Origin of the sequence: Paenibacillus macerans, from assembly GCF_900454495.1 — a bacterium.
Classification (GTDB): domain Bacteria; phylum Bacillota; class Bacilli; order Paenibacillales; family Paenibacillaceae; genus Fontibacillus; species Fontibacillus macerans.
In genome coordinates this window covers 965001-1022182 of the sequence record NZ_UGSI01000002.1, presented here as the reverse complement: position 1 = coordinate 1022182, position 57182 = coordinate 965001, and the positions used below count along the sequence as shown (strand labels likewise).

62 protein-coding genes, 2 rRNA genes and 1 other annotated feature (2 of these 65 cut by a window edge) are annotated in these 57182 nt (G+C 53.5%); of the genes, 1 reads left to right on the top strand and 63 read right to left on the bottom strand.

Annotated elements, in window-relative coordinates; translation table 11 throughout:
- From secY to DYE26_RS27330, 54 genes are all read right to left on the bottom strand, one after another.
- A protein-coding gene (gene secY, locus DYE26_RS27595; RefSeq protein WP_036619539.1) for a preprotein translocase subunit SecY crosses the window boundary here: on the bottom strand, nt 1-330 show its 5' end (the start). Its footprint begins 969 nt before the window's first position; 330 of the gene's 1299 nt are visible here — the first part of the coding sequence; its start codon is at nt 328-330; its stop codon lies off the left edge, out of view.
- Nucleotides 330-770 (bottom strand): 50S ribosomal protein L15, encoded by a 441-nt coding sequence (rplO, locus tag DYE26_RS27590; protein WP_036619537.1) that lies wholly within the window; start codon nt 768-770, stop codon nt 330-332. Before rplO ends, secY begins: the two co-directional genes overlap by 1 nt.
- A gap of 54 nt (nt 771-824) precedes the next feature.
- Nucleotides 825-1010, bottom strand: a complete 186-nt coding sequence (gene rpmD, locus DYE26_RS27585) for a 50S ribosomal protein L30 (protein ID WP_036619536.1) — start codon at nt 1008-1010, stop codon at nt 825-827.
- 12 nt (nt 1011-1022) lie between these two features.
- The gene (gene rpsE, locus DYE26_RS27580; RefSeq protein WP_036619535.1) at nt 1023-1520 is read right to left on the bottom strand and encodes a 30S ribosomal protein S5; all 498 of its coding nucleotides are present in this window, start codon (nt 1518-1520) and stop codon (nt 1023-1025) included.
- Nucleotides 1521-1547: 27 nt separating this feature from the next.
- On the bottom strand, nt 1548-1916 hold the full coding sequence (gene rplR / locus DYE26_RS27575; protein ID WP_036619534.1) for a 50S ribosomal protein L18: 369 nt from the start codon (nt 1914-1916) through the stop codon (nt 1548-1550).
- A 67-nt stretch (nt 1917-1983) separates the two neighbouring features.
- A complete protein-coding gene (gene rplF / locus DYE26_RS27570; protein WP_036619533.1) occupies nt 1984-2526 on the bottom strand; it encodes a 50S ribosomal protein L6 in 543 nt (180 codons plus the stop codon).
- A 31-nt stretch (nt 2527-2557) separates the two neighbouring features.
- The gene (gene rpsH, locus DYE26_RS27565; RefSeq protein WP_036619532.1) at nt 2558-2956 is read right to left on the bottom strand and encodes a 30S ribosomal protein S8; all 399 of its coding nucleotides are present in this window, start codon (nt 2954-2956) and stop codon (nt 2558-2560) included.
- A gap of 31 nt (nt 2957-2987) precedes the next feature.
- Nucleotides 2988-3173 (bottom strand): type Z 30S ribosomal protein S14, encoded by a 186-nt coding sequence (locus tag DYE26_RS27560; protein WP_010348808.1) that lies wholly within the window; start codon nt 3171-3173, stop codon nt 2988-2990.
- 45 nt (nt 3174-3218) lie between these two features.
- Nucleotides 3219-3761, bottom strand: coding sequence for a 50S ribosomal protein L5 (gene rplE, locus DYE26_RS27555; RefSeq protein ID WP_036619531.1), 543 nt, complete (start codon nt 3759-3761; stop codon nt 3219-3221).
- A gap of 32 nt (nt 3762-3793) precedes the next feature.
- Complete coding sequence (rplX, locus tag DYE26_RS27550) at nt 3794-4147, bottom strand: 50S ribosomal protein L24 (protein WP_082207655.1); 354 nt, start codon at nt 4145-4147, stop codon at nt 3794-3796.
- Nucleotides 4148-4185: 38 nt separating this feature from the next.
- Nucleotides 4186-4554, bottom strand: a complete 369-nt coding sequence (rplN, locus tag DYE26_RS27545; RefSeq protein ID WP_036619525.1) for a 50S ribosomal protein L14 — start codon at nt 4552-4554, stop codon at nt 4186-4188.
- 35 nt (nt 4555-4589) lie between these two features.
- The gene (rpsQ, locus tag DYE26_RS27540) at nt 4590-4853 is read right to left on the bottom strand and encodes a 30S ribosomal protein S17 (protein ID WP_036619522.1); all 264 of its coding nucleotides are present in this window, start codon (nt 4851-4853) and stop codon (nt 4590-4592) included.
- Nucleotides 4854-4903: 50 nt separating this feature from the next.
- On the bottom strand, nt 4904-5104 hold the full coding sequence (gene rpmC / locus DYE26_RS27535; RefSeq protein WP_018759704.1) for a 50S ribosomal protein L29: 201 nt from the start codon (nt 5102-5104) through the stop codon (nt 4904-4906).
- Entirely contained in the window at nt 5094-5528 is a 435-nt protein-coding gene (gene rplP / locus DYE26_RS27530; protein WP_036619518.1) for a 50S ribosomal protein L16, read from the bottom strand. The genes rpmC and rplP overlap by 11 nt, the downstream gene beginning before the upstream one ends.
- Before the next feature lie 2 nt (nt 5529-5530).
- Nucleotides 5531-6199, bottom strand: coding sequence for a 30S ribosomal protein S3 (gene rpsC, locus DYE26_RS27525; protein ID WP_036619517.1), 669 nt, complete (start codon nt 6197-6199; stop codon nt 5531-5533).
- 13 nt (nt 6200-6212) lie between these two features.
- On the bottom strand, nt 6213-6545 hold the full coding sequence (gene rplV / locus DYE26_RS27520) for a 50S ribosomal protein L22 (protein WP_009226643.1): 333 nt from the start codon (nt 6543-6545) through the stop codon (nt 6213-6215).
- A gap of 38 nt (nt 6546-6583) precedes the next feature.
- On the bottom strand, nt 6584-6862 hold the full coding sequence (gene rpsS / locus DYE26_RS27515) for a 30S ribosomal protein S19 (RefSeq protein ID WP_036619516.1): 279 nt from the start codon (nt 6860-6862) through the stop codon (nt 6584-6586).
- A gap of 77 nt (nt 6863-6939) precedes the next feature.
- Nucleotides 6940-7770 carry a 50S ribosomal protein L2 gene (rplB, locus tag DYE26_RS27510; protein WP_036619514.1) on the bottom strand — a complete coding sequence of 277 codons (831 nt, stop codon included), beginning with the start codon at nt 7768-7770 and terminating at the stop codon, nt 6940-6942.
- Between the two features lie 28 nt (nt 7771-7798).
- On the bottom strand, nt 7799-8089 hold the full coding sequence (gene rplW / locus DYE26_RS27505) for a 50S ribosomal protein L23 (protein ID WP_036619513.1): 291 nt from the start codon (nt 8087-8089) through the stop codon (nt 7799-7801).
- Complete coding sequence (rplD, locus tag DYE26_RS27500; protein ID WP_036619512.1) at nt 8089-8712, bottom strand: 50S ribosomal protein L4; 624 nt, start codon at nt 8710-8712, stop codon at nt 8089-8091. Before rplD ends, rplW begins: the two co-directional genes overlap by 1 nt.
- Nucleotides 8713-8739: 27 nt before the next feature.
- On the bottom strand, nt 8740-9363 hold the full coding sequence (gene rplC, locus DYE26_RS27495; protein WP_036619511.1) for a 50S ribosomal protein L3: 624 nt from the start codon (nt 9361-9363) through the stop codon (nt 8740-8742).
- 47 nt (nt 9364-9410) lie between these two features.
- A complete protein-coding gene (gene rpsJ / locus DYE26_RS27490; RefSeq protein WP_006676490.1) occupies nt 9411-9719 on the bottom strand; it encodes a 30S ribosomal protein S10 in 309 nt (102 codons plus the stop codon).
- 424 nt (nt 9720-10143) lie between these two features.
- Nucleotides 10144-11727 (bottom strand): FAD-dependent oxidoreductase, encoded by a 1584-nt coding sequence (locus DYE26_RS27485; protein WP_036619510.1) that lies wholly within the window; start codon nt 11725-11727, stop codon nt 10144-10146.
- Between the two features lie 20 nt (nt 11728-11747).
- Nucleotides 11748-12578 carry a MurR/RpiR family transcriptional regulator gene (locus DYE26_RS27480; RefSeq protein WP_036627487.1) on the bottom strand — a complete coding sequence of 277 codons (831 nt, stop codon included), beginning with the start codon at nt 12576-12578 and terminating at the stop codon, nt 11748-11750.
- A gap of 85 nt (nt 12579-12663) precedes the next feature.
- On the bottom strand, nt 12664-14184 hold the full coding sequence (locus DYE26_RS27475; RefSeq protein WP_036619508.1) for a DUF4127 family protein: 1521 nt from the start codon (nt 14182-14184) through the stop codon (nt 12664-12666).
- 45 nt (nt 14185-14229) lie between these two features.
- Complete coding sequence (locus DYE26_RS27470) at nt 14230-15084, bottom strand: carbohydrate ABC transporter permease (protein ID WP_036619506.1); 855 nt, start codon at nt 15082-15084, stop codon at nt 14230-14232.
- Nucleotides 15084-15965: a carbohydrate ABC transporter permease gene (locus tag DYE26_RS27465; RefSeq protein ID WP_036619504.1), complete on the bottom strand. Its 882-nt coding sequence runs from the start codon at nt 15963-15965 to the stop codon at nt 15084-15086. Before DYE26_RS27465 ends, DYE26_RS27470 begins: the two co-directional genes overlap by 1 nt.
- A 36-nt stretch (nt 15966-16001) precedes the next feature.
- Complete coding sequence (locus DYE26_RS27460; RefSeq protein ID WP_082207654.1) at nt 16002-17321, bottom strand: ABC transporter substrate-binding protein; 1320 nt, start codon at nt 17319-17321, stop codon at nt 16002-16004.
- A gap of 183 nt (nt 17322-17504) precedes the next feature.
- Nucleotides 17505-18695: an elongation factor Tu gene (tuf, locus tag DYE26_RS27455; RefSeq protein WP_036619502.1), complete on the bottom strand. Its 1191-nt coding sequence runs from the start codon at nt 18693-18695 to the stop codon at nt 17505-17507.
- Between the two features lie 83 nt (nt 18696-18778).
- Nucleotides 18779-20857, bottom strand: a complete 2079-nt coding sequence (gene fusA, locus DYE26_RS27450) for an elongation factor G (RefSeq protein WP_036619500.1) — start codon at nt 20855-20857, stop codon at nt 18779-18781.
- A 47-nt stretch (nt 20858-20904) separates the two neighbouring features.
- Complete coding sequence (gene rpsG, locus DYE26_RS27445; protein WP_036619498.1) at nt 20905-21375, bottom strand: 30S ribosomal protein S7; 471 nt, start codon at nt 21373-21375, stop codon at nt 20905-20907.
- A 466-nt stretch (nt 21376-21841) separates the two neighbouring features.
- Nucleotides 21842-22264, bottom strand: a complete 423-nt coding sequence (gene rpsL / locus DYE26_RS27440; protein WP_036619497.1) for a 30S ribosomal protein S12 — start codon at nt 22262-22264, stop codon at nt 21842-21844.
- Nucleotides 22265-22406: 142 nt separating this feature from the next.
- Nucleotides 22407-22658 (bottom strand): ribosomal L7Ae/L30e/S12e/Gadd45 family protein, encoded by a 252-nt coding sequence (locus DYE26_RS27435; RefSeq protein ID WP_036619496.1) that lies wholly within the window; start codon nt 22656-22658, stop codon nt 22407-22409.
- A gap of 180 nt (nt 22659-22838) precedes the next feature.
- Nucleotides 22839-26453, bottom strand: a complete 3615-nt coding sequence (gene rpoC, locus DYE26_RS27430) for a DNA-directed RNA polymerase subunit beta' (protein ID WP_036619494.1) — start codon at nt 26451-26453, stop codon at nt 22839-22841.
- Nucleotides 26454-26498: 45 nt separating this feature from the next.
- A complete protein-coding gene (gene rpoB / locus DYE26_RS27425) occupies nt 26499-30044 on the bottom strand; it encodes a DNA-directed RNA polymerase subunit beta (protein WP_036619492.1) in 3546 nt (1181 codons plus the stop codon).
- 359 nt (nt 30045-30403) lie between these two features.
- The gene (locus DYE26_RS27420; protein WP_036619491.1) at nt 30404-31003 is read right to left on the bottom strand and encodes a class I SAM-dependent methyltransferase; all 600 of its coding nucleotides are present in this window, start codon (nt 31001-31003) and stop codon (nt 30404-30406) included.
- A 470-nt stretch (nt 31004-31473) separates the two neighbouring features.
- Nucleotides 31474-31839 (bottom strand): 50S ribosomal protein L7/L12, encoded by a 366-nt coding sequence (rplL, locus tag DYE26_RS27415; protein ID WP_036619490.1) that lies wholly within the window; start codon nt 31837-31839, stop codon nt 31474-31476.
- A gap of 68 nt (nt 31840-31907) precedes the next feature.
- Nucleotides 31908-32417, bottom strand: a complete 510-nt coding sequence (rplJ, locus tag DYE26_RS27410; protein ID WP_036619489.1) for a 50S ribosomal protein L10 — start codon at nt 32415-32417, stop codon at nt 31908-31910.
- A 35-nt stretch (nt 32418-32452) separates the two neighbouring features.
- Nucleotides 32453-32604 (bottom strand) — a sequence feature (ribosomal protein L10 leader region).
- 81 nt (nt 32605-32685) lie between these two features.
- Complete coding sequence (rplA, locus tag DYE26_RS27405) at nt 32686-33378, bottom strand: 50S ribosomal protein L1 (RefSeq protein WP_036619488.1); 693 nt, start codon at nt 33376-33378, stop codon at nt 32686-32688.
- A 103-nt stretch (nt 33379-33481) separates the two neighbouring features.
- Entirely contained in the window at nt 33482-33907 is a 426-nt protein-coding gene (gene rplK / locus DYE26_RS27400; RefSeq protein ID WP_016310704.1) for a 50S ribosomal protein L11, read from the bottom strand.
- Nucleotides 33908-34018: 111 nt separating this feature from the next.
- Entirely contained in the window at nt 34019-34552 is a 534-nt protein-coding gene (gene nusG, locus DYE26_RS27395) for a transcription termination/antitermination protein NusG (RefSeq protein WP_036619487.1), read from the bottom strand.
- A gap of 23 nt (nt 34553-34575) precedes the next feature.
- Nucleotides 34576-34767 (bottom strand): preprotein translocase subunit SecE, encoded by a 192-nt coding sequence (gene secE, locus DYE26_RS27390; RefSeq protein WP_036619486.1) that lies wholly within the window; start codon nt 34765-34767, stop codon nt 34576-34578.
- Nucleotides 34768-34788: 21 nt separating this feature from the next.
- Nucleotides 34789-34938: a 50S ribosomal protein L33 gene (gene rpmG, locus DYE26_RS27385; protein WP_082207653.1), complete on the bottom strand. Its 150-nt coding sequence runs from the start codon at nt 34936-34938 to the stop codon at nt 34789-34791.
- A gap of 345 nt (nt 34939-35283) precedes the next feature.
- Entirely contained in the window at nt 35284-35937 is a 654-nt protein-coding gene (sigH, locus tag DYE26_RS27380; RefSeq protein ID WP_371861015.1) for an RNA polymerase sporulation sigma factor SigH, read from the bottom strand.
- Between the two features lie 158 nt (nt 35938-36095).
- Nucleotides 36096-36617: an NYN domain-containing protein gene (locus tag DYE26_RS27375; protein WP_036619484.1), complete on the bottom strand. Its 522-nt coding sequence runs from the start codon at nt 36615-36617 to the stop codon at nt 36096-36098.
- Nucleotides 36618-36622: 5 nt separating this feature from the next.
- Nucleotides 36623-37375 carry a 23S rRNA (guanosine(2251)-2'-O)-methyltransferase RlmB gene (gene rlmB / locus DYE26_RS27370; protein WP_036619483.1) on the bottom strand — a complete coding sequence of 251 codons (753 nt, stop codon included), beginning with the start codon at nt 37373-37375 and terminating at the stop codon, nt 36623-36625.
- A 56-nt stretch (nt 37376-37431) separates the two neighbouring features.
- A complete protein-coding gene (locus DYE26_RS27365) occupies nt 37432-37863 on the bottom strand; it encodes a Mini-ribonuclease 3 (RefSeq protein WP_036627484.1) in 432 nt (143 codons plus the stop codon).
- 125 nt (nt 37864-37988) lie between these two features.
- Nucleotides 37989-39395 (bottom strand): cysteine--tRNA ligase, encoded by a 1407-nt coding sequence (gene cysS, locus DYE26_RS27360; protein WP_036619482.1) that lies wholly within the window; start codon nt 39393-39395, stop codon nt 37989-37991.
- A 119-nt stretch (nt 39396-39514) separates the two neighbouring features.
- A complete protein-coding gene (gene cysE, locus DYE26_RS27355) occupies nt 39515-40174 on the bottom strand; it encodes a serine O-acetyltransferase (RefSeq protein WP_036619481.1) in 660 nt (219 codons plus the stop codon).
- Between the two features lie 138 nt (nt 40175-40312).
- Nucleotides 40313-40699, bottom strand: a complete 387-nt coding sequence (locus DYE26_RS27350) for a hypothetical protein (RefSeq protein WP_036619478.1) — start codon at nt 40697-40699, stop codon at nt 40313-40315.
- A gap of 207 nt (nt 40700-40906) precedes the next feature.
- Nucleotides 40907-42370: a glutamate--tRNA ligase gene (gene gltX, locus DYE26_RS27345; protein WP_172531734.1), complete on the bottom strand. Its 1464-nt coding sequence runs from the start codon at nt 42368-42370 to the stop codon at nt 40907-40909.
- 128 nt (nt 42371-42498) lie between these two features.
- Nucleotides 42499-42987, bottom strand: a complete 489-nt coding sequence (gene ispF / locus DYE26_RS27340; RefSeq protein WP_036619474.1) for a 2-C-methyl-D-erythritol 2,4-cyclodiphosphate synthase — start codon at nt 42985-42987, stop codon at nt 42499-42501.
- A gap of 357 nt (nt 42988-43344) precedes the next feature.
- Nucleotides 43345-44103, bottom strand: a complete 759-nt coding sequence (gene ispD, locus DYE26_RS27335; RefSeq protein WP_036619472.1) for a 2-C-methyl-D-erythritol 4-phosphate cytidylyltransferase — start codon at nt 44101-44103, stop codon at nt 43345-43347.
- A 75-nt stretch (nt 44104-44178) separates the two neighbouring features.
- Entirely contained in the window at nt 44179-45267 is a 1089-nt protein-coding gene (locus DYE26_RS27330; protein ID WP_036619470.1) for a PIN/TRAM domain-containing protein, read from the bottom strand.
- A gap of 207 nt (nt 45268-45474) precedes the next feature.
- Here DYE26_RS27330 and DYE26_RS27325 point away from each other — a divergent pair, with 207 nt between their 5' ends.
- Nucleotides 45475-45870, top strand: coding sequence for a nucleoside triphosphate pyrophosphohydrolase family protein (locus DYE26_RS27325; RefSeq protein WP_036619468.1), 396 nt, complete (start codon nt 45475-45477; stop codon nt 45868-45870).
- A gap of 337 nt (nt 45871-46207) precedes the next feature.
- Here the strand turns inward: DYE26_RS27325 and pssA are convergent, their stop codons facing one another.
- The 9 genes from pssA to DYE26_RS27280 form a co-directional block, all read right to left on the bottom strand.
- Nucleotides 46208-46936 (bottom strand): CDP-diacylglycerol--serine O-phosphatidyltransferase, encoded by a 729-nt coding sequence (pssA, locus tag DYE26_RS27320; RefSeq protein ID WP_036619466.1) that lies wholly within the window; start codon nt 46934-46936, stop codon nt 46208-46210.
- 52 nt (nt 46937-46988) lie between these two features.
- Entirely contained in the window at nt 46989-48065 is a 1077-nt protein-coding gene (gene disA / locus DYE26_RS27315; RefSeq protein ID WP_036619465.1) for a DNA integrity scanning diadenylate cyclase DisA, read from the bottom strand.
- A 13-nt stretch (nt 48066-48078) separates the two neighbouring features.
- Nucleotides 48079-49446: a DNA repair protein RadA gene (gene radA, locus DYE26_RS27310; RefSeq protein ID WP_036619463.1), complete on the bottom strand. Its 1368-nt coding sequence runs from the start codon at nt 49444-49446 to the stop codon at nt 48079-48081.
- A gap of 248 nt (nt 49447-49694) precedes the next feature.
- Entirely contained in the window at nt 49695-52139 is a 2445-nt protein-coding gene (clpC, locus tag DYE26_RS27305) for an ATP-dependent protease ATP-binding subunit ClpC (protein ID WP_036619462.1), read from the bottom strand.
- A gap of 32 nt (nt 52140-52171) precedes the next feature.
- A complete protein-coding gene (gene mcsB / locus DYE26_RS27300) occupies nt 52172-53230 on the bottom strand; it encodes a protein-arginine kinase McsB (RefSeq protein WP_036619460.1) in 1059 nt (352 codons plus the stop codon).
- A gap of 12 nt (nt 53231-53242) precedes the next feature.
- Nucleotides 53243-53767, bottom strand: coding sequence for a protein-arginine kinase activator protein McsA (gene mcsA / locus DYE26_RS27295; RefSeq protein ID WP_036619458.1), 525 nt, complete (start codon nt 53765-53767; stop codon nt 53243-53245).
- Nucleotides 53768-53813: 46 nt separating this feature from the next.
- A complete protein-coding gene (locus tag DYE26_RS27290) occupies nt 53814-54272 on the bottom strand; it encodes a CtsR family transcriptional regulator (protein WP_036619456.1) in 459 nt (152 codons plus the stop codon).
- A 769-nt stretch (nt 54273-55041) separates the two neighbouring features.
- A 5S ribosomal RNA gene (gene rrf, locus DYE26_RS27285) occupies nt 55042-55158 on the bottom strand.
- 198 nt (nt 55159-55356) lie between these two features.
- Nucleotides 55357-57182: ribosomal RNA gene (locus tag DYE26_RS27280) — 23S ribosomal RNA — on the bottom strand (it continues 1106 nt past the right edge of the window).

Below are 57182 nucleotides of genomic sequence, written 5' to 3'. Positions count from 1 at the left end.
CTTCTTTTTCCCGTGCTCCCCTTGTTTAGCCCATTCCGCAAACTTCGGAACGACGTCCATGGACAAGAGCTGCACAATGATGGAAGCCGTGATATAAGGCATGATCCCGAGGGCGAAGATCGAGAAATTCGCCAAAGCGCCTCCCGAGAAGGTGTTCAAGAGCCCGAGCAGATTGTTTCCCGATTCGTTTACCGTCTGAAATACCGACGCATCAACGCCCGGAACCGGAACGAAAGATCCGATTCGGTAAATGAGAAAAATAAACAGCGTAAAGAGAATGCGGGTGCGCAGGTCCTGAACATGCCATATGTTCTTAATGGTTTTAAACATTAGATCACCTCGGTTTTACCGCCGGCAGCCTCGATTTTCTCTACCGCAGATTGGGAGAACTTGTTCGCTTTCACTGTCAATTTGACAGTAACTTCGCCGTTGCCGAGAATCTTGATGCCGCTCTTCGCGTCTTTCACGATTCCTTGTTCAAACAACAGTTCAGGAGTTACTTCCGTATCCGCCGCAAATTTGTTCAAATCTTGGATGTTGACAATCGCATACTCTTTCCGCGTCGGATTAATAAATCCGCGTTTCGGCAAGCGACGATACAACGGGTTTTGACCGCCTTCAAATCCCGGACGGACACCACCGCCGGAACGAGCGTTTTGACCTTTGTGACCACGGGTAGACGTTTTACCCATTCCGCTCCCCGTACCGCGGCCAACGCGCTTGCGCTCGTGGCGGGATCCGGGAGCCGGAGAAAGCTCATGTAACTTCATCGTTCGTTGCACCTCCTTATTTATTGTTGGTTCTTATATAATACTCAAAACCTGTTAGGCTTCGATTTCTTTAACCGAAACCAAGTGGCTTACTTGATTCACCATGCCGCGGATGGCCGGATTGTCGTTGTGAACCACGGTTTGGTTGATTTTGCGAAGACCCAAGGTTTTCACGGTAGTACGTTGGTTCTCCGGACGACCGATCAAACTACGCACGAGGGTAATTTGCAGTTTAGCCATGAGATTCCCTCCTTAACCGAGAAGTTCTTCGACGGTTTTACCGCGTAATTTCGCAACATCCTCAGCGCGTTTCAGACGGGACAAACCCTCCAAAGTCGCATTGACCATGTTGATGGAATTCGAAGAACCTAGAGATTTTGTCAAAATGTCGCCCACGCCAGCCAGCTCAAGCACAGCGCGAACCGGACCGCCGGCGATAACCCCGGTACCTTCAGACGCCGGTTTCAGGAGCACACGGCCGGCACCGAAATGTCCGGTAACCAGGTGAGGAATCGTCGTGCCTACGAGCGGAACGTGAATCAGGTTTTTCTTCGCATCTTCAATCCCTTTGCGAATCGCATCGGGAACTTCGCCTGCTTTACCGATGCCGGCGCCAACCCAACCTTTGCCGTCGCCGACAACCACGAGCGCGCTGAAGCTAAAACGACGTCCGCCTTTAACTACTTTAGCTACGCGGTTAATATTTACAACTCTTTCAGTCAGTTCTAAAGTGTTCGGATCTACACGCAAGTCGTTAACCTCCTTTTAGTGAATATTTTAGAATTCCAGACCTGCTTCGCGGGCTGCGTCAGCCAAAGCCTGAATCCGTCCATGATACAGGTAACCCCCACGGTCAAACACAACGCTCTTGTAGCCTTTGCCTACAGCGCGTTTCGCGATCAGTTCGCCGACTTTACGGGCGGATTCCACGTTGCCGCCGTTGCCGATCGATCCGTTCAGCTCTTTGTCCACGGTCGAAGCGCTAGCCAGCGTTACGCCTGCCACATCGTCGATCAGTTGGGCATAGATATGTTTGGAGGAACGGTATACGTTCAGTCTTGGACGTTCAGCCGTACCTTGAACTTTCGTCCGCACGCGCAGATGTCTTTTCAGACGAGCTTTGTTCTTATCGCCTTTTGTAATCATGACTTTCCTTTCACTCCCTTCGGTTTACCTTCAAGACGCCAGAAGGACAGGGCCGCTAAGCAGAAACTTATTTCTTCTTACCGGCTTTACCTTCCTTACGAATGATGCGTTCACCTTCATACTTGATCCCTTTGCCTTTGTAAGGCTCAGGCTCGCGAACGGAGCGGATTTTAGCGGCGTATTCGCCTACGCGCTCCTTATTGATCCCTTTAACGATGATCTTTGTATTCGAAGGTACTTCAAATTCGATGCCCTCTTCCGGAGTGATTTCAACCGGGTGAGAGTAACCTACGTTCAGAACGAGCTTTTTGCCGGACAAGCTTGCGCGATATCCGACGCCGACCAGTTCAAGCGACTTCGAGAAGCCTTCCGTTACCCCGCTGACCATGTTGTTCACTACCGAACGGGTCGTGCCATGCAGAGAACGATGTAATTTATTATCAGAAGGACGCTCAATGGTAATCACGTTGTCTTGAACCGTTACCTTGATGTCCTTATGCAGCTCACGAGACAAAGTACCTTTCGGTCCTTTTACCGTAATCACGGTGTTGTCGAGTGTGACGTTCACGCCACTTGGTACTGTAATTGGTTTGCGACCAATACGAGACATGTATTTGCACCTCCTTGTGATAAGACGTTAATTACCAAACGTAGCAAACAACTTCGCCGCCGGCTTTGGACTGACGAGCTTCCTTATCGGTCATAACTCCTTTGGATGTGGAGATGATCGCGATACCCAAACCGCCGAGGACACGAGGGATTTCGTTGCTTTTCGTGTACACGCGAAGGCCTGGCTTACTGATTCTCTTCAAACCGGAGATAACGCGTTCGTTGTTAGGGCCGTATTTCAGGAAAATACGGATGATCCCTTGCTTGTTATCATCGATATATTCTGCATCGCGGATGAAACCTTCACGCTTCAGGATTTCAGCGATTTGTTTCTTGATCGTCGAAGCAGGCAGTTCTACCGTTTCGTGACGCACTGTGTTCGCGTTGCGAATACGTGTAAGCATATCTGCAATTGGATCTGACATAGTCATACGTGTAAACCTCCTTCCCGTTGTTGATAAATTACCAGCTTGCTTTTTTCACGCCAGGAATCTGGCCTTTATAAGCTAATTCACGGAAACAAATTCTGCAAATTTTGAATTTTTGCAATACCGAGTGTGGACGACCACAACGTTCACAGCGGGTGTACGCCCGCACTTTGAATTTCGGTGCACGTTGTTGTTTAACTTTCATCGAAGTTTTTGCCACTTTAGCCTGACACCTCCCAGATAGTTTCGGAGAATAACGACTTGGTTACTTTGCAAAAGGCATGCCCAGCTGCGTCAACAGCTCACGGGCTTCTTCGTCGGTTTTTGCTGTCGTCACGATAACGATATCCATACCGCGAACTTTGTCGACTTGGTCGTATACGATCTCAGGGAAGATCAACTGTTCCTTGAGGCCAAGCGTATAGTTGCCGCGTCCGTCGAAAGCTTTCGTCGATACGCCGTGGAAGTCGCGCACGCGAGGAAGCGCAATGTTAAACAGTTTGTCTAGGAAGTAATACATGCGGTCGCCGCGAAGCGTTACTTTCACGCCGATCGGCATGTTCTCACGAAGTTTGAAACCGGCAATCGATTTCTTCGCACGCGTGATAACCGGCTTTTGGCCAGCGATCAGCTGCATATCGTTCACTGCGGAATCAAGCACCTTGGAGTTGGCCACGGCTTCGCCGACGCCCATATTGATAACGACTTTCTCGATTTTAGGCACTTGCATTACGGTTGTATAGTTGAATTTTTGAACCAAAGCAGGCGTCACTTCGTTCAAAAAGCGTTCTTTCAATCTTGCTGCCATGAATCATGGACCTCCTTTCTTACATTCCTGGATTAGTCGATTACTTCTCCGGATCTCTTGGCTACGCGAACTTTTTTGCCGTTGTCCAATACTTTGTAACCGATACGGGTTACTTTTCCGCTCTTCGGATCAACATGCATAACGTTCGAAACGTGAATCGGAGCTTCTTTCTCGATGATGCCGCCTTGCGGATTCAGCTGGTTAGGCTTTTGGTGTTTCTTGATCATGTTCACACCTTCCACAAGCACGCGGTTCTCACGAGGATAAGCGGCGATGACGCGACCTTTCTTCCCTTTGTCTTTACCGGAGATCACGATGACCGTGTCGTCTTTCTTAACGTGAAGCTTATTGTTATGAGATTCAAGGATCTTTTTCAGTCTAGGCACTTGGTTTACACCTCCTGTTAAATCGGGGTAGGGGTTATTTAGATAACTTCCGGAGCCAAGGAAACGATCTTCATGAAGTCCTTGTCGCGAAGTTCACGGGCAACCGGACCGAAGATACGCGTTCCGCGCGGGCTTTTGTCTTCTTTGACAACAACCGCCGCGTTTTCGTCGAATGCGATGTAGGAACCGTCTTTACGGCGAACCGCACGTTTCGTACGAACGACAACCGCTCTGACTACGTCTCCTTTTTTGACAACGCCGCCTGGTGTTGCTTGTTTGACGGAACAAACGATCAGATCCCCGATTTGTGCTGTACGACGACCGGTACCGCCCAGAACGCGAATACACATCAATTCCTTCGCGCCGGAGTTGTCGGCAACCTGCAAACGTGTAAATGGTTGAATCATCGATATTTCCTCCTTTCAGCCTGTAGCCTTCGCTATCAGATAATAACCGCTTCTTCTACGACTTCAACGAGTCTCCAGCGTTTGTCTTTGGACAGCGGGCGAGTTTCGGCGATTTTTACGGTATCTCCGATTTTCGCGGTATTGTTCTCATCATGCGCTTTAAATTTTTTCGTGTATTTAATGCGCTTGTGGTACAGATCATGCTTCTTGTACGTTTCTACAGCAACAACGATCGTTTTGTCCATCTTGTCGCTGACGACTTTACCAATTTGCACTTTACGGCTGTTACGTTCGCTCATGGTTAGCCTCCTTCCTGGACTTGGCATTTCGCTTAACGCTTAGGCGCTTCTTAACTGATGATCCCGAGTTCTCTTTCACGTAATACGGTTTTAGCACGAGCTATTTCCTTGCGCACGTCACGGATCCGAGTCGGGTTATCGAGTTGGCCGGTAGCCAACTGAAAACGGAGGTTAAAGAGTTCTTCTTTAAACCCGGCGATTTTTTGTTCGATTTCTGCAGTGGTTAAGTTGCGAAGTTCATTAGCTTTCATTTGCTTCACCACCCAATTCTTCACGTTTCACAAACTTCGTTTTGATCGGCAGTTTGTGGGCGGCAAGACGCATAGCTTCGCGTGCGATTTCCTCCGATACACCGGCAAGCTCAAACAGAATCTTGCCAGGCTTCACAACTGCGACCCATTTTTCTACGTTACCTTTACCGCTACCCATCCGGACTTCAAGAGGCTTTTGAGTAATCGGCTTGTCAGGGAAAATTTTGATCCATACTTTACCGCCCCGTTTGATGTAACGCGTCATTGCAATACGCGCCGCTTCAATTTGGCGGTTGGTGATCCAAGTCGGCTCAAGAGCCTGCAGGCCGAATTCGCCGAAGTTCAGTTCGGTGCCGCCTTTAGCTTGGCCTCTCATATTACCGCGTTGCTGCTTGCGGTGTTTTACGCGCTTTGGTACCAACATGATTAGTTGCCTCCTTCCTGAGCAGCTTGTTGTTTCTTAGCCGTAGGAAGAACCTCTCCACGATAGATCCATACTTTTACGCCGATGCGGCCGTAAGTCGTATGCGCTTCTGCCGTACCGTAATCGATGTCGGCGCGGAGCGTATGAAGTGGAACAGTTCCTTCACTGTAGCCTTCCGTACGGGCAATTTCAGCACCGCCGAGACGGCCGCTGACTGCCGTTTTGATCCCTTTCGCTCCCGAACGCATCGTTCTTTGAATCGCTTGTTTCAGCGCACGACGGAAAGAAACGCGGCGTTCCAGTTGTTGTGCGATGCTTTCTGCGACCAGAATCGCGTCAAGATCAGGGTGTTTGATTTCAGAAATGTTGATGTGAACCTTTTTGCCGCCTGCGATTTTCGTAATTTCCCCGCGCAGGATTTCCACTTCCGAACCGCCTTTACCGATAACCATGCCCGGTTTGGCTGTGTGGATCGTTACGTTCACACGATTTGCCGCTCTCTCGATTTCAATCCGAGATACCGCGGAGTCTTTCAGTTTGTTTTTCAGGTGTTCACGAATTTTAACGTCTTCCAGCAAAAGATCACCAAAATCTTTGCCAGCGTACCATTTGGATTCCCAATCACGGATAATCCCTACTCGTAGTCCGACCGGATTTACCTTTTGGCCCACACGTTTTCCCTCCTTATTTTTCGGATACCACCAATGTAATGTGGCTGGTGCGTTTGTTGATCCGGCTAGCGCGACCCATTGCCCGCGGACGGAAACGTTTCATCGTCGGGCCTTGGTTGACGTACGCTTGCGTAATCACCAATTTATTAACGTCCATAGAATAGTTATGTTCAGCGTTGGCAATCGCCGAATTCAAAAGCTTCTCCACGATCGGGGAAGCCGCCTTTGGCGTGTGGCGCAGAATCGCGATCGCATCGCCGACTTGCTTGCCGCGGATCAGATCGACTACGAGCTGAGCCTTGCGCGGAGCAATGCGGATAGATCTTGCATGTGCTTTAGCTTCCATGTGTAATGACCTCCTCTCAAGCGAAGAACTTATTGGAATTAACGTCTCGTTTTCTTATCGTCATCCGTATGACCTTTGTAGGTACGGGTTGGGGCAAATTCGCCCAGTTTGTGTCCGACCATATCCTCGGTTACGTATACCGGAACGTGTTTGCGTCCGTCGTATACACCAAACGTATGACCAATGAATTGCGGGAAGATCGTGGAGCGGCGGGACCAGGTTTTGATCACGACTTTTTTGCTCGACGCGTTCATTTCCTCCACTTTCTTCAACAGGTAACCATCAACAAAAGGCCCCTTTTTCAGACTGCGACCCATTCATTTATCCTCCCTTCGTCTGACTGCAGAATTCGCCGTTTTATCCACAAGCCGCGAAGTGATCCGCGTGATGCGGATTACTTCGTACGGCGGCGAACGATATATTTATCAGAAGCTTTGCCTTTTTTACGCGTTTTGTAACCCAGGGTCGGTTTGCCCCAAGGCGACAACGGAGATTTACGGCCGATCGGAGCGCGGCCTTCACCACCACCGTGAGGGTGATCGTTCGGGTTCATGACGACACCGCGGACTTCCGGACGTTTGCCGAGCCAGCGGCTGCGTCCCGCTTTACCGATTTTCACGAGCTCGTGGTCGCCGTTGCCTACGGAACCGATCGTTGCGCGGCAAACTTTCAGGACTTTACGAACTTCGCCGGATGAAAGGCGGATCGTTACATATTTCTCCTCTTTACCGAGCAATTGGGCTTCCGTACCGGCGGCGCGAACCAATTGTCCGCCCTTGCCGGGCTTCAACTCAATGTTGTGGATTACGGTACCCACCGGGATGTTCTCGAGCGGCAGCGCGTTCCCGATTTTAATGTCGGAACCTGCGCCGGATTCGATCACGTCGCCTACTTTCAGGCCCTTAGGAGCGATGATATAACGTTTTTCGCCATCGGCGTAGTGGATCAAAGCGATGTTCGAGGTGCGGTTCGGATCGTATTCGATCGTAGCAACGCGGCCTGGAATTCCATCTTTGTTCCGCTTGAAGTCGATGATGCGGTATTTGCGTTTATGTCCGCCGCCATGGTGACGAACGGTGATTTTACCTTGGTTGTTGCGGCCGGCCGTTTTGCTCAGCGGCGCAAGCAAAGATTTCTCCGGCTGATCCGTCGTGATTTCTTCGAACGTCGACACGCTCATCGCGCGTCTTGCCGGGGATGTCGGTTTGTACTTTTTGATAGGCACGAGATTTCCCTCCTTACTTTAAACGATTTTATACCGATTCAAAAAATTGGAGCGGCTTGCTGTCAGCGGTCAATGTAACAAACGCTTTTTTCCATTCAGGAGTGTATCCGGAGTAGCGTCCGTAACGTTTCAGCTTCCCTGGTACGCGCAAGGTGTTTACGTTTTTGACTTTCACACCGAAGATCGACTCTACGGCTTGTTTGATTTCGGTTTTGTTGGCGCGAATATCAACCTCGAAAACGTATTTCAGGTCATTCATATATTCGGTCGAACGTTCCGTAATCACCGGGCGTTTGATAATATCGCGAGGATCTTTCATTACGCGAGCACCTCCTCTACCTTCTGAACTGCTTCTTTCGTAATGATCAGTTTGTCGTGCGTCAGCACGTCGAGAACATTAATGCCGTCTGCCGCTACGAATTTAACGCCTGGGATGTTGCGTGCGGAAAGCGCCACATTGTCGTCGTAGCTTGGAGCTACAACCAAAGCTTTGCGATCCACTTTCAGGTTGTTCAAAATCGCCGCGAACTCTTTCGTCTTCGGAGCGTTCAAGCTCAGCGCGTCAAGCACGATGATGTCTTGATCGATCACTTTCGAAGACAAGGCCGATTTGATCGCCAAACGGCGAACCTTCTTCGGCAGCTTGTAAGCATAGCTGCGCGGAGTCGGACCAAACACGGTGCCGCCGCCTACCCATTGAGGGGCGCGGATGGAACCTTGGCGCGCACGGCCCGTACCTTTTTGTTTCCAAGGTTTACGGCCGCCGCCGCGAACTTCGGAGCGTCCTTTGACTTTGTGGGTGCCGAAACGCAGGGAAGCGCGCTGCATGACAACAGCTTCATGAAGAACGTGCGTGTTCGGCTCGATCCCGAATACCGCGTCATTCAATTCCACTTCGCCCACTTGGCTACCGCTAATATTGAAAAGTGCTACTTTTGGCATTTGATGTTCCTCCTTTCTTGAGGGCTATTATTTCTTAATGGTTTGCTTGATTTTGACGAAGCTGTTTTTCGGGCCCGGAATGGAGCCTTTAACGAGCAGAACGTTGCGTTCCGCATCAACGCGGATAACTTCAAGGTTTTGAATCGTCACGGTTTCATGTCCCATATGTCCAGGCAGGTTTTTGCCTTTGAATACGCGGTTGGCCGCGATCGAACCCATGGAACCCGGTCTGCGATGGTAACGGGAACCGTGCGCCATCGGGCCGCGGCTTTGTCCCCAGCGTTTGATTACGCCTTGGAACCCTTTACCTTTCGAAATGCCGGTTACGTCAACAAATTCGCCCTCGGCAAAAATATCGACTTTGACCTCCTGGCCAACTTCGTATCCCGCCAAATCAACACCGCGAATTTCGCGAACGTAGCGCTTAGGCGTTGCGCCTGCTTTTTTCGCATGCCCAACTTCCGGCTTGTTGGCTCTGGCTTCCTTCTTGTCGGAGTAGCCGAGCTGAATGGCTTCATAACCGTCGTTCTCCACGTCTTTCTTTTGCAGAACCACATTGGAGCCCGCCTCGATTACCGTTACGGGAATGACATTCCCTTCAGCGGTAAATACTTGAGTCATTCCGAGTTTTTTTCCTAAGATACCTTTCATGTTGACACCTCTTTTCCTTTCCTGATTACCTTACGATAATGTGGGTATTACAATTTGATTTCGATATCTACACCGGACGGCAGGTCCAAGCGCATCAAGGCGTCCACGGTTTGCGGAGTCGGGTTCACAATGTCGATCAGACGTTTGTGCGTCCGCATTTCGAATTGTTCCCGGGAATCCTTGTACTTGTGCACCGCACGGAGAATGGTAATGACTTGTTTTTCCGTAGGAAGCGGAATCGGCCCGGATACGCCGGCACCCGAACGTTTTGCCGTTTCAACGATTTTCTCTGCGGATTGATCAAGAATTCTGTGGTCGTAAGCTTTCAAACGAATACGAATTTTTTGCTTTGCCATTTTAGTCCCTCCTTCTATCGCCCAATTTAGTATCGGACATACTCCGTGAAAATTTTCTGACGCCCTCCCATGGCAAAGGGGCCGGGTGTGTCAGTAACCTCTCACATCATCGCAACGTCACAGAACAACATTCACTATTATATAGAAAAGGTAGGCGGAATGCAAGAAATTATTTTAAGGTAGTTCAAAAAGTCCGCTTTTAATCACGAAGTGAATCAGGAAGTAACTCGGCATCGAATCTTGAGTTCAGCCGGGCCTTCCGTTGTTCACGTACCCAAAACGTACGCTCCGCTACTCAGCGCCTGGCTTCATCCAACCTTCTCGGTGCTGAAAACCGGACTTTTTGAACATGCACTTAAAAAATAAAACCACAAATCCCCGGGGGGGACAGGTGGTTTCGGTAATGATGGCACGTATCGTTGCGCTAGATTTCATCGTTAATGGAGGAGGGCCAGTGAAGCTGGACTCCCTGCGATTCGATCCACGCCTGAAATGTCTTTAAATGGTACTCCCGCTCCCGAATCTCCCGGGGCGTGATATGATGCTTCAAAGCATAAGCGGCCATGTGCCCGGCGGCCTCGCCGATATTCCATTCGATCGGGTGCAGCCGGTAGCAGCCGTTCGTAATTTGCGTTGTCCCGATGTTTTTGCAGGCGGGCAGCAGATTTTGCACCCGCACCGGCAGCAGCGCTCCCATCGGAATTTCGAACGGATAGTTCGGTATATAGAAGCCGCGGCGCGATTGGGTCGTGGCATGCAAATCAAGCGGGTAGCTGCCTACCCCTACGCTGTCCTCATACCGCTTAATGCCAAGCTCCCCGCGCAGCTCCTTGCTGACGTCATGCTCCGTAATCGTGTAGAGGGCCCTAATGCGCCGGGATTCCCGGATGTAAGGGTACTTGGCCAGTCCGTCTTCCGTTCCGAGCACATCCCCGCGGAGCCGCAGGCCCGGGTATCCCTTCCCGCCGTCCGGCCGCGGAGACTCCGTCTGCAGCCAATACAGGAGGGACAAGCTGAGCTCGCGCGCTCCTTCCAAATGCCGCCGGCGTTCTTCCTCGGACACTTCGTAGATCATGCCCAAGTCGAAATCGTTCTGCGCCCAGTTGATCAGGGAGATGTCGCTTTGATAAAGTGCGCCGCAGAACAGGGCGGGGTCGATGATGCGGCGGTACGTCCAAAGGGACGGCCGCCCGCTGTCGTCCGGGAACAGCGTAAACTCCTGGTCGTTATCCGGGTCCACCCCATCCCCCACAATCCAGCCCAGCTTCGGCAGACTCGAGTGAGGCTGCGTGTACCGCCGCCAATACTCATAGGACGCCGGCTTGCAAATCGTATAGTCTCCGCCGGGAACATAATCAAGCGCAAACACATGCGTAAATGCTTGAACGTCATACGGCCTCGCTTGGTCCAGCGCATGCGGCTCCCCGGTCTCCGTCTTGGATTCGGCTCCGGTTACGTATTCGACTCCGGCCAAGGGCAAAATATCCCCGCATTCGGTAGCGTCGAGGAAATACGTCCCCCGCAGCGTCCACTCCTCATCCCGGTTCAGCCTTCTGACGGCAACGGATTTCACCGCATCTCCACGCGTCCCCGCCCGGACAGCGCGCACCCGATACATTACCGTGATTCGGCCGCTGTTCACATAGGGCGCGAGCATATCGCAGAGCACCCGCAGCGCCGCTTTCGGCTCATGGCACAGCCGGCTGACCCAGCCGTTGCCCGGGTTTAACAGCGGATCGTTCATCGCCTGTCCGGTCAGCGGATAATTTTGCCGGTAGTACTCCCTTACCCGGTTTCGGAATTCGCGGTACGTTCCGGTGCAGCCGAAGCTTTCGATCCACTTGTGCTCGTCGGGCGGAACCGCCTGGCTCGTCAACTGCCCGCCCAGCCAGTCCGTTTCTTCGGTCAAGATGACGGAATAACCCGCCTTGGCGACGGCCAAAGCGGCCATACAGCCGCCAAGCCCACCGCCAAGCACGATAACGTCCGCTATTCTTTCTCTTTCCATGCCTTGCATCCCTCCGTCTGTCAGTAGATTTTATCGATGACGGCCCGGGCCGTCTTCTCTTTCATATGTTTCGCACGCTCAAGATCCTTTAAGGACAATCCTTCGCATAGCAGATCTATGACAAAAAGCTGCGATATTTTCGCGCTCATGGAGCCTCCCTCAAGCGGTGATTCCTTCCCCGCCGTCAGCAGCACTAGGTCCGCGATGCTTGTAATCGGCGACTTGGCATAATTCGTCACGGCGATGACCTTGGCTCCGCCGCTTTTGGCTTTGGCCAGAATGTCGTTCGTATCTTTGCTGCTCCCGGAAACGCTGAAGCCGACGGCCACGTCCCCCTCCTCCAGCAGCACGGCGCTCATCGCCTGCATATGGCTGTCAAAGGCCGCTTCGGAACGTCTGCCCAACCGCAATAAACGGTTTTTGGCATCCAGTGCCGTAATGCCGGAGGAGCCGACGCCGATGAACTGGATGTGCCGGGCTTTGTCGATCAACTCGACCGCCGCTTCCAGCGTGTTCCGGTCAAGCAAACTTAGGCTGGCCTGCAGCACCTTCACAACGTTGCCGCACACCCGCTCGATATAATGCGCCTCGCGCTCTTCGAGTTTGTTCTCCTCGATTTTGCGCAGCATTTGACTCTGGGCCAGCGCCAGCCGGAACTCCTGGTAGCCTTTAAATTTGATTTTCCGGCAAAAGCGAATCACCGTCGTTTCCCCGACGCCCGAAGCTTCGGCAAACTCGGTAATCGAGGAATACAGCACCTCATCCGCATGCTCCAGCACCCGCCTGGCGACCTTCTGCTCCGATCTCGTCAGCGAAGGGTAATAGCTGCCGATTTCCGCGATCAAATCCATGGGGGTTCTGATATTGGCAAACCGCGCGTTTTTATTCGTATCCGTCATGATCATTCTCCTATTTAACAGATAGCCCCCGGGGTCTCTATGACGATATCAAATGCGTTTTCAGCCCCACTTCAAACATCCGGCTCCACGGCAAAAATACATCATCGATGCTGACGCGGTAAGTTTCATCATTAATATACTGTTCCACGAAACGCTCCAACTCTTCCCTGACAACGCCGGCAGCCACGCCGCGCGGTCCGTCGACCGAAAAATAATCCATCCCGAGCCCGGGCAGCTTATGCTCTTTGACGTGCTGCCGTACAAAGGCGCAGTAGCCGGCATCCTCGGTATAGCGCAGGGACAGGAAATCGAGATGAGCCCGGCTTGGCCCGTAATGACGGTAAATCATGCCCTGGGCGATGCAGGTGCCAAGCGTATTGGAACTGGTGTTCCAGCCCGCGTAGCCCGCCACTCGAAACAGCAGCTTCTTCTCCCGTAGCGACCGGATCAGTTCAAGATCCGCCCCGTTGGCAAAAGCCACGTCCGCGATCACGCACGGTTTATTGAACCGGCCGATGAGATAATCCGCGGTTTCGATCAACTCGGCCGTGTTTCGCATCACGTTATAGCCCGCGTTGGGATGATGCTGCGACGCGCTTTCCATCATCGTTTCCCCCGGAGCATTGATAAATAGGGCGATATCCGCTTCGCTCATGCTGGAGCACAGCAACCCGCCGGCCGCCAGCACATGGTACTTTACGCTCTCGAACAGCAGGCGGTCCTCGTACAAAGGAATCACAAACGGCCCTTGGACGCTGGAAAACCGCGGATATACGAGGGGAACGGCTTGCTTAAACCGGTTGATCATGCGGGCAAGCAGCGTGCAGCCCGCCTCATCGGCGCCCGGATACATGTATACCTTCAGGGAAACGCCAAGCTCTTTGACGGTATCCCGAACCTTCTGCTGATCCAAAGCGGTCCATCCGAACGGGGCGGCATCATCCTGCGGAATGACAAGGAAATCGATGACGCCCTCCTTCGCCAATTCCACGGCGCAGCGGTTGAGCTCGGCGTTAACCGCCCGCCGCTGCAAATAATCGCTCAACACACCGGCGGGCAGTTGCGCGTCGATTTGCTTTTTCTCCAACTTCTCGGCCTCCGTGGCGAGGCCAAGCTGCAACCGGTGGCCAATGTATCCCCGGCGGAAAATTTCCCGGCCCCATTCCCCGTAATAGTCAGGTTCTTCGTCGCTGCTGGAATACTGCGGGCAGCGCATGATCAGATTCATCGCGTAAACCTGCAGCCCGGGAACGACCTCCTTCAATTTTCTTAATTGGCCGAGCCTGTGTTGGCATTCCTCGAACGGCAGCCGGTGCAGCCGGGAAGGCACGATTCCCCCGTACACCAAGGTGTCCAATGACAAAATCGCACCGTCCGCCCCTCGCGCCTCCCGCAGCAGCCAATCCCATAACCCCTCGGTATCGGCCGGCCGTTTTTTGTTTCCCAAGAGCTCCACGGGAGGCGTCACCACCATAAAATCCGTTCCGGCGGCCAGCGCCGGGGGAAAATACAAATTGCACGGCCGTTCGTCCAAAGGCACATAAACGATTTTGATCATGATCAGGCATCTCCTCCAGCCATGGTTTGAAGGCAAGGAATCCTTTTATCCTTTAAGCGCTCCCGACATACCCTCGATGAAATAACGTTGAGTCAGCAGAAAAACGGCGATGATCGGAAGCACGGAAATCATCGTGCCGGCGGCAATCCAGCCGAAGTTGTAGGCGAATTGCCCGTTGAGATAGGTCAAAGCCGCCGCCAGCGGATATTTGGACGGATCGTTCAAAATGACGATCGGCCACAGGAAGTTGTTCCAGAACGCCATCATCTCCAGCAAAGCGATAACCGCGAGGCCGGGCTTCACCAAAGGCAGCATCAACTGCCAAAAAATCCGGAACTCGGAGGCCCCGTCCATTTTCCCGGAATCCCGCATATCCGCCGGAACGGACATAAAGGTCTGCCGCATCAGAAAAATGTTAAACACCGACACCGCCGCGGGCAATACGACGCCAACGTAGCTGTCCCCCAGACGGAAAGCCTGAATCGTCAGATAATGAACGATCATCGCCGTCGAGGAAGGAATGATCATCGTCGAAATCAGCAGGCCGAACACCAGATTTCGCCCTTTGAAGCGGAAGGCGGCCAGCGGATAGGCGGTCATGCTGGACAAGACGACATTCGCGGCAATCCCCAGCGCGGTAATAACGACCGTATTCATCATATATTTGGGAAAGTCCATGAATTTCCACACACCCGCGTAATTGGCAAAGTCGATAAAGCTCGGGAAAATGGCCGGCGGCACCGAAAACACGTTTTTGCCGGGCATCAGCGACACGCTGAGCAGCCAAAGAAACGGTCCCATCATAAATAACGCCAGCGCCGCCAGCAGGACGTAAATGATTGCGTACCGGATGACCGTTCCCGGCCGAAATGCCCTTTTCGGGATAGACGGTTTGATCATCAATATGGATTGACGCCTCCCTTCCGGTTGACATAGAAGATCAAGACGCTGAGAACCCCGATGATCATGCTGACGATCAACCCCAGCGCCGAAGCGTAACCGAAGTTAAACTGTTCCAGCCCTTTTTGAAAAATATAAACACTCGACGTCAAGGTCGCCGTGCCGGGGCCGCCTTTGGTCAGAATATACACCTCATCAAACACGCGGATCGCCGCCATCAGGGAAATCAAACTGCAAAACAGAATATGCGGCCGGAGCAGCGGCAAAGTAATCCGGTAGATGGCTCGCAACACGCCGGCTCCGTCGACTTTGGCCGCCTCGTATAGTTCCGCGGGAATCCCCTGCAGCCCGGCAAGGTACAACACCATGTAATACCCTAAGCCTTTCCACATCGTAATGAACATAAGCACAAAAAGTGCCGTGCTGCTGTCCGCCAACCAGGAAATCTGTTCGCTGATGATGCCAAGCCGGATCAGGATGTAATTGACGACCCCGTTGTTGCTGAGCAGCCAGCTCCAAATCAGCGCCACGGCCACCATCGAGGTGACGACCGGAATATAGTATGCCGTCCGAAAAGCCTTCACCCCGGGAAGGCGGCTGTTCACCAGCACGGCCATCAGGATCGAGGCGATTTGGATGAACGGAACGATCAACACGTATTTCACCGAATTCCACAGCGAGATCAGAAAATTCCGGTCCTGAAAAGCGGCCGCATAATTGTCCAGGCCCACGTACTTCGTTTCGGCAATAACGGAATAATCGGTAAATGACAGCGGTATTCCGTAAAGGATCGGCCAAAACACGAATATTCCGATCAGAAGCAGTCCGGGCGTCATAAACGTCCAGGCGGTCCAGGTCTCCGAATGACTCCATTTCTTCAAGGCGTTTCACCCCCTATCCCGCAAATCCATCAGACTCTACTTTTTTAGGATTGTATTGACTTCCCTTTCTACGCTATCCAGCGTTTTCTTGATATCCTGGCCGTTCAGGAGCACTTCCTGCAGCCCCCGGCCCAATGCGGCATTGATGTCCGTCGCGCTGGGCACGCCGACCATAAAGTCCGTCGCTTTATCCAGGCTTTGCGCGGAAGCGATTTTGGCCTGCGCCTCCAGTGTGTTGTCCGATTCGGTAAAAAAGGGATCTTTGATCGATGCTTTGGTGGAGGGCAAAGTATTGGCCAATTTGGCAAAAGAGGTTTGATTTTCGGCATTCGTTACGAAAACCGCAAACTTGACGGCTTCTTCCGTATGTTTGGAAGCCTTCGGCACCACGACGTTCATCGAGTTGGAAAGCCGCAGGTTGGCTTTGCCCGTGGGCAGCGGGACGGCTACGGTATTTTTGTACACGTCGGGGGCGGATGTTTTCAGGAAGTTGATAAAGGTAGGACCGGCCAACTCAAATGCCACCTGCTCGGCGGAATAATACTGAATCTGCTTGTCAAATTTCGCATCATCCTTGATGATCACGCCTTCCTCCATCAACTGCCGCAAATTTTGCAGCATCGCTTCCGCCTCCGGCGTGTTAAAGGCGGCGGCCGTTTTATCTTCGTTGACGAACGGAATGCCGTCGATCGCAAACAGTTTGGAGATCAGCTGGATGGCGTAGCCGTTTTTGCCGGTTTTCGCTTTGATTTGCCGTGCCCAGTCGGCCAGCTCCTCGCGGCTTTGCGGCGGCTTGCTCGGGTCCAAGCCCGCTTCCTTTAGCAGCTTCGTGTTCATGAACAGCACTTCGGTTCCGGTATACCAAGGCAAGGCATAAGCGTGACCGTCGAGAACGGTAGAACTAAATATCCCTTCAAAATAAGCGGCTTTTTCCTCCGGAGTAAGATACTCTTCCAAATCGGCGAGCGCGCCTTTGCTGCCGATTTGGCTGGCAAATTCCGTATTCAGGTTTACCACGTCCGGGCTTTTGCCGCTGGCGATGCTGGTCAGCAGCTTTTGCGATACGGTGTCAAACGGGAAGTCCTGCCAATCGATGGTGACGTGGGGGTTTTCTTTTTCATAGCGTGAGATCAATTCATGAAAGTAGTCGTTAAACGTGGGCTGCAAAGCGATGGTCCAGAACTGGAGCGTGACGGGTTCCTTGGCTTGATCCCCTTCGGAACCGCCAGCCTTCTGAGGTGTGTTCGCCGCAGCCCCTTGACTAGGTTCGGGTCCGCCGCCGCACCCGGCGAGCAAACCGGCGATCCATGCCGTAAGCAGCAGAAGGAGCGGAGCTTTCAGCATCGTTTTTGTCATGGACAACATCCTTTCAAGCTTTTGAACCATATATATTCAGCGGCTCGAAAATTATTTCCGCAATGCCTGGAAATTCCGGCGGATAATTTCTGCTAACTTACAAGCGATGGCACAAAAAAAGGGCCCCTCCCCGGTAAACCGGGAAGAAGCCCTTTTCGGTTAAAGCCGCTTAAAAGCGCCTTATTATTTGTTGATGGATACTACAGCGCCGGATCCAACTGTACGGCCGCCTTCGCGAATGGAGAAGCGAGTTCCTTCTTCGATCGCGATCGGGGAGATCAGTTGAACCGTAACTTCGATGTTGTCGCCAGGCATAACCATTTCAGTACCTTCCGGCAGGTTGATAACACCTGTTACGTCCGTTGTACGGAAATAGAATTGCGGACGGTAGCCAGTGAAGAAAGGCTTATGACGTCCACCTTCTTCTTTCGTCAATACGTATACTTGAGCGGTAAACTCAGTATGCGGATTAACGGAAGCCGGTTTAGCCAATACTTGACCGCGTTCGATTTCTTTACGGTCAACACCGCGAAGCAATGCGCCGATGTTGTCGCCCGCTTCAGCGGAATCCAGCAATTTACGGAACATTTCAACGCCGGTAACGACGGACTTTTTCGTTTCTTCGTGGATACCCACGATTTCGATTTCGTCGCCGACTTTAACCGTACCGCGTTCTACACGGCCCGTAGCAACGGTACCGCGGCCAGTGATCGAGAATACGTCCTCGACAGGCATCAAGAACGGTTTGTCGATTGGACGTTCCGGAAGCGGAATGTACTCGTCGATAACTTCGAACATTTCAACGATTTTTTGAGCCCATTCGCCATCAGGATTTTGCAGAGCTTCACGAGCGGAACCGCGGATGATCGGAGTGTCGTCGCCAGGGAACTCGTATTCGTTCAGCAGGTCGCGAACTTCCATTTCAACCAGTTCAAGCAACTCTTCGTCTTCAACCATGTCGCATTTGTTCAGGAATACGACGATGTAAGGAACGCCTACGTTACGGGACAGCAGGATGTGTTCGCGAGTTTGCGGCATTGGGCCGTCAGCTGCGGATACAACCAGGATCGCGCCGTCCATTTGAGCTGCGCCGGTGATCATGTTTTTAACATAGTCGGCGTGCCCTGGGCAGTCAACGTGTGCATAGTGGCGGTTCGGAGTTTCATACTCAACGTGTGCCGTCGAGATTGTGATACCGCGTTCGCGTTCTTCCGGAGCTTTGTCGATTTGGTCGAAAGCTACGGCAGCACCGCCGTATTTTTTGGACAATACAGTCGTGATGGCTGCAGTCAGAGTTGTTTTACCATGGTCGACGTGACCAATCGTACCGATATTAACGTGCGGTTTTGTACGTTCGTATTTAGCCTTTGCCATTTTAAACAGTTCCTCCTTAAAATATGGATTGTTATGTTTGACCGACCGGAAGATGAATTCTTCCGATCAGCAAGTACAACTAATTATTCTCCGCCCTTGTTCTTGGACACAATTTCTTCGGCGATATTTCTAGGAACTTCTTCGTAATGGGAAAGTTCCATCGAGAATACGCCGCGTCCTTGCGTACCGGAGCGAAGCGTGGTCGAGTAACCGAACATTTCGGAAAGAGGCACTTTGGCACGGATAATTTGCGCGCCGCCACGGGAATCCATACCTTCGATCCGACCACGGCGGGAGTTCAGCATACCCATTACATCACCCATGTACTCTTCCGGAACAGTTACTTCAACTTTCATAATCGGCTCAAGCAGAACCGGATTACATTTGTCCTTGGCCGCTTTGAGCGCCATGGAACCGGCGATTTTAAACGCCATTTCACTGGAGTCGACATCGTGGTAGGAACCGTCGACGATCGTCGCCTTCACGTCCACTACCGGGAAGCCGGCAAGAACACCGTTCTGCATCGCTTCTTCGATACCTTGCTGTGCAGGACCGATATATTCTCTCGGTACGGCGCCGCCGACGATTTTGCTGTCGAATTGGTTGCCTGTACCTGGCTCCAGCGGTTCGAATTCAACCCAGACGTGACCGTATTGACCGCGGCCGCCGGACTGACGTACGAATTTGCCTTCAACGCGCGCTGGCGTTCTGAACGTTTCGCGGTAAGCAACTTGCGGTTTACCCACGTTCGTCTCAACTTTGAATTCACGGCGCATCCGGTCGATGATGATATCGAGGTGAAGCTCACCCATACCTTTAAGGATCGTTTGGCCGGTTTCTTCATCCGTATAAGCGCGAAGCGTCGGGTCTTCTTCCGTCAGCTTGCCAAGAGCAACGCCCAATTTATCTTGGTCGGCTTTTGTCTTAGGCTCAACGGCGATCTCGATAACCGGATCCGGAAAGTTCATCGACTCAAGAATAACCGGGCTCTTCTCATCACACAGTGTATCACCCGTGCCCGTATCTTTCAAACCTACGGCCGCCGCAATGTCACCAGCGTATACTTCGTTGATCTCTTGACGGTGGTTTGCGTGCATTTGCAGGATACGGCCGATCCGTTCGCGTTTGCCTTTAGTCGCGTTCAGCACGTAAGAACCGGATTGCAAAATACCGGAGTATACGCGGAAGAACGTCAGCTTACCCACGTACGGGTCGGTCATGATTTTAAATGCCAGCGCCGCGAACGGTTCTTCGTCGGAAGAATGGCGTTCCACTTCCGTACCGTCTTCCAAGTGACCTTGAATGTTCGGTACATCAACCGGTGCAGGCAGATAATCGATAACGGCGTCCAGCATCAGCTGAATCCCTTTGTTCCGATAGGAAGATCCGCAAACGACCGGGAAAATTTTCACTTCGCAAACGCCTTTGCGCAGTGCGGCTTTCAGTTCTTCAACGGTGATTTCCTCGCCTTCGAGGTATTTCATCGTCAAGTCTTCATCCAGCTCGGCAACTTTCTCGACCAGTTCCGCGCGGAGTTCTTCTACTTTATCGGCAAGATCCGCAGGGATCTCGGCCTCTTCGATGTTTTGACCCAAATCGTCTTTATAGATGTAGGCTTTCTTCGTGATGATGTCGATGATCCCGACAAAATCATTTTCCGCACCGATCGGCAGTTGAATAGCAACTGCGTTCGCTTGCAGACGATCGCGCATATCATTTACAACGTTCAGGTAGTCCGCACCGATAATATCCATTTTGTTGACGTAGGCGATCCGCGGAACGCCGTAACGGTCAGCTTGTCTCCAGACGGTTTCGGACTGAGGCTCAACGCCTTCTTTTGCACTGAATACCCCTACAGCCCCGTCCAATACACGAAGGGAACGTTCGACTTCAACGGTGAAGTCGACGTGTCCCGGGGTATCAATGATATTTACGCGGTGACCTTTCCATTGAGCGGTGGTCGCAGCGGACGTAATCGTGATTCCGCGCTCCTGCTCCTGCTCCATCCAGTCCATCGTTGCAGCACCCTCGTGAACTTCCCCGATTTTGTGCGTACGGCCTGTGTAGAACAAGATCCGTTCCGTCGTGGTTGTCTTACCGGCGTCAATATGCGCCATGATCCCGATGTTACGTGTATTTTTCAAGGAGAACTCTCTTGCCATGAATCTGTCTCCCTTCAAAATAGAAGTTTTGAATTACGAGCGAAATCCTACCAGCGGTAGTGTGCGAACGCTTTGTTCGCTTCCGCCATTTTGTGCGTGTCTTCGCGTTTCTTCACGGAAGCGCCTGTGTTGTTGGATGCGTCGATAATCTCGGCAGCCAAACGCTCCTCCATCGTTTTCTCACCGCGGGTGCGAGAGTAGTTTACGAGCCAACGTAATCCCAGGGATGTACGTCTTTCCGGCTTAACTTCGATCGGAACCTGGTAGTTCGCACCACCGACACGGCGAGCTTTAACTTCCAGTACAGGCATGATGTTCTTGAGCGCTGCTTCAAATACTTCCATCGGGTCGTTCCCCGTGCGTTCTTGAATGATGTTGAACGCGTTGTAAAGAATGCTTTGAGCAACACCGCGTTTACCGTCGATCATGATGCGGTTGATCAAGCGGGTAACCAGCTTGCTGTTATACACCGGATCCGGCAACACGTCTCTTTTGGCAACTGGACCTTTGCGTGGCATATAGTTATCCCCCTTTCAGCAATAATTCAAACCTAATAGCGGTAGTTCAAAAAAGTCATCTTCGGATCACGCAGATATACATAGAAGGGTATTCGGCATCGAATTTTGAATTCAGCCGGACCTTCCGTTGCTCACGTAGATCTGTCTACGCTCCGCTACTCAGTCCCTAGCTTCATCCAACCTTCTCGGTGCTCCAAACCTAACTTTTTGAACCTCCATTGAAACAGTAGTTCAAAAAAGTCATCTTCGGATCACGTAGATATACATAGAAGGGTATTCGGCATCGAATTTTGAATTCAGCCGGGCCTTCCGTTGCTCACGTAGATCTGTCTACGCTCCGCTCCTTTCGTCCCTAGCTTCATCCAACCTTCTCGGTGCTGAAAAGCCGACTTTTTGAACTTCATTGAGACGGTAGTTCAAAAAGTCATAACCTGACTTTTTGAACACTCATCTATAGCGATTAATCTTAGGATTTTTTCGCTTTCGGACGTTTTGCGCCGTATTTGGAACGGGCTTGCATCCGGTTGTTAACTCCAGCGGTATCCAAAGCTCCGCGTACGATATGATAACGTACACCTGGGAGGTCTTTGACCCGGCCGCCGCGAATCAGCACCACGCTGTGCTCTTGCAGGTTATGTCCGATCCCCGGAATATAAGCCGTCACCTCTACACGGTTCGTCAAGCGAACACGGGCATATTTACGAAGCGCGGAGTTCGGTTTTTTCGGAGTCATCGTACCTACACGAGTGCAGACGCCGCGTTTTTGCGGAGAGCTCAAATCGGTAGCCTCGCGTTTCAGAGCGTTAAACCCTCTTTGCAGCGCTGGCGATTTGGATTTGTACACCTTCTCTTGGCGTCCTTTGCGTACTAATTGGTTAATTGTTGGCATGTTGTTGCCACCCCCTTCCTCAGAATTCATATTGCTTTACAAACCGTTTACTTAAGCCCACAGACCCAGGCGGTTCATAAAAGAGCAAAGGAAATGTTTTTGCCGGCGAGCTTTCGCTCGAATGCAAAAACATTTCGATCAGCTATGGTTTTACAATCGCCGCCATCGCCGCGCCCACTTCAATCCCGCAGGCTTTGCCAAGAGCCGCCATCGTGTCCACAAGAGTGACCTTGACGCCGCGCTCATTGCATAAGGCGATGATTTTCGATGTAAGACGTGGATCTGCATTTTCAGCCACATAAACTTCCACGGCGCGTCCTAGCTCTACCATTCGCATGGTTTGCTTGGTGCCGATTTTCACTGGTGCGTCCCGAAGTCCTTTATCATTAGACATCCTAAACGTCCTCCAAAGCACAGGGTATCCGTACTCACGCACTATGATATAGTAGCACTCCGGTATAGGCGATGTCAAGCATATATTTGTCGTTCCTCAGCTTCAAAAGAATAAACGCCGATGCGTCCCGGCAGGTAATCAGACCGCCCGGGGCCGCATCGGCGCAGCTCTTCAAATCACTTATTCAACGGAAACAGGCTCAAGGCTTTCCTCGCTCGTCTCGTCCAGCTCAGATTCCTCAAACTGGAGGCTGCGGTAACGGTTCATGCCGGTGCCGGCCGGAATCAGCTTCCCGATAATGACGTTTTCCTTCAGGCCGAGCAGCTTATCGACTTTGCCTTTGATGGCAGCGTCGGTAAGCACGCGCGTCGTTTCCTGGAAGGAAGCGGCCGACAGGAAGGAATCCGTTTCGAGCGACGCTTTCGTAATCCCGAGCAGAACCGGTTTGGCCACAGCGGGCTCTTGGCCGGACAAGATGGCTTCCTTGTTCGCCATTTCGTACTCGTGCAGATCGACGAAAGAGCCCGGCAGAAGCGGCGTATCGCCGGAATCGACGATCCGGATTTTACGCAGCATCTGGCGGATCATAACCTCGACGTGCTTGTCGTTGATTTCTACGCCCTGGTTGCGGTATACGCGCTGAACTTCCTGCAAAATGTAGTTCTGTACGCCGCGAATCCCTTTGATGCGCAAAATTTCTTTCGGGTCGATGGAACCGTCGGTCAGTTCGTCCCCAGCCTCGATTTGGTCGCCTTCGCTTACGCGCAGACGGGAACCGTAGGTGACGGAGTAGACCTTCGTTTCCGCTTCGCCTTGTACCTCGATTTCGCGGCGGTCCTTCGCTTCGCGGATTTCCTTGATCACGCCGTCGATTTCACTGATCGTGGCTTGACCTTTCGGATTCCGGGCTTCAAACAGTTCCTGAATCCGCGGCAAACCTTGGGTAATGTCGTCGCCCGCAACGCCCCCGGTATGGAACGTACGCATGGTGAGCTGGGTTCCCGGTTCGCCGATCGACTGAGCGGCGATAATGCCGACAGCTTCGCCGATCTCCACGTGTTTGCCGGTGGCCAGGTTGCGGCCGTAGCACTTTTTGCAGACGCCATGACGGGCACGGCAGCTGAGCACGGAACGGATTTGCAGCTTCGTGATTCCTGCGTCCACGATTTCATGCGCTTTGTCGGAATCGATCAGCTCGTTCCGGTGAATGATGATCTCGCCGGTTTCCGGATGCCGTACCGTTTCGAACGAGTAACGGCCTTCGATCCGGTCGTACAGATTTTCGATAACCTCTTTGCCGTCCTGAATCACGCCGACGGTAAAGCCTTTATCCGTACCGCAATCTTCCTCGCGCACGATAACGTCCTGAGCCACGTCGACGAGACGGCGGGTCAAATAACCGGAGTCCGCCGTCCGCAGCGCGGTATCGGCCAGACCTTTCCGCGCGCCGTGCGTCGAAATGAAGTATTCCAGGACCGTGAGGCCTTCGCGGAAGTTCGATTTGATCGGAAGTTCGATGATGCGGCCGGCCGGGTTGGCCATGAGGCCCCGCATACCGCCCAGCTGGGTGATCTGCGATTTGTTCCCCCGCGCCTTGGAATCGACCATCATCATGATGGAGTTGTAGCGGTCCATCGACTTCATTAGGATATCGGTAATTTGATCCTTACACTTGGACCAGATATCGATAACGCGGTCGTACCGCTCTTCGTTCGTGATTAGACCGCGGCGGTATTGATTGGTGACAACCCGTACTTTCTCCTCGGATTCGCGCAGAATGTCCTGCTTTTCCTGCGGAACGATAACGTCCGCCACCGCAATACTTACGCCGGCACGTGTGGAGTAAGTAAAGCCGGTTTGCTTGATTCTGTCCAGAATGACGGAAGTTTCCGTCGTTTGGTAGATTTCGAAGCAGCGTCCGATAATTTCCCCGAGGTATTCTTTGCCGACCCCGCCCGCTTGCGGCGCATTCATGATCCGCTCCACGATGTCCACGCCTTTTTCATGGATAAAATATTTATCCGGCGTTCCTTGGAACAAGTTCACGCGGGTCGGTTCATTAATGTACGGGAAGCTGGCCGGGAAAATTTCATTAAAAATGATTTTACCGACCGTAGTGATCAGCAAAGCGTTTTGCTGCGCTTCCGTAAAGCTCGTTTTGCCCAAAGCTTTCGCCGGGATAGCCACCCGCGCATGCAGGGAAGCCGTTCCCCGTTGATAAGCGGATACCGCTTCGTTGACCGAGGACAAAATCATGCCGGAGCCTTGAGCGTCCTTGTTGTCCATCGTCAGATAGTAGGAGCCCAGAACCATGTCCTGCGAAGGCGTAACGACCGGCTTGCCGTCTTTCGGGTTCAGAATGTTGCCGGAAGCCAGCATCAGAATGCGCGCTTCCGCTTGGGCTTCCGCCGACAACGGCACGTGCACGGCCATCTGGTCGCCGTCGAAGTCGGCGTTGTAAGCCGTACATACCAACGGGTGAAGACGGATGGCGCGTCCTTCGACAAGAATCGGTTCAAACGCCTGAATACCGAGACGGTGAAGCGTAGGAGCACGGTTCAGCAGAACCGGATGTTCCTTAATAACCTCTTCGAGCACATCCCAAACTTCGGGGCTTACGCGTTCGACTTTGCGCTTTGCGCTCTTGATGTTGTGCGCCAGGCCTTTGTTGACCAGCTCTTTCATCACGAAAGGCTTAAACAGCTCCAGCGCCATTTCTTTCGGCAGGCCGCATTGATACATTTTCAAATACGGTCCTACAACGATAACGGAACGTCCGGAGTAGTCGACGCGTTTCCCGAGCAGGTTTTGCCGGAAACGGCCTTGTTTCCCTTTCAGCATATGGCTCAAGGATTTAAGCGGACGGTTGCCCGGGCCCGTTACCGGGCGGCCGCGGCGGCCGTTGTCGATCAAGGCGTCCACCGCTTCCTGCAGCATCCGTTTTTCGTTTTGCACAATGATATCGGGCGCGCCGAGATCAAGCAGCCGTTTCAAACGGTTGTTCCGGTTGATGACGCGGCGGTACAGATCGTTCAGGTCAGACGTGGCGAAACGTCCGCCGTCGAGTTGAACCATCGGACGGAGTTCCGGCGGAATGACCGGAAGCACGTCGAGGATCATCCACTCCGGCTCGTTGCCGGAGCTCTTGAACGCTTCGATCACTTCAAGCCGTTTGATCGCCCGGTTGCGGCGCTGGCCTTGTGCCGTGCGCAGCTCTTCTTTCAAAAATTCGAGCTCTTTGTCGATATCGAGATCCTGAAGCAGCTTCTTCACCGCTTCCGCACCCATGCCGGCTTGGAAACCGTAACCGTATTTCTCGCGATAGCTGCGGTATTCCTTCTCGGACAAAAGCTGCTTTTTCTCCAGCGGTGTTTCACCCGGATCCGTCACGACATAAGATGCAAAATAAATGATCTCTTCCAGCGAACGCGGCGACATGTCAAGCGCAAGGCCCATGCGGCTCGGAATCCCTTTGAAGTACCAAATGTGGGACACCGGAGCGGCCAGCTCGATATGGCCCATCCGCTCGCGGCGCACTTTTGCTCTCGTCACTTCGACGCCGCAGCGGTCGCAGACTACGCCTTTGTAGCGAACTCTCTTATATTTACCGCAATGACATTCCCAGTCTTTGGTCGGGCCGAAAATCTTCTCGCAGAACAGCCCTTCCTTTTCCGGTTTCAACGTGCGGTAGTTGATCGTTTCCGGTTTCTTCACTTCTCCGCGGGACCAAGAACGAATTTTGTCTGGGGAAGCAAGCCCAATTTTCATAAACTCGAAGTTGTTGACGTCCAACAAGGAGCATCCCTCCTTAACCTAGTCCTGATATTGACTATCTACGCTCTATTCTACTCCGACTTCCGAACCTTCCAGGTTGAGGCTGAGCTTATCGCCGGAGGCATCTTCCTCGTCGTCGATTTCCTTCATCTCGATCTCTTCTTCGTTTTCGGTCAGGATCTTGACGTCCATCCCCAAGCTTTGCAGTTCTTTGATCAGAACCTTAAACGATTCCGGAACACCCGGTTCAGGCACGTTTTCGCCCTTCACGATGGATTCGTACGTCTTCACGCGGCCGACCACGTCGTCCGATTTGACGGTGAGAATTTCCTGCAGCGTATAAGCGGCGCCGTAAGCTTCCAGCGCCCACACTTCCATCTCCCCGAAACGCTGTCCGCCGAACTGCGCTTTACCGCCGAGCGGCTGCTGCGTAACGAGCGAGTACGGCCCGGTGGAGCGGGCGTGGATTTTATCGTCAACCATGTGCGCCAGCTTGATCATGTGCATGACGCCGACGGTAACTTCCCGTTCGAACGGTTCGCCCGTGCGGCCGTCGTACAGCATCGTTTTACCGTTGCGCTGCATGCCGGCTTCTTCCATCGTGTCGAACACGTCCTCTTCGTTCGCGCCGTCGAATACCGGAGTAGCGACGTGGATGCCCATTTGCAGGGCGGCCATGCCGAGGTGGATTTCCAGCACCTGTCCGATGTTCATCCGCGAAGGCACGCCGAGCGGGTTAAGCACGACTTGTACCGGCGTTCCGTCCGGCATAAACGGCATATCCTCTTCCGGCAAAATGCGGGCTACGACCCCTTTGTTGCCGTGGCGTCCGGCCATTTTGTCACCTTCGGAAATTTTCCGTTTTTGCGCGATGTAGACGCGGACAAGCTGATTTACGCCCGGCGGCAGCTCGTCGCCGTTATCGCGGGTGAACACCTTGACATCAACGACGATCCCGTCGGTACCATGCGGCACGCGCAGCGACGTATCGCGGACTTCGCGCGCCTTCTCGCCGAAGATCGCATGCAGCAGGCGCTCTTCCGCCGTCAGTTCGGTCACGCCCTTCGGCGTTACTTTGCCGACGAGGATGTCGCCGGCGGCGATCTCCGCCCCGACGCGGATAATGCCGCGTTCGTCGAGATTGCGCAGCGCCTCTTCCCCTACGTTCGGAATATCGCGGGTAATTTCTTCCGGTCCGAGCTTGGTGTCGCGGGCTTCGGATTCATATTCCTCGATATGGATCGAGGTGTACACGTCTTCCTTCACCAGCTTCTCGCTCAGCAGGATCGCATCCTCGTAGTTGTAACCTTCCCAAGTCATGAAGGCCACGACCACGTTGCGGCCAAGCGCCAATTCGCCCATTTCCGTCGACGGACCGTCGGCGAGGATGTCGCCTTTCTTGACGATATCGCCGCGTTTGACGATCGGACGCTGGTTGATGCAGGTCCCTTGGTTGGAACGCATGAATTTGTGCAGCTTATATTTGACGATGTCGCCTTTGACTTCCTTGCCGTCCACCACTTCGACGCGGCGCAGCCAAATTTCGTTGGCGGCCGAGCGTTCGATGAAGCCGTCGTATTTCGAGACGATGCAGACGCCGGAGTCCTTGGCTGCTTTGTGTTCCATGCCGGTTCCGACGAGCGGAGCCTTCGGAATGAGCAACGGCACCGCCTGACGCTGCATGTTCGATCCCATGAGGGCGCGGTTGGAGTCGTCGTTCTCCAGGAACGGAATGAGCGCCGTCGCCACGGATACGACCTGTTTCGGCGAAATGTCCATGTAATCGACCCGGTTGCTCGGCATCGTCAAAATGTTGTCGGACTGCTTGTTGTACCGGACGATAACAAACTCATCCTCAAACTTGTTGTCTTCGGTCAGCTTCGCGTTCGCCTGGGCGATGACGTAGTTGTCTTCCTCGTCCGCCGTCAGGTAAGCCACCTGGTCGGTAACCGTGCCGGTCTTCGGATCGACCCAGCGGTATGGCGCTTCGATAAAGCCGTATTCGTTGATCCGCGCAAACGTGGACAGCGAGTTGATCAGACCGATGTTCGGACCTTCCGGCGTTTCGATCGGACACATCCGGCCGTAGTGGGACGGGTGAACGTCGCGCACTTCCATGCCGGCGCGTTCCCGGGTCAAACCGCCCGGACCGAGCGCGGACAAACGGCGTTTGTGCGTAAGCTCCGCAAGCGGATTCGTCTGGTCCATAAACTGCGACAACTGCGAGCTGCCGAAGAACTCCTTGATCGAAGCGATCACGGGACGGATGTTAATCAGCGCCTGCGGCGTAATCACGTTGGCGTCTTGGATCGACATTCTTTCGCGAACGACGCGTTCCATCCGGGACAAGCCGATCCGGAACTGGTTCTGCAAGAGTTCGCCCACGGAGCGCAGACGGCGGTTGCCGAGATGGTCGATATCGTCCGTGCTGCCGATGCCGTGCAACAAATTGATAAAATAGCTGATCGAAGAAATAATATCAGCAGGGGTGATATGCTTCACCGATTTATCGATGTTGCGGTTGGCGATGACCTTCACTACTTTGCCGTCTTCGATCGGCGAGAACACATCGATCGTCTGCAGAGGGATATCCTCCGAATCCAGCACGCCGCCCGTCACATGGTAATTCCGGAAGCCGACGCTGTCTTCCAAATGAGGAAGAATCTCATCCAGCAAACGGCGGTCCACCATCTGACCGGCTTCGGCGATGATTTCGCCCGTAACCGTATCGATCAACGTCTCGGCGAGGCGCTGGTTGAACAAACGGTTTTTGATGTGCAGCTTTTTATTGATTTTGTAACGGCCGACATTGGCCAGATCGTAACGTTTAGGGTCAAAGAAGCGCGCCACGAGCAAGCTCTTCGCGTTTTCAAGCGTCGGCGGCTCGCCCGGACGAAGACGTTCATAGATTTCGATCAGCGCTTTTTCCGTCGAATCCGTATTGTCTTTGTCAAGGGTGTTGCGGATATATTCGTCGTTGCCCAGCAAATCCAAAATTTCGGCATCCGTGCCGAAGCCAAGCGCACGAAGCAGCACGGTGACAGGGATTTTGCGGGTACGGTCGATCCGCACGTAAATAATATCCTTCGCATCCGTCTCCAGCTCGAGCCAGGCTCCGCGGTTCGGAATAACGGTTGCGGTGTACATCTTTTTGCCGTTCTTATCCACTTTTGTGCTGAAATAGACGCTAGGAGAGCGAACCAACTGGCTGACAATAACCCGTTCCGCACCATTGATAATGAATGTGCCGGTTTCGGTCATCAGCGGGAAATCTCCCATGAATACTTCCTGCTCTTTGACTTCCCCGGTTTCCTTGTTAATGAGCCGGACTTTAACCCGCAGCGGCGCCGCATACGTTACGTCGCGTTCCTTCGCGTCATCCACCGTGTACTTCGGTTCGCCCAGGCTGTAATCGATGAACTCCAACACCAAATTTCCGGTGAAATCCTGGATTGGCGAGATATCCTGGAACATTTCCCGCAGGCCTTCTTCCAAGAACCACTCGTAGGATTTCTGTTGGATTTCGATCAGGTTCGGAACTTCGAGTATCTCGTTAATTCGCGCATAACTGCGCCGAGTGCGTCGACCATATTGAACAAGATGTCCTGCCAACTTAAACTCACCCCTCAATGTCTACTCACTTAAAAATTCATTGCGAACCCGTGTTTGTACCCTTATAATAGGACCATACGGATTCATCCACAAATAAAGAAAAGCCCTTATCGAATGCCTTCGAAAAAAGAGCATCATTTATCCGTGTCTATCTGCCCTGATGACCCCGTATTCAATAGTTTGCCCAAAATGTGCATATTATACGTAAAACAGCCGATTTTTATGCGTGATTTACGCATAACTATTGACACTTTCGGCAACTAAAGCCACGGAGGGCATCCTAATGCTGACATTTTATAATAATAACATAGCGAATTTGTCAAGTCAACTATCGATTAGCAGGCCTCAATTTATGAGGTTTATGCTTTGACCGCTTTATAGATTCGGTATCCCTTATCTTTGGTAACTTCCTCTACCTGCGCAAAAAGCGACTCCAGCTTTGCCTTAGCCGACGGGGCGCCCTGTTTCTTCTGGATCACGATCCACAATGCGCCGCCGGACTCCAACCGTTCATAAGCCCCCTCAAAAATCGCATGCACGATGCTTTTGCCGGCGCGAATCGGCGGATTGGTCAGCACCACATCAAACTTTTGGTCCTTCAAGGCCGCAAACAAATCGCTTTCCAGAATCGTTACATTGCTCACTTGGTTTAGCTCCGCGTTTTCCCGGGCCAAATCCACGGCTCTTGCATTGACGTCGATCATCGTCACATGCCCCCGGCCGGCCAGCTTCGCCGCCGCAAGCCCGATCGGTCCGTAGCCGCAGCCCACGTCGAGAACTTTGGCATCCTGCGGAATTTCCATTGCTTCAATCAGGGTACGGCTGCCGAAGTCCACGCCGCCTTTGGCGAACACCCCCGCATCGCTTACAAAACGGAAAGTCTGCCCCCGCAGCGTTGCGTCCCACACTTTGCGGTCATGCTCAGCCGTTGGGTTGCTGGAATAGTAGTGATCCGACATCGATACCGTCCTCCGTTACATCGATTAATTCGTTCCCGGCTAACGCCTGCCTTACTATTTTAGCCGATTCATCCGCCGTTAAGCCAGCACGGCTCTTTTGTATTGCGCTGAGAACACTTAGAAAAATCAGACTGCCTAACCGAGAACTCCCCCTCCCCAAAAAATAGGTGCAAAAAATGTCATTATTTTCGCGATATCAGCCCATTTAAGAGAAGTAAGGGGAATTTATGCCGCTATTCTCTCCAGTCACAAGGAAATGGCCACATTCTGAACCATTCATTGGAAAAATAAGTACACAAAGTGCCGCTAATGGAGAGAAAATGCTGGGGCTTCGTATAATAGGTACATAAAGTTCCGCTATTTCGAAGGCCGACAGTCGATCGCAGCCAGTAGGGGCTCGGCAGCAGCTTTAACAGCAAAGCAAACCCCTTGAATCGGGTTCAAGGGGTTTGCCTGAGATGAAGAGACGATTATTTTACTTCTACAGTTGCGCCTGCTTCTTCCAATTTTGCTTTGATGCCGTCTGCTTCTTCTTTGCCCACTTTTTCTTTCAGCGGCTTCGGAGCGTTGTCTACCAGGTCTTTGGCTTCTTTCAAGCCGAGGCCCGTGATTTCGCGAACCACTTTGATAACGTTGATTTTGGATGCGCCAGCGTTAGTCAGGATCACGTCGAATTCAGTTTGTTCAGCAGCTTCGGCACCGCCGCCGCCGCCACCTGCTACAACTACCGGAGCTGCTGCAGTTACGCCAAATTCTTCTTCGATTGCTTTTACAAGATCGTTCAGTTCAAGAACGGTCATACCTTTAATCTCTTCCAAGATGGATTCTTTACTCATGGTTGAACCTCCATTATTTTAATAGTTTATGGGTTGTGGTACTTCAAATCACGAACTGCCGAAGAGGCTTAAGCGGTTGCGCCGCCCTCTTCTTTCTCGGCAACGGCTTTGACCGCGAGCGCGAAGTTGCGCATCGGAGCCTGCAGCACGCTGAGGAGCATGGAAAGGAGACCTTCGCGGGACGGAAGATCCGCCAGCGCTTTGATTTGGTCGACGCCAACTACACGGCCTTCAACCACGCCACCCTTCACTTTCAATGCATCGTTCTTTTTGGCGAAATCGCTCAAAATTTTTGCCGGAGCTACTGCGTCTTCCGTACTGAAAGCGATGGCCGTTGGACCGGTCAGCACTTCGTCCAGTTCAGAAAGTTCCGCAGCGGCGGTTGCGCGGCGAACGAGCGTATTCTTCAGCACTTGGAATTCCACGCCGGCTTCGCGAAGCTGTTTGCGGAGTTCGGTAACTTGTGCAACATTCAATCCGCGATAGTCCGCCACGACGGTCGTTGCGCTTTCGCGCAGCTTCGCAGTCAACGCGTCAACCGCTTCTTGTTTCGCTTGAATGACTTTTGCGTTTGCCAAACTGTACACCTCCTATTAGAATTGCATGAGCCTTTCACACCATTAAAAAGGCCTCCGTAGAATCACGAAGGCTTGAATGAAGCATTTCACGCGGAAAACCCGCATGAAATTACGTTCTATCAGAACACCTCGGTAGGAAATTAAGCCTTGCGGCACCTACTGTCTACGGTAAGCATATTCACATGTCAGTCTCACATCAAAACAACCATTTCAGTATACCAGCGGATTCACTTTGTTGTCAATCCGTATTGCCGTCGGGGCACTGGTATTATCTGTAAGATGCTGTATTAACGCGAGCGCTCGGGCCCATGGTCGAAGAAATCGCGATATTTTTCAAGTAAACGCCCTTGGCCGCAGCCGGTTTAGCCCGGTTCAACGCGTCAATAAGAGCTTTCAGGTTTTCGTTCAGTTGTTCAGCACCGAAAGAAACCTTCCCGATTGGCGCATGGATTTGACCTGCTTTATCCAGACGGTACTCGATTTTACCTGCTTTGATTTCTTGAACGGCTTTCGCTACGTCAAACGTAACGGTACCTGCTTTCGGGTTAGGCATAAGGCCTTTACCGCCGAGCAGACGGCCGAGTTTACCAACTTCGCTCATCATGTCCGGCGTAGCTACGCAGACATCGAATTCGAACCAGCCTTGTTGGATTTTGTTGATCATGTCTTGATCGCCTACATAATCAGCTCCGGCAGCTTCCGCTTCCTTCGCTTTGTCGCCTTTGGCGAATACCAGTACGCGTTGGGTTTTGCCTGTGCCGTGAGGCAGGACAACCACACCGCGAACGGCTTGGTCTTGTTTACGAGGGTCTACGCCCAAACGAACCGCTGCTTCGACGGTTTCGTCGAATTTGGCAGTCGCCGCCTTCTTCACCAGTTCAACGGCTTCCAAAGGCTCGTAAGTCGCTTCGCTGTCGATCAGCTTAGCGGCTTCCAGGTATTTCTTACCGTGTTTAGCCATGAATTCGTCCTCCTTTGTGGTATTAGCGGAATATCCTCCCACTTGGGATGAATTTTATAAATATGCTTCGATCATTTATAAAACTCCATCCGTGGATCCAAACTTAGTCTTGGATCGTGATGCCCATGCTGCGGGCCGTACCTTCAACCATGCGCATAGCCGCTTCGACGGACGCTGCGTTCAGGTCGGGCATTTTTTGCTCCGCGATTTGACGAACGGTGTCGCGCTTCACGGTAGCCACTTTCTTCTTGTTCGGTTCGCCGGAACCCTTCTCGATCTTCGCTGCGACGCGAAGCAGAACGGCTGCCGGAGGAGTTTTGGTGATGAAAGTAAAAGAACGGTCTTCAAACACCGAAATTTCAACCGGAATGATCAAACCTGCTTGATCGGCGGTACGTGCGTTAAATTCCTTACAGAATGCCATGATGTTGACACCCGCTTGACCCAACGCCGGACCTACCGGAGGTGCAGGGTTCGCTTTACCCGCAGGAATTTGCAGTTTTACCACTTTAATAACTTTTTTCGCCATGTAAAACACCTCCTTGCCCTAATAGTGGTAGACGGAACACAGTTCCTCCCACTTTGAAACCCTAAGAAACCTTTAGAAGTAGTTCAAAAAAAACATCTTTTGAACACTTAATTATATCTTCTCCACCTGAGTGTAATCCAGCTCAAGCGGGGTTTCTCTGCCGAACATGTTGACGTGAACCTTCAGCTTGCTCTTGTCCGTTAAAATCTCTTCAATCGAGCCGACAAAATTAGCAAACGGGCCAACTTTGATGCGTACGGATTCTTTGAGTTCGAACTCGATCACCGGCTTCGGCTCTTCCATGCCCATATGATGCAGGATCTGCTCCACTTCTTCTGGAAGCAGCGGAGTAGGTTTGGAACCGGAACCCGTGGAGCCGACAAATCCCGTGACACCCGGCGTGTTGCGGACAACGTACCAGGAATCGTCGGTTTGGATCATTTCCACCAAGACATACCCCGGGTAAACTTTGCGCATGACGGTTTTCTTCTTGCCGTCTTTGTTCACCACTTCTTCTTCCATCGGAACAAGTACGCGGAATATCTTGTCTTCCATGCCCATGGACTCGACACGCTTCTCCAAATTGGCTTTGACCTTGTTCTCATACCCGGAATAGGTATGAACGACATACCATCTTTTTTCCATATCAAGCCACCTAGGGACCCTTCTTAAATTATCGCTTCGATCACAGCAGAAATGCCGATGTCCAGAACCCAAAAATAAATCGCCACAACGACAATTGTACCGAGCACAATCAGCGTATAATTAGTCAGCTCTTTACGATTAGGCCAGCGAACCTTTTTAAGCTCAGCCCAGCTCTCAGAGAAAAAAGAAAAAAACGACTTGAAACTGCGTTTCATGCGCGACTACACCTCCAAAGGCTATCTGGTTTCGCGATGAAGAACTTGCTCGTTGCAAAACTTACAAAATTTCTTCATCTCCATGCGGTCGGGGTGGTTACGCTTGTTTTTCGTTGTCGTGTAGTTTCTTTGTTTACAGTTCGTACAAGCCAACGTAATTATTACCCGCATGATGTGCACCTCCCGAAGACATTCTTATGAGCGTCTCTATATTGACCTAAAATTCGGCATTCTAAAAAATGCAAGCACAAATTTAGGCCTACCTAAAACACTTTATCACATGGCCATAGTCGTGTCAACGAGACAACAAGCCAACCCCTACGAATATTTATAGTATTGGTCACGATTTTGGAAGATAAACCCTGCGCCCTCAAATCGGCCTTAAGCGTAGAGCCTGCGAACGGGCGGACTTTTCCAAAAAAAGGGCCTCCCGTTACATACAGGCGCCCTCGTCTATTCTTTTTTTATAGCACTTTTTGAACTCGATTTTATATGAAAAATAATCAGTTCCCGCACTTAAATACTGCCGTCGCGAACTTCCAGATATCGTTCCAGCTTGCGCTTGACCCGCTGCAACGCGTTGTCGATCGATTTGACGTGACGGTTCAGGTCCACGGCGATCTCCTGGTAAGAACGCCCGTCCAGGTACAACATAAGCACCTTCCGCTCCAGGTCGCTGAGAATCTCGGACATCTTGTCCTCAAGTCCGCTGAACTCTTCCTGGTTAATGATCAGCTCCTCCGGATCGCTCACCTGAGAACCGCAAATCACGTCAAGCAAAGTGCGATCGGATTCCTCGTCGTAGATCGGCTTGTCCAGGGAAACATAGGAATTCAGCGGGATGTGCTTCTGGCGGGTCGCCGTCTTGATCGCCGTAATAATCTGCCTCGTAATGCACAGTTCGGCGAACGCTTTGAACGAAGCCAGCTTATCCCCTCGAAAGTCCCGGATCGATTTGTAAAGTCCGATCATGCCTTCCTGAATGATGTCCTCGCGATCGGCTCCGATCAGAAAATAGGACCTGGCTTTGGCGCGCACGAAACTCCGGTACTTGTTGATCAAGTACTCGAGCGCGTCGCTGTCGCCTTCGCGGACCGCCTCGACAATGTCTTCGTCATTTTGGATCTCATAGTCAAACCTAACCCATGATTCGAGTTTGACACTCACCACAAATCCCTCCGGCTGCAACGCACGGTACCCCGTCACTCAGTCAAGTAATACGAACAGTATATATGAAGGTCCATAAAAGCGTCAACAACAAAAGTACCAAAAGATGTAAAGTCGAACTTTGTCAAGAGTATTTGGGAGGAGAATAAAAGAATGCCCTTTTATTCCCTGCGCCATCTTTCAAACAGCTGGCGCACCTCCGGACTCAGCTTGGCATCCAGCGTATTCCGGCTGGATTTCTCGCTTCGTTCGGCGATTTTGCGCTGGATTTCCTGTTCGCTTTGCTCCACCTGAGTCAACAATTCCCGGGCCGAAATGCGCAGGGCCCCCTGGCCGAAAATCACATGCTGCTCCACCATGTCGCTTGTTGCCACGTAAATTTGCCGCCGCCGGTGACTGAATTCGCCGACCAGCCGCTCGATGCATTCATCGGCCGTTTCCTTCTCCTTCGTAAAGTACATGTCCACTTTATTTTGGGCGAAGGTTTTGCCGAGTCCCGGCACACGGTAAGCATCGAATACGACGATCACTTTCCTTCCGGAAAAAGCCTGATAATCGGCGAGCCGCTCAAGCAGCCTGTCGCGGGCTTCCTGCAGGTCCCGCTTGGACAGCTCGGCCAGCTCGGGCCACCCGCCGATCATGTTGTACCCGTCAACCAGCAGCACGTCGCGCAGGTCGCGCATACCCGTTAACCTTCGGCGCGTCGTCTGCGCAGCGCTTCGTACATCATGACTCCCGCGGCCACCGAAGCGTTCAGGGAGTTCAGCCGCCCGTTCATCGGCAGTTTCAGCAGCACGTCGCAGGTTTCGCGAACGAGGCGCCCCATCCCTTTGTTTTCGTTGCCGATGACGACCGCCACCGGACCGTTCAGCACGCCGCCGCCTTGATACATGTCCTGCTTGGCGTTTACGTCGGTCCCGACGATCCAGATCCCCTCCTCCTTCAGCCGTTCCATCGTCTGCGCCAGGTTCGTCACCCGTGCGACGGGAACATATTCCACCGCCCCGGCCGAGGTTTTCGATACCGTAGCCGTCACGGCGGCCGAACGACGCTTGGGGATAATAACGCCATGCACGCCCGTGCACTCGGCGGTCCGTAAAATGGAACCCAGGTTATGCGGGTCTTCGATTTCGTCGAGAATCAGCAAAAAAGGCGCTTCTCCCCGCTCGTTGGCAGCGGCCAGCAAATCGTCTACCTCCGCATAGGCATAAGGGGCGACCTGGGCGACCACCCCTTGATGCTGCAGCCCCGGCACCATTTGGTCCAGCTTTCTTTTGTCCACGAACTGGACGACGATGCCGCGGTTTTTGGCCTCTGCCAAAATCGGTTGGGTAAGGTGTTTTTGGGCTCCTTCCGCCACCCAGATTTTGTTGATCGCGCGGCCGGCATGCAGCGCCTCAAGCAGCGAATGCTTGCCGCCGATCCATTCTTGATCCTCCATCGTAATCCTCCCAGAGAGCGCATAAGTCTCCCGTTGTTATGAAAATAATGCTGTTGTCAATCCCGCCTTCCGCTATCCAAATGCGCAAAGCCTTGGGCCACCAGCTGGCGCAGCCTGTCGTGGGCGCCCGTATAGTACAGGTAGCCGACCAGGCTTTCGAAGGCGGTGGCGTGCCGGTATTCCAGGACATCGGCGTTTTTCGGGATCGTCCCCGACTTCGCGTTGCGGCCCTGGCGAACGATTGTCCTTTCGTCCTCGGTCAGCTGCGGCTCCAGCAAGGCGAGCAGCTGCGCCTGCGCTTTGGCCGAGACGTACCTCGTCGACTCCCGGTGCAAATGATGCGGCCGCAGGTTCGCGCGGGACATCACATGCTGGCGGACGGCGACCTCGAACACGGCGTCTCCGATGTAGGCGAGCGCCAGCGGCGGCAGCAGCCGCGCCGGTTTGGAGGGCGCGTCGGGGAACCACAGGGGCGCCGCGGGGGGAATGGCGGCCGGCGCGACAGCGCGGCCGGCAGCGCCGGAGGCGGCAATACCGTCCGCAGCGCTCCCCATTGCCGAAGCCTCAGCCGCCTCGCCCGCCGGGCGTTCTTTATCCGTTTGGCCTCGTCCCGTCATTTCCGGCGCCATCTCATGCCCTGGGGCGTATCTTCAAGGACGATGCCCTGCGCGACCAAAAGGTCGCGGATCTCATCCGCGCGCGCCCAGTTTTTGGCTTTCCGCGCTTCCGCCCGCTCCGCGATGAGCGCCTCGATGTCGGCATCCAGCAGCTCGGCTTCCGCCGGCGCGGGGGCAATCCGCAGCACGCCGTTCATCTCGTCGAACAGCCGCAGCGCCGCTTCCAGGTCGGCCCGCCCGACTTCCGGCTGCTGCAGCAAAGCATTGACTTCGCTGACCCACTCGAACACGGCCGTAATCGCGTCCGGCGTATTGAAATCATCCTGCATTTTCGCATGGAAGGTATCGCGGATTTGCTCCAGCTTGCTTTCCCAGGCCGGCGCCGCCGCATCGGCTCCGCTTCCGGCCCCTTGCAGGCGGTGGCGAAGATTGTTCGCCGCGTTGCCGATCCGCTCCACGCTGCGCTCCGCCTGAACCATCGTCTCTTCGGTAAAGTTCAGCGGGTTGCGGTAATGAGCCGACAGCATAAAATAACGGAACGCTTCAGGCTTGTATTTTTCGCGCAAATCTTTGACGAGAACCCCGTTGCCGAGCGATTTCGACATTTTTTCGCCGCCGATATTAATATAACCGTTATGCATCCAATAATTTGCCAGCGGTTTGCCGGTAGCCGCTTCCGACTGCGCGACCTCGCATTCATGGTGCGGAAACTGCAGGTCCTGGCCCCCGCCGTGAATGTCCAGCGTATCGCCAAGCAGAAGCCGGGACATCGCCGAGCATTCGATATGCCAGCCCGGACGCCCTTCGCCCCATGGGCTGGTCCAATGGATTTCACCCGGCTTGGCCGCTTTCCACAGCACGAAATCCTCCGGATGCTCCTTGCGCTCATCCACATCGATCCGGATCCCGAACTGCAGCTCATCGATGTTTTGGCCGGACAGCTTGCCGTATTCCGGGAACTTGCGGGTGCGGAAGAAAACGTCCCCGCCGTTCTCGTAAGCAAAACCTTTCTGCTCCAAATCGCGGATGAAGCCGATGATCACGTCCATATTTTCCGTCACCCGCGGATTCGCCGTGGCCCGCCGAATGCCAAGCCCTTCCAAATCTTCGTAATAGGCCCGAATGAACATCTCGGCCACTTCAGGAACCGTTTTGCCCAGCTCCTCGGCTTTGCGGATCAGCTTGTCGTCCACATCGGTGAAATTGACGACATAGTTCACATCGTAATTCTGGTTTTCCAAATAGCTGCGTACAACGTCAAAAAAAATCATCGGCCGCGCGTTCCCAATATGGATATAACCATAAACGGTCGGTCCGCAAACATACATATTGACTTTACCCGGGGTGATGCTGACAAACTCTTCTTTTTTCCGGGTTAACGTATTAAAGATCTGCAGTGCCATACTCACTTTCCTTTCGACTGAAGGTTATTCGACAAAAGTCCTACTCGGTTCGAAGCGTATGTGAAACGCCCATGACCAGCGGAGTTCTTACGGTTAAAGGGCCGCTCTTCACGCGGCGTTTACAGCTCCGAAGGCTGCTCCTCGCGCAGCCGCTGCTTCAAATCGCGGACCTCGCCCCGCAGCGCTTCGATTTCCCGCTGCATTTCCCGCATCGCGTCGACCATCGGGTCGGGCAGCTGATGGCTGAGGCGGTCGAGCCGCTTGCCGTCCAGACGGACCACCTTCCCCGGGATCCCCACGACGGTGCTGCCGGGAGGAACCTCCTTCAGGACGACGGAGTTCGCCCCGATGTTCACTTGATCCCCGACTTTAAACGAGCCGAGCACCTTCGCGCCCGACCCGATCACGACGTTATTGCCGATCGTCGGGTGGCGTTTGCCTTTTTCTTTGCCGCTTCCGCCCAAGGTGACTCCCTGATAGATAACCACATCGTCCCCGATTTCGCAAGTTTCCCCGATGACGACGCCCATGCCATGGTCGATAAACAGCCGCTTGCCGATCCGGGCTCCCGGATGGATCTCAATACCGGTGAAAAACCGGCTGACCTGCGAGATGATTCGCGCAACCGTAAACCAGCGGCGGCGGTAGAAGAAGTGAGCGATCCGGTGGCTCCAAATCGCATGCAGGCCGGAATACGTAAAAATCACTTCAAACCAGCTTCTTGCCGCCGGGTCGTTATCAAACACCGCCTGGATATCGGATCTGACTCTCTTGAACATAGCTTCCCCCCACCTTCTTTTTCCTATGGCGATCATCCACAATTGGTGCCCCGAGCGCGAGAGCCGATTGGAAAAGTTCCAATAGATTCCGCCCCCCATTTTGCGGCCTAACGAGCCTGATCTATTGGAAGTATCCAATCAGCACCGGTGCACAGAAACAAGAAAAGCGCCCCTGCAGCTTTTCGCTGCAGAGGCGCTTTGCGCGCGGTTCCACTCTGCTTCGGATGGGGCGGCCGTACAATCCTTCGCCAGCGCGCCAGGCGCACAGCGCCCGAGGCCGCAGGCCGCCCGGACAGGCGCCCGGTGCGGTCCGTGTTGCCCCAAGCTTGGGCCGAACTTCAGCATCGCTTGAGCGGCCGGCAGAGCGGCGGCCCCCCCTCCCTCTTCGCCGTCCTTAACGCGGACGAAACGGCGGAAGCTACCTCGCCCGGTCAAGGCGTGCTCGCTTCCGCAGCTCCCGGGTGCATTTCCGCCGGGCGTATCCGGATAACTTCCAGCCTGGATTCTTCTGTGCGCGGTCCGCATGAAGGGTCCCGGTTATCCTCTCTGGTGAATACGGCTTCCAAGCGTACTTCTCCCGATCTATGCCGGTGGAAATTAAGGCGGCCGTCAAGCTTCCCTTTCGTCGCTTCGCCCGCCTTAAATGATGTTGTATATCTGCCTTTATATTACCTAAAGGCTCATGAACTGACAAGAATTAAAAAAACACGGGGCTGCCGCAGATTAGTATAGCTACAGGCGGGCGATCCGCTCCTTAAGGCGATCCGCAACCTTGGATTGACCCAGCAAGAAAATCGTCTGGTTCAGGTCGCGGCCGTGCATCTGACCGGTCAGCGCCACGCGGATCGGCATAAACAAGCCTTTTCCTTTGCTGCCCGTTTCTTTCTGCACCTCTTTGATCGCGGCGGCGATATTTTCCACGGTGTATTCGCCCAGCCCTTCCACCTTGGCGAGGAAGGCGTTCAGCACGGCCGGCACCTGCGGTTCCGCCAATACGGCGGCCGCCTCTTCCTCAAGCTCCAGATCGCTGCGGAAAAACAGTTCCGACAACGCCACGATATCGGAAGCCGCCGTCATCTGCTCCTGGTACAACGCGACCAGCGCTTTGGTCCAAGCCTCCTGCTCGGCCGTCAGCTCCGCCGGCAGCCGGCCGGCCTTCTGCAGATGCGGAATGGCCAGGCGGACGATCCGCTCGGAATCGGCGTTTTTAATGTAATGGTTGTTGAGATGAGCCAGCTTGTTCGTGTCGAAAACCGCCGGGCTGCGGGACAAACGGCCCGCGTCAAAGATCGAAATCAGCTCTTCCTTGGTGAAGAACTCCTCTTCGCCTTCCGGCGACCAGCCCAGCAGGGCGATAAAGTTAAATAGCGCCTCCGGCAAATAACCGAGCTGATCGTACTGCTCAATAAACTGAATGACCGATTCGTCGCGCTTGCTCAGCTTTTTGTGATTCTCGCCGACGATCAGTGTCATATGCCCGAATACCGGCGGCTCCCAGCCGAATGCGTCGTAAATCATCAGCTGGCGCGGCGTGTTGGATACATGGTCCTCCCCGCGCAGCACGTGGCTGATCTTCATCAGATGGTCGTCCAGCACGACGGCAAAGTTGTAGGTCGGAATGCCGTCTTTTTTCACGATGACGAAATCCCCGCTGATGTCCGACTCGAACGAAATCGTGCCTTTGACCAAATCGTCAAACGCGAAGGTGCGCCCTTCCGGGACGCGGAAACGGATGCTGTACGGCCGCCCTTCCGCATCGTAAGCGGCGTGCTGCTCCGGCGTCAGATGGCGGCATTTCCCGGAATAACGCGGCGTTTCGCCCCGCGCCATCTGCTCTTCGCGCTCTTTTTCCAGCTCTTCTTCCGTGCAATAGCAGCGGTAAGCCAGTCCCCGGTCAAGCAGGTCCTGCACATGAGGACGGTACAGATCAAGCCGCTCCGTCTGACGGTAAGGCCCGTAATCTCCGCCAACGTCCACGCTTTCGTCCCAATCCATGCCAAGCCATTTCAAATAGGTCAGCTGGTTTTCTTCGCCGCCGGCCACGTTCCGTTTCACGTCGGTATCTTCAATCCGAATAATGAATTTCCCGCCGTGATGTCTGGCAAACAAATAATTAAACAACGCCGTTCTGGCGTTTCCGATATGTAAATGACCCGTCGGACTCGGCGCGTAACGCACGCGAACCTCTGTCATCACAATCCCCTCCCTATAAATACACGATGTATACGATTATAAACAGTCACGCTCAAAAACTCTATAAAAGGTTGTTCAAAAATCGTCTTTTTATCGCGAAAACACGTATTATATATCAAAACTCGATAATCTTATAATGACGCCCCATTGGAGACAAGAGAAACGATGCATTGGGCGGCAATCCCTTCGCCCCGCCCGGTAAAGCCGAGCTGCTCCGTCGTCGTGGCTTTCACGTTGACCCGCCGCGGGTCGGACCCGACCGCCCGGGCGATAATTTCCGCCATTTGCGGAATGTACGGCGCCATTTTAGGCTTCTGGGCAATGATGGTGGCGTCCAGGTTCCCCAGCCGGTATCCTTTCTCCACGGCCATTTCCCAGACGCGTTCGAGCAGCTTGACGCTGTCCGCGTCCTTAAAAGCCGGGTCGGTATCGGGGAAATGGCGTCCGATGTCCCCAAGCCCCAGCGCCCCCAATATCGCATCGCTTACCGCATGCAGCAGCACGTCGGCGTCCGAATGTCCAAGCAGCCCTTTTTCATACGGAATCGTTACTCCGCCGATGATGCACGGCCTGCCCTCCACGAGCTGATGCACGTCAAAACCTTGTCCCACGATAAACATGTGTGAATCCCTCTCCCTGCGAATTTTTACAAAACACATCTAGCGACGCACTAACGTTTGCTAAAAATCTGACCAGCTTCGTTTCTAGCTACAAAATTTTCTAACGGTTGCCACAGCCGCTATTTGCCCCAAAAACATTGTTTTCAAGTTCTAACGGATGCCATGCCGCTTATTTCGCCTGCGAATTAAAGCCGATAACGGTGCTGACAACCGTTAAAATATAAAAAAAGCCTTTTTTCGCAAAATAGCGGCTGCTGCAACCGTTAGAATTCCGCCGCCTCCGGAGCCCCATCGATAACCTGTACTTCTACCGGAAAATCCCGAAAGTATTGTGACTACAACAAGTCTATTGCTCCTTCACTTCCGGGTGTTCCCTCCTTCCGGGCACTCCCTCACTTCTGGGTGCCCCTCCCCTTGCGGGCGCTCCTTCCCGCGGATAAACTCCGCATAGTCCAGGTCCTCCGGCGTCGTAATCTTAATATTGCTGTACGCGCCTTCAACGAGCTTGACCGGAATGCCAAGCCGCTCCACCAGCATCGAGTCATCGGTGCCCGTGAAGCCCTCCCGCTCGGCCCGTTCGTGCGCGGCCAGCAGATCGTCCCGGCGAAAAGCCTGCGGCGTCTGAATCGCCCACAACACGCGGCGGTCCAGCGTAGACGCGACCCAGCCCCGGCCGTCGGCCTGCTTGATCGTATCCTTCACCGGAACGGCCAGTACGGACGCTCCATGCTCGATGGCCGCCTCGCAGCAGGCGCTGATTTGTTCCCGCGTAACAAAAGGGCGGACGCCATCATGCACCAGTACCCATGGCGCGCTGATATGCAGCAGCCCCTGGTATACCGATTGCTGACGCTCGGCGCCGCCCGGAATTACTTGCACTTGTTTGGTCATGCCGAATTCGGCAATCCAGGACCGGCAGCGGTCCACATCCTGCCTGCCGGTGACGAGCACCATTTCGGCGATCTCGGGATGGCGGTCGAACGCCTCGAGGGTATGGATGAAAATCGGCTTGTCCTCAAGCATCAAATACTGCTTGCTTTCGCGCGTTCCCATCCGGCTTCCCCGTCCCGCCGCCACCACCACCGCTCCGAAAATTCCTTTTTGCCCAGCCGCCATCGTAATCTGCCTCACCTTAGCCCAGAATAAAACGCGGGGGCCCGCCCCCGGCGCTTTTATTCCCATCATACCGAATTACTGGGCTTTTTCCAACAGTTTTGGCTTGGCAAAAATCATCCGTCCCGCCGAAGTCTGCAGCACGCTGGTCACCAGAACCTCCGTAATCATCCCGATGTAATCGCGTCCGCCTTCAACAACGATCATCGTGCCGTCGTCCAAATAAGCCACGCCCTGTCCATGCTCCTTGCCGTCCTTGATGACTTGTACCATAATTTCCTCGCCCGGCAGCACGACCGGTTTCACGGCATTGGCAAGATCGTTGATATTCAGCACCGACACGCCCTGCAGCTCGCATACCTTGTTAAGGTTAAAGTCGTTGGTGACGACTTTGCCCTGCAGCACCTTGGCCAATTTGACCAGCTTGCTGTCAACCTCGGAGATCTCCTCAAAATCCCCTTCATAAATCATGACTTTAACGTCCAGCTCTTTTTGGATTTTGTTCAAAATGTCCAGGCCGCGGCGCCCCCGGTTGCGTTTGAGCAAATCCGAGGAGTCGGCGATATGCTGCAGTTCCTCCAGCACAAATTCGGGAATCACGATCGTCCCTTCAATGAATCCGGTTTTGCAGATATCCGCGATTCTCCCGTCGATAATCACGCTCGTGTCCAAAATTTTATGTTCTTTAGACCCGTGTTCATCCTCGGGGACGGTGCCTCCCCATTTTCCCGATTTCCAGAATGATGACAATTCTTCCTTCTTGGCAAGTCCAACGCAAAGCCCCATGTACCCAAACAGCGCCGATACGGCGAACCGGGCGAAGCTCTCCAGAGATCCGAGCCAGGTCGCAAGCGGATAGACCATTAAAGAAAGAAGAAGTCCCGCAGTCAATCCGGTCGCGCCGGCCGCCATGTCATTCATCGGAATCCGGGTCAACGCGGCGATCCACGCTTTAATTCTCGCGGATACGACATCTGCAGCCAGCGAAAACAGGAACATGAACAGCGCGGCTCCGGCAGCCGCCATGATCAGGTTCACCGCCAAAGGGCTCATGCCGTCGGACCAGGAACGAACCGGTTCCGGCATTACGCCCAGCAATCCGCCCTCGGTGTACCCGAACCATGCGCCGCACAGGCCGGCTGCGATCCGTAAGTATTTTTTCAGCACGTCTATCTTCACCTCCTGAATAACTATCTTCGTTATCCAGTATGATCCAAATTTTGGAGACGTAATCGGTGGGGGATAACTTTTTTTGGAAAACGGCAAACGGCCGATATGAAGGAGAAGGCCCATCGCTATGGGATTTCTGGTTGATAAGTGGGGAAAATGTGGCATATAATGAATTCAATTCATATATATTGAGGTGGATGGAAAATGAGCGCACCAAGCCTTCAGTCTTTTCAAGAACAAGTTTCCGAACTGTTGCTCCGTCACCGCAGTTTGCTGGATGTTTTGTCGAAAATGGGACAAACCAACGCGGCCGCCGTCCGTTCCGTGACCAAGTCCGTCACCGAATGCGGCTGCATCGAGCTGCATGCCACCAAGCAGGATTTCGAGCCGGGCATGGACTTGCAGCACGCGAAAGAGACGATTGCCAAGCATGTTCATGGCGAGTTATGCGAAAACTGCAAAGACGCCATTATCAATGAGCTCGGACGCAACCTTTTCTATATGTCCGCCCTTTGCAATTTGCTCGGGATTCAAATGGACGAGATCATCGAGCGGGAATCCCAGAAATGCGCCACGTTGGGACTTTTTAATTTATCGTAAGGGGCTGCCGGTGACACTAAGGCGCTTAACAATCCACGAAATGTAAAAGTGCAGGCCTTTTTCGCCTAAGTGCCCCTGAATCGGCTCGTCAAATGCAAATGTGCAGTTCATTTCCGGTTAAAAGCCACTTTTTCTTCAAATTACCGATATTCAGATGTGCTTTTGCATTTCAATCGCCCAAAAACGGAGATTTACGATAAATGAACTGTGCTTTTGCATTTGGTAACAGAGAGGGTTTCTCATGCCGTAAAGTCAACCGCAGCAGCGCTTATCATACTTATACTTAAAAAGGCATCGATCCTTCCGTCCGGCGGAGATCCATGCCTTTTTTCGCATATCAGCGTTTCGGCCGATACAATTCTTCCGTTTCGTTTTCGTCTCTTCGTTTACGGCGGAGCGCCCTGCCGATATTTTGCCGCAGTCCATAGGCGGCGTACAGCAGCAGCGGAATGAAAATCAGCTTGGAAAGCTGATCCGGAAATGCCACGGCGAGCACAACGGCGGCGATGACGACGATGGGCGTATATACGACCGCTTTTTTCGGCAGGCCGATTTTTTTGAAATTCGGATACCTGACGGTGCTGACCATCAAATAAGACAACAAAACCATGGCCGCTGCGCAATAAACCGCCGAGATATCTTTATTAAACAATGACAGGGTGGCCGCCACACCGCCCGCCGCCGGGATCGGCAATCCGACAAAATATCCCGGAGCTCCCTTTTGCACGTTGAACCTTGCTAATCTCAAAGCTCCGCACATCGGGAAAAGAGCCGTCACCACCCACGCCAAACCGGGCTGAAGTTCCGGAAAAGAGACCAAATACATAATCAGTGCAGGAGCGACGCCGAATGAAATAATGTCCGATAAGGAATCGAGCTCTTTGCCGAATTCGCTTTGGGCATTCAGCGCCCGCGCGACCCGTCCGTCCAATCCGTCGAGCAGCATGGCGACGATCACCATAATGGCCGCTAAGCTGTAACGTCCTTCCAGCGCCATTATGATCGCCAGCATTCCGAGCAGCATGTTCCCCAAGGTGAACATGTTAGGAATCGATTTCGTAAACATTTCTTTCACCTCGAAAGATATTCCCGAACATCATCTGCAGATGATAGGGGAATTAAATTTGTCTGTCAATGAATACCTGTTCCTGAAGGCGTTTCAGCCCTTCCTTGATCGCCCGTGCCCGAACTTCGCCGATCCCGTCCACCTCGTCGAGCTCCTCGATGCTGGCCATCATGACGTTCGGCAGCTGATGGAACCGCTCCACCAAATTGTGAATGATCACGTTCGGCAGACGCGGGATTTTATTCAGCACCCGGTAGCCGCGCGGAGAAATAAGTTCCTCGGACGTCGCCATCGCGGCGGGATAACCGAGCAGCCGGGTAATGTGATTGTCGTCAAGCAGTTCGTCATCGGTCGACCGCTTGAGGCCCAAAATAATCTCGCGAATCGCCTCGTCGCTGTCTTCTTTGGCGTAGTCTTTATACAACAGCCAAGCTTCTTCCTCCATATTGCTGACGAGCTCCTCCATCTGCATGCTGATCAGGCGCCCCTCCGTCCCGAGCTCGTTAATGTACCGCTTGATCTCCATCTTGATGCGGATCACCATCTCCACCCGCTGAATCACGTTCACCACTTCGGGCAATGAGACCAGCTCCTCAAATTCGGAGGCGGTCAAATTGGTCAAAGCCTGATTGAGCACCGCTCTGTATTTTTCCAGCGTTTGAATCGCCTGATTCGCCTTGGTCAAAATAACGCCGATTTCCTTAAGCGCGTACCTTATGTTTCCCTGATACAGCGTAATGATGTTGCGGCGCTGGGAGATGGAAACGACAAGCTTGCCGGTCTGTTTGGCCACCCGTTCGGCGGTGCGGTGACGTATCCCCGTTTCCGCGGAGGAGATGGAGGAATCCGGGATCAGCTGCGTGTTCGCGTACAGAATCCGCTTTAAATCTTCGCTGAGGATAATCGCCCCGTCCATTTTGGCGAGCTCATAGAGATAGTTCGGCGAAAAGTCGCAGTTGATGGAGAAGCCCCCCTCCACGACCTCCATCACCTCCGGGCTGTAGCCGACGACGATCAGCCCCCCGGTTTTGGCCCGGAGCACGTTTTCGAGCCCGTCGCGAAAGGCCGTCCCCGGAGCGACTAGCCTCAGCAATTCATTCATTTTTTCCGTTTGGGTAGTTTCTTTCATCATTCAATGCCCCCTAATCTAACGCAACAGCTAGCGCATCTGCAACGGTATTTACGCCAATCAACTCGATTCCTTGCGGTCCTTTCCATCCTTTCATGCTCTTCTCCGGCAAAATCACCCGCTTAAAGCCCAGTTTGGCTGCTTCCTTGACCCGCTGCTCGGCCCGGGACACCGCCCTTACCTCGCCGGTCAAGCCCACCTCTCCGAATATGACGTCGTACGGCTTGGTCGGTATATCGCGGAAGCTGGACGCCACGCTGACGGCGATCGCCAGGTCCACCGCCGGTTCATCCAGCTTGGCGCCGCCGGCCAGATTGACGTAGGCGTCCTGATTTTGCAGGAACATGCCCATTCTTTTTTCGAGCACGGCTAGAATCAGGTTCATGCGCTGATGATCCACGCCGGTCGCCATCCTGCGCGGGGAGGGAAAATGCGTGGCCGCAATTAAGGCCTGCAGTTCCACCAGCATCGGCCGCGTTCCCTCCATGCTGGCCACGACCGTGGAGCCCGCCACCCCAAGCGGCCGTTCCGACAGGAACAGCTCCGACGGGTTGGCGACCTCGGTCAGGCCGGATTCATTCATCTCGAAAATGCCGATTTCGTTGGTCGAGCCAAAACGGTTTTTGACCGCCCGCAGCAGGCGGTAAGAGTGATGCCGTTCCCCTTCAAAATAAAGCACGCAGTCAACCATATGCTCAAGCAGCCGCGGGCCGGCGATCGCGCCTTCCTTGGTCACGTGTCCGACCAGCACGGTGGCGATTCCCTGCCCTTTGGCGATGCGCATGAACCGGGCCGTGCATTCCCGCACCTGCGATACGCTGCCCGGCGCGCTGGTCACTTCCGGCAGGTACACCGTCTGAATCGAGTCGATGACGAGAAAATCCGGCGCAACGCTTTCGATCGCCTCTTCGATGCCGTCCATGCTGCTTTCGCACAAAACGAACAGTTCGGGAGAAAGCGCGCCGAGACGCTCCGCCCGCAGTTTGGTCTGGCGTACGGATTCCTCCCCCGAGATATACAATACTTTAAGCCCGGACCGGGCCAATTCATGAGACGTTTGCAGCAGCAGCGTCGATTTGCCGATTCCGGGGTCTCCGCCGACGAGCACCAGCGACCCGGGGACAACTCCCCCGCCAAGCACCCGGTTCAGCTCACCGATTCCCGTTTGAATCCGGGGTTCCTTGCCGCTCTCTATATTTATGATCGAAAGCGGCTTTTCTTTCGCATGAAATAACCCGGAATTCAGCCCTTGCGTTTTGACGGTTTTCACCGTTTCCTCCACCATTGAGTTCCACGCGCCGCACCCCGGACACTTGCCGTACCATTTGGGCGATTCGTAGCCGCATTCGCCGCAAAAAAACTTTGTTTTTACTTTAACCATTTATCTCTCCTTCTCATCGACGCAAAATATGACAAATCTTGCAAATCCGGTTCCGCTGATGTATATTCAAATTTTACCATTCTTTGAGAATTCACGTAAAGTTTTTAAAGCCTTTGCAAAAAAAGAAACTGGATGAAAAAAAGCAGCTCCAAAGCACCGCTTGGAAGCTGCCTTTCATATATTTCATCGGCTTTAACATGGTTCTATTTTAGGCCTTACCTAAAAGTCAAGGACTTTTTAGCCTAGATTTACGCATTTTTGACAAAAGTTCCTGTGCGCTCTACGGTCAATTCGCCGTTCTGTTCGTCGATCGTCAACGAATCGCCTTTCTTGACGTTGCCGGTTAAGAGCTCTTCAGACAGGCGGTCCTCGATGTGCTTCTGGATCGCCCGGCGCAGCGGCCGCGCCCCGTAGGCGGGATCGTAGCCCTCTTTGGCCAGGAACTCCTTCGCTTTATCGGTCAGCGTAAAGTCAACGTCGTATTCGCGCAGCCGCTTGCGCAGCTCCTCGGACATAAGCGAGACGATTTGACCGATATGCTCTTGCTCCAGCGAGTGGAACACGATAATCTCGTCGATCCGGTTCAGGAACTCCGGACGGAAGCTCTTCTTCAGCTCTTCCATCACTTTGCCCTTCATGTTGTCGTAATCCGCTCCCGCATCCTGCACCGCCGTGAAGCCGAGGCGCGTATTGCGCTTGATCGCTTCGGCGCCCACGTTCGAAGTCAGGATAATCAGCGTGTTGCGGAAGTCGACGACCCGGCCTTTGGAGTCGGTCAACCGGCCGTCCTCCAGCACCTGCAGCAGGATGTTGAACACTTCCGGATGGGCTTTCTCGATTTCATCGAGCAACACGACGGAATACGGTTTGCGGCGCACCTTCTCGGTCAGCTGGCCGCCTTCTTCATAGCCGACATATCCCGGAGGCGCTCCGACGAGGCGGGCGGTCGAATGTTTCTCCATGTACTCCGACATATCGATGCGGATCACCGCGTTCTCGTCGCCGAACATCGCTTCGGCCAGCGCTCGGGCCAGCTCGGTTTTCCCGACGCCCGTCGGGCCAAGGAAGATGAACGAACCCATCGGCCGTTTCGGGTCCTTAAGGCCTGCGCGGGCCCGGCGGATCGCCCGGCTCACGGCTTTCACCGCTTCATCCTGGCCGATCACCCGCTCATGCAGAATACTCTCCATATTGAGCAGGCGTTCCGTTTCCTCTTCCTTCAGCTTGTTCACGGGGATTCCCGTCCAGCTGGCGACGACCTGGGCGATATCTTCCGGCGTCACTTCGGAATCGGTGCGGCCTTGTTTTTCTTTCCATTGGTTTTTCGTCAGCTCAAGCTCTTCGCGGATCTTCTGTTCGGTATCGCGAAGCGCCGCCGCTTTTTCGAATTCCTGGCTTTGCACGGCCGCGTCCTTCTCCTTGCGGATGTCCTCGAGCCGGCTTTCCAGCTGCTTCAGATTCGGCGGTACCGTATAGGTGTTGAGCCTTACTCTGGACCCGGCTTCATCGATAAGATCGATCGCTTTGTCCGGCAGGAAGCGGTCCTGGATATAGCGGTCGGACAGCTTAACGGCTTGATCAATCGCTTCATCGGTGATTTTCACGCGGTGATGCGCTTCATAGCGGTCGCGCAGCCCGTGCAGAATTTGGATCGCTTCTTCCACCGACGGCTGGTCGACCGTAATCGGTTGGAAGCGCCGTTCCAGCGCGGCGTCTTTTTCGATGTACTTGCGGTACTCATCGAGCGTCGTCGCCCCGATGCACTGCAGTTCGCCGCGGGCCAGCGCCGGCTTCAGGATGTTCGAAGCGTCGATCGCGCCTTCCGCGCCGCCGGCCCCGATCAACGTATGCAGCTCGTCGATGAACAGGATAATGTTGCCGGCCTGGCGGATTTCGTCCATGATTTTTTTCAGGCGGTCTTCAAATTCGCCGCGATATTTGGTTCCCGCTACGACGGAGCCCATATCGAGCGTCATGACGCGTTTGTCGCGCAGCGTTTCGGGAATTTCGTTGTTGATGATTTTTTGCGCCAACCCTTCGGCGATCGCCGTTTTACCGACCCCCGGCTCCCCGATCAGGACCGGGTTGTTTTTCGTCCGGCGGCTGAGCACCTGAATAACCCGTTCGATTTCCTTGCTGCGGCCGATGACCGGATCAAGGTTACCTTCCTTGGCGGAGGCCGTCAAATCGCGGGCCAAGCTGTCCAGGGTTGGCGTATTGACATTGGCCGGCGCGCCGTGATGGCTGGAGACGGCTTCGCTGCTGCCGAGCAATTGCAGCACTTGCTGGCGCGCCTTATTCAGGCTGATGCCAAGGTTGTTCAGTACGCGCGCGGCGACACCTTCGCCTTCACGAATCAACCCGAGCAAAATATGCTCCGTGCCGACGTAAGTATGGCCCAGCTTGCGCGCTTCGTCCATCGACAGTTCGATTACTTTTTTGGCGCGCGGCGTATAGGCGATATTGGTGGGCTGCTCTTGTCCGCGGCCGATCAAGGTTTCAACTTCGTCCTGGATTTTCTCCAGGCCAAGTCCGAGCCCGATCAAAGCCTTGGCGGCAATGCCTTCGCCTTCGCGAATGAGGCCAAGCAGCACGTGCTCCGTGCCGATATTGTTATGTCCAAGCCTTACGGCTTCTTCCTGGGCTAAGGCCAGCACCTTCTGGGCGCGTTCCGTAAATCTTCCAAACATCATCTTCTCCTACACCTCCATAGTTAATTTACCTTTTATTTCCCCATTCGTTCACGAATGAGTTTGGCGCGGTACATATCCCTTTCTCCCGGGGACATGCTCCCGCTGAATTTCTTTTGCAAAAAACCAGGCTGCGTGAGCACGTTCAATTCGTTCAGCACCTCCGTGGGTACCGAATCGATCAGTCCGAGATCCACGCCGAGCCGGACGTCGGACAGCCGCTGTGCGGCTTCTTTGGAATCGATGATGGCGGCGTGCGACAAAATCCCGTAGGAGCGCATCACCCGGTCCACCATCCGAAGCCGAGATTCCCCGATCAGCTTCTCTCTGGCCGTTTTCTCATGCTGAATGATCTGCAGGACAACCCCGTATAAATTTTCTATAATCTCCGCTTCGCTTTGTCCTAGTGTAATCTGATTTGAGATTTGAAACAAGTTGCCCGTCGCTTCGCTGCCTTCCCCGTAGATGCCGCGCACCGTCAATCCCACCTGCGACACCGCCGACAAAATCCGGCTGATCTGCTGCGTCAGTACCAATGCCGGAAGGTGCATCATCACCGAAGCCCGCAGGCCGGTGCCGACATTCGTCGGGCAGCTGGTTAAGTAACCGCGGCGATCGTCAAAAGCGTAATCGACATGAGCTTCAAAAATATCGTCGATCGCCGTCGCTTTCTCCCAAGCCTCCTGCACCTGGAATCCCGGATACAAACATTGGATTCGCAGGTGGTCTTCTTCGTTCACCATAATGCTGAGACTTTCGTCTTCACTGATGAACACCGCCCCGCTTCTGGATTCGTTCGCCAGGTTGGGGCTGATCAGGTGCTTTTCCACCAACACCCGTTTGTCAAGCTCGTCGAGGTCCGCAAGCAGGACCGGATGAAGCTTGCCGTAGGACTTCAAGCGCTCGTCGGACAGCACGGTCTGCAGCTGCTTCAGCACCTCTTCCGACTGCTGGTTGGTGGCCAGCATCGGGAAAGGCTGGTGCTGGAGGTTGCGGGCGATCCGCACCCGGCTGCTGATGACGATGTCCGACTGTTTGCCCTCCCGTCTCATCCACTCGCTTAGCGGCTGTTCTGTAAAACGGAGTTTTGACACCCTGCATCCCTCCTACTCTGCGGAAATATTCTTCTCAAGCTCGCGGATCTGGTCCCGCAGCGCTGCGGCTTCCTCGAATTCTTCCTGCAGGATCCGATACTGCAGCTCGCGTCGAAGATCGTCGAGCTTGCGTTTGACTTGAATGTGGCCGCCGGTCCGCTTCGGCACCTTCCCGACATGGACCGTGTTGCCGTGAACTCTCTTGAAGAGCGGGTCCAGGCGGTCGTTAAAATATTTGTAACAAGAGCTGCAGCCGAAACGGCCGATTTTGCTGAACTGGGAGTAGGTCATGCCGCATTCTTCACAGCGTACGCTTTCGGGACTTTTGGTTCCGGAAATCTGGCCTTTGCTTGACGGGCTCAAATCCAGGAAACCCGACAGCAAGTTGTGGATCGAAAAACCGCCCGAGGTCCCCGGAAGCATCTCCCCTTTTTCACGGGCGCAGGCCTCGCAAATGTGAAACTCCGTCTTTTCCCCGTTCACGATTTTGGTGAAATGCAGGGTTGCCGGGCGCTTGCCGCATTCTTGACATTGCATAGGTGTCCCTCCTTTATGGATTGACTGCTAATAACCTCCGCTCACCCTAACTCAACAAAGCAATCAGCATCGCTTTCATTAGTTTTGCCCGAATCTGGTCGCGGTACGGCAATTTGATCGCCAGGACGTCACGGGAGATGGCGGAACGCATCAGCGCCGCTTCCCGGCGGCTTAAGAACCGGGCTTCTTCCAGTTGATAAATGAGCCCTTCGGCCGCGGTCTGCCCGATCTCGTCCCCGATCGTTTGCTGCAGGTGGGTGTGCAGCGAGGTTGGACCCGGCAGCTCAATCCGCCGAATCCGCACGTAACCGCCGCCGCCGCGCTTGCTTTCGACAAGGTACCCTTTCTCCAGCGTGAACCGTGTGCTGATCACGTAATTGATCTGCGACGGCACGCAGGAAAACTGGTCGGCAAGATCGTTACGCTGAATTTCTATCGTTCCTTCAGGACTTTCATGCAAAATACTCTTGAGATATTTTTCAATGATATCTGAGATATTACGCATTCACTCATCCTCCATTGTTCCAAACGTGAAGCTCCTAAAAACTCATGCTGTACTGTTCTACCGGCTATCAGCAGAATATGCCGCCACCGGGCTTCTGTTGACTTTGACTTTCTTTGACTTTATTCTCATTATACCATATTTTGATCATTTGCCAAGAGGGTTTCCGCAATCAATTTCAGTGTGATCGACCAGCGGCGAAAATATTCGTGCTCCAGGGGCATCAAAAAAGCGAAAAACGCAGTATCCGGCCCATTGGACTTGCTTAATCGGTTTTTCGACATTTTAGCGAAACAAGCTTGGCCCCTTTTGCCCCCAAATGACATTAAACGTCATTACCCGGGGATTTCCCGCTAATATTGCATCAAATTCTGGTCTGACAGATACATCTCCGACCACGAAACAATTCTAACGGTTGCCACAACCGCTATTTATTCCAAAAACGTTGGATTTCAAACTGTAACGGATGCCACGGCGCTTATTTCACTGAAATCCGGCTGATTTTGCTTAAATTCAGGCAGATAAGGGCGCTCACAACCGTTAGAATTTGGATAAGGCCCCTTTTCGTAAAATAGCCGCTGCTGCAACCGTTAGAGTTCCGATGGGCAATAGGTGGGCAACAGTATTGATTCGAAAAGCTGGGTTTTAAAAAAAGTCGGAAATATCCTCTCGGAGTCTGCTGTATAACTTAGTACCCTATCCATCTCATCCCGCTGCAGCATTCCGAAAATACAAAAAACACCGCCGAGTGATCGGCGGTGCTCTTCTTCATGCTTGGCGGCGTCCTACTCTCCCAGGACCCTTCGGTCCAAGTACCATCGGCGCTGGAGGGCTTAACGGTCGTGTTCGGGATGGGTACGCGTGGAACCCCTCCGCCATCGCCACCAAACGATTCAAGGCGTTAATCCTTGAAAACTGGATACGAAACTTGATTTGCGTGTTAGCCCCTATTCAGTTCCCGGGGTCCCCGAAAAGTAATCGGAATTACCTACGAAGCCTCGCGTCACTTTTTGGGGTATATTTTTGGGCCCCGCCAAAGTACTCGGACTCAGCTTCGAAGCTTCACGTCACTTTGGTGGGTAGAGTTTTGGATAAGCCCTCGACCGATTAGTACCTGTCAGCTCCATGCATTGCTGCACTTCCACCTCAGGCCTATCAACCTCGTCGTCTTCAAGGGGTCTTACTAATTGGGAAATCTCATCTTGAGGGGGGCTTCACGCTTAGATGCTTTCAGCGCTTATCCCGTCCGCACTTAGCTACCCAGCTGTGCTCCTGGCGGAACAACTGGTACACCAGCGGTGCGTCCATCCCGGTCCTCTCGTACTAAGGACAGCTCCTCTCAAATTTCCTGCGCCCACGACAGATAGGGACCGAACTGTCTCACGACGTTCTGAACCCAGCTCGCGTACCGCTTTAATGGGCGAACAGCCCAACCCTTGGGACCTACTTCAGCCCCAGGATGCGATGAGCCGACATCGAGGTGCCAAACCTCCCCGTCGATGTGGACTCTTGGGGGAGATAAGCCTGTTATCCCCAGGGTAGCTTTTATCCGTTGAGCGATGGCCCTTCCATGCGGTACCACCGGATCACTAAGCCCGACTTTCGTCCCTGCTCGACTTGTCAGTCTCGCAGTCAAGCTCCCTTTTGCCTTTGCACTCTGCGAATGATTTCCAACCATTCTGAGGGAACCTTGGGGCGCCTCCGTTACTCTTTAGGAGGCGACCGCCCCAGTCAAACTGCCCGCCTGACACGGTCCCCGTACCGGCTTACGGTACCGGGTTAGAACTCCGATACGATCAGGGTGGTATCCCAACGGCGCCTCCATGGAAGCTTGCGCTCCCACTTCCTAGGCTCCCACCTATCCTGTACAAATCGTATCAAAGTCCAATATCAAGCTGCAGTAAAGCTCCATGGGGTCTTTCCGTCTTGTCGCGGGTAACCTGCATCTTCACAGGTATTAAAATTTCACCGGATCTCTCGTTGAGACAGCGCCCAAGTCGTTACGCCATTCGTGCGGGTCAGAATTTACCTGACAAGGAATTTCGCTACCTTAGGACCGTTATAGTTACGGCCGCCGTTTACTGGGGCTTCGGTTCACAGCTTCGGGTTTAACCCCTAACCGCTCCCCTTAACCTTCCAGCACCGGGCAGGCGTCAGCCCGTATACTTCGCCTTGCGGCTTCGCACAGACCTGTGTTTTTGCTAAACAGTCGCTTGGGCCTTTTCACTGCGGCCCCCTCGGGCTATAAACCCTACCGGGGCACCCCTTCTCCCGAAGTTACGGGGTCATTTTGCCGAGTTCCTTAACGAGAGTTCTTCCGCGCGCCTTAGAATTCTCTTCTCGCCTACCTGTGTCGGTTTGCGGTACGGGCACCTTCTCCTGGCTAGAGGCTTTTCTCGGCAGTGTGAGATCATGACCTTCGGTACTGTAAATTTTCCCTCCCCATCACAGCCCAGCCTTACGGTGTGCGGATTTGCCTACACACCAGCCTCACTGCTTGGACGGGGCATTCCATCGCCCCGCGTCACTACCCTCCTGCGTCACCCCATCGCTCATAGCGGATTACGGTGGTACAGGAATTTCAACCTGTTGTCCTTCGACTACGCCTTTCGGCCTCGCCTTAGGTCCCGACTTACCCTGAGCGGACGAACCTTCCTCAGGAACCCTTAGGCTTTCGGCGGATCAGATTCTCACTGATCTTTTCGTTACTCATACCGGCATTCTCACTTGTGTACTCTCCAGCGCTCCTTACGGTACACCTTCAACGCATACACAACGCTCCCCTACCCCTGATGCAAAGCATCAAGCCATAGCTTCGGTGGTGTGTTTAGCCCCGTTACATTTTCGGCGCAGAGTCACTCGACCAGTGAGCTATTACGCACTCTTTAAATGGTGGCTGCTTCTAAGCCAACA

Bases quoted from the DNA above. Each gene is read 5' to 3' on its own strand.
- rplO (WP_036619537.1), bottom strand. From the start codon at position 770: ATGAAGTTACATGAGCTTTCTCCGGCTCCCGGATCCCGCCACGAGCGC.
- rpmD (WP_036619536.1), bottom strand. From the start codon at position 1,010: ATGGCTAAACTGCAAATTACCCTCGTGCGTAGTTTGATCGGTCGTCCG.
- rplR (WP_036619534.1), bottom strand. From the start codon at position 1,916: ATGATTACAAAAGGCGATAAGAACAAAGCTCGTCTGAAAAGACATCTG.
- rplF (WP_036619533.1), bottom strand. From the start codon at position 2,526: ATGTCTCGTATTGGTCGCAAACCAATTACAGTACCAAGTGGCGTGAAC.
- rpsH (WP_036619532.1), bottom strand. From the start codon at position 2,956: ATGACTATGTCAGATCCAATTGCAGATATGCTTACACGTATTCGCAAC.
- rplE (WP_036619531.1), bottom strand. From the start codon at position 3,761: ATGGCAGCAAGATTGAAAGAACGCTTTTTGAACGAAGTGACGCCTGCT.
- rplN (WP_036619525.1), bottom strand. From the start codon at position 4,554: ATGATTCAACCATTTACACGTTTGCAGGTTGCCGACAACTCCGGCGCG.
- rpsQ (WP_036619522.1), bottom strand. From the start codon at position 4,853: ATGAGCGAACGTAACAGCCGTAAAGTGCAAATTGGTAAAGTCGTCAGC.
- rpmC (WP_018759704.1), bottom strand. From the start codon at position 5,104: ATGAAAGCTAATGAACTTCGCAACTTAACCACTGCAGAAATCGAACAA.
- rplP (WP_036619518.1), bottom strand. From the start codon at position 5,528: ATGTTGGTACCAAAGCGCGTAAAACACCGCAAGCAGCAACGCGGTAAT.
- rplV (WP_009226643.1), bottom strand. From the start codon at position 6,545: ATGGAAGCTAAAGCACATGCAAGATCTATCCGCATTGCTCCGCGCAAG.
- rpsS (WP_036619516.1), bottom strand. From the start codon at position 6,862: ATGGGTCGCAGTCTGAAAAAGGGGCCTTTTGTTGATGGTTACCTGTTG.
- rplW (WP_036619513.1), bottom strand. From the start codon at position 8,089: ATGAAAGATCCTCGCGATATTATCAAACGCCCGGTGATTACGGAACGT.
- rplD (WP_036619512.1), bottom strand. From the start codon at position 8,712: ATGCCAAAAGTAGCACTTTTCAATATTAGCGGTAGCCAAGTGGGCGAA.
- rplC (WP_036619511.1), bottom strand. From the start codon at position 9,363: ATGAAAGGTATCTTAGGAAAAAAACTCGGAATGACTCAAGTATTTACC.
- rpsJ (WP_006676490.1), bottom strand. From the start codon at position 9,719: ATGGCAAAGCAAAAAATTCGTATTCGTTTGAAAGCTTACGACCACAGA.
- DYE26_RS27485 (WP_036619510.1), bottom strand. From the start codon at position 11,727: ATGGAAAGAGAAAGAATAGCGGACGTTATCGTGCTTGGCGGTGGGCTT.
- DYE26_RS27480 (WP_036627487.1), bottom strand. From the start codon at position 12,578: ATGGATTTGATCGCGGAAATCGGCAGCTATTACCCTTCGCTGACGAGA.
- DYE26_RS27475 (WP_036619508.1), bottom strand. From the start codon at position 14,184: ATGATCAAAATCGTTTATGTGCCTTTGGACGAACGGCCGTGCAATTTG.
- DYE26_RS27470 (WP_036619506.1), bottom strand. From the start codon at position 15,084: ATGATCAAACCGTCTATCCCGAAAAGGGCATTTCGGCCGGGAACGGTC.
- DYE26_RS27460 (WP_082207654.1), bottom strand. From the start codon at position 17,321: ATGACAAAAACGATGCTGAAAGCTCCGCTCCTTCTGCTGCTTACGGCA.
- tuf (WP_036619502.1), bottom strand. From the start codon at position 18,695: ATGGCAAAGGCTAAATACGAACGTACAAAACCGCACGTTAATATCGGT.
- fusA (WP_036619500.1), bottom strand. From the start codon at position 20,857: ATGGCAAGAGAGTTCTCCTTGAAAAATACACGTAACATCGGGATCATG.
- rpsG (WP_036619498.1), bottom strand. From the start codon at position 21,375: ATGCCACGCAAAGGTCCAGTTGCCAAAAGAGACGTGTTGCCGGATCCG.
- rpsL (WP_036619497.1), bottom strand. From the start codon at position 22,264: ATGCCAACAATTAACCAATTAGTACGCAAAGGACGCCAAGAGAAGGTG.
- DYE26_RS27435 (WP_036619496.1), bottom strand. From the start codon at position 22,658: ATGTCTAATGATAAAGGACTTCGGGACGCACCAGTGAAAATCGGCACC.
- DYE26_RS27420 (WP_036619491.1), bottom strand. From the start codon at position 31,003: ATGTCGGATCACTACTATTCCAGCAACCCAACGGCTGAGCATGACCGC.
- rplL (WP_036619490.1), bottom strand. From the start codon at position 31,839: ATGAGTAAAGAATCCATCTTGGAAGAGATTAAAGGTATGACCGTTCTT.
- rplA (WP_036619488.1), bottom strand. From the start codon at position 33,378: ATGGCTAAACACGGTAAGAAATACCTGGAAGCCGCTAAGCTGATCGAC.
- rplK (WP_016310704.1), bottom strand. From the start codon at position 33,907: ATGGCGAAAAAAGTTATTAAAGTGGTAAAACTGCAAATTCCTGCGGGT.
- nusG (WP_036619487.1), bottom strand. From the start codon at position 34,552: ATGGAAAAAAGATGGTATGTCGTTCATACCTATTCCGGGTATGAGAAC.
- secE (WP_036619486.1), bottom strand. From the start codon at position 34,767: ATGAAACGCAGTTTCAAGTCGTTTTTTTCTTTTTTCTCTGAGAGCTGG.
- rpmG (WP_082207653.1), bottom strand. From the start codon at position 34,938: ATGCGGGTAATAATTACGTTGGCTTGTACGAACTGTAAACAAAGAAAC.
- DYE26_RS27375 (WP_036619484.1), bottom strand. From the start codon at position 36,617: ATGCGCGACCTGCGCGACGTGCTGCTGGTTGACGGGTACAACATGATC.
- rlmB (WP_036619483.1), bottom strand. From the start codon at position 37,375: ATGGAGGATCAAGAATGGATCGGCGGCAAGCATTCGCTGCTTGAGGCG.
- cysS (WP_036619482.1), bottom strand. From the start codon at position 39,395: ATGGCACTGCAGATCTTTAATACGTTAACCCGGAAAAAAGAAGAGTTT.
- cysE (WP_036619481.1), bottom strand. From the start codon at position 40,174: ATGTTCAAGAGAGTCAGATCCGATATCCAGGCGGTGTTTGATAACGAC.
- DYE26_RS27350 (WP_036619478.1), bottom strand. From the start codon at position 40,699: ATGCGGACCGCGCACAGAAGAATCCAGGCTGGAAGTTATCCGGATACG.
- ispF (WP_036619474.1), bottom strand. From the start codon at position 42,987: ATGTTTATCGTGGGACAAGGTTTTGACGTGCATCAGCTCGTGGAGGGC.
- ispD (WP_036619472.1), bottom strand. From the start codon at position 44,103: ATGGCGGCTGGGCAAAAAGGAATTTTCGGAGCGGTGGTGGTGGCGGCG.
- DYE26_RS27325 (WP_036619468.1), top strand. From the start codon at position 45,475: ATGAGCGCACCAAGCCTTCAGTCTTTTCAAGAACAAGTTTCCGAACTG.
- pssA (WP_036619466.1), bottom strand. From the start codon at position 46,936: ATGTTTACGAAATCGATTCCTAACATGTTCACCTTGGGGAACATGCTG.
- disA (WP_036619465.1), bottom strand. From the start codon at position 48,065: ATGAAAGAAACTACCCAAACGGAAAAAATGAATGAATTGCTGAGGCTA.
- radA (WP_036619463.1), bottom strand. From the start codon at position 49,446: ATGGTTAAAGTAAAAACAAAGTTTTTTTGCGGCGAATGCGGCTACGAA.
- clpC (WP_036619462.1), bottom strand. From the start codon at position 52,139: ATGATGTTTGGAAGATTTACGGAACGCGCCCAGAAGGTGCTGGCCTTA.
- mcsA (WP_036619458.1), bottom strand. From the start codon at position 53,767: ATGCAATGTCAAGAATGCGGCAAGCGCCCGGCAACCCTGCATTTCACC.
- DYE26_RS27290 (WP_036619456.1), bottom strand. From the start codon at position 54,272: ATGCGTAATATCTCAGATATCATTGAAAAATATCTCAAGAGTATTTTG.